General features: G+C 42.2%; 49 protein-coding genes and 1 riboswitch (1 of these 50 running past the window's edge). Of the genes, 41 read left to right on the top strand and 8 right to left on the bottom strand.

Features of this window, described 5'->3' with window-relative positions; genetic code table 11:
• From DW650_RS15400 to DW650_RS19575, 9 genes are all read left to right on the top strand, one after another.
• Nucleotides 1–291, top strand: the 3' portion of a protein-coding gene (locus tag DW650_RS15400; protein WP_118210434.1) for a hypothetical protein. Its footprint begins 165 nt before the window's first position; only the last 291 of its 456 coding nucleotides appear in the window; its start codon lies beyond the left edge, outside the window; the stop codon is at nt 289–291.
• Nucleotides 292–305: 14 nt separating this feature from the next.
• A complete protein-coding gene (locus DW650_RS15395; protein WP_006857527.1) occupies nt 306–833 on the top strand; it encodes a hypothetical protein in 528 nt (175 codons plus the stop codon).
• 80 nt (nt 834–913) lie between these two features.
• Nucleotides 914–1,381: an RNA polymerase subunit sigma gene (locus DW650_RS15390; protein ID WP_118210433.1), complete on the top strand. Its 468-nt coding sequence runs from the start codon at nt 914–916 to the stop codon at nt 1,379–1,381.
• Nucleotides 1,378–1,995: a Gp15 family bacteriophage protein gene (locus DW650_RS15385; RefSeq protein ID WP_118210432.1), complete on the top strand. Its 618-nt coding sequence runs from the start codon at nt 1,378–1,380 to the stop codon at nt 1,993–1,995. Before DW650_RS15390 ends, DW650_RS15385 begins: the two co-directional genes overlap by 4 nt.
• Before the next feature lie 16 nt (nt 1,996–2,011).
• The gene (locus DW650_RS15380; RefSeq protein ID WP_118210431.1) at nt 2,012–5,092 is read left to right on the top strand and encodes a hypothetical protein; all 3,081 of its coding nucleotides are present in this window, start codon (nt 2,012–2,014) and stop codon (nt 5,090–5,092) included.
• 15 nt (nt 5,093–5,107) lie between these two features.
• Complete coding sequence (locus DW650_RS15375) at nt 5,108–5,527, top strand: DUF6711 family protein (protein WP_118210430.1); 420 nt, start codon at nt 5,108–5,110, stop codon at nt 5,525–5,527.
• Nucleotides 5,524–8,031, top strand: coding sequence for a tail fiber domain-containing protein (locus tag DW650_RS15370; protein ID WP_118210429.1), 2,508 nt, complete (start codon nt 5,524–5,526; stop codon nt 8,029–8,031). Before DW650_RS15375 ends, DW650_RS15370 begins: the two co-directional genes overlap by 4 nt.
• Nucleotides 8,028–8,228 (top strand): hypothetical protein, encoded by a 201-nt coding sequence (locus DW650_RS15365; RefSeq protein WP_118210428.1) that lies wholly within the window; start codon nt 8,028–8,030, stop codon nt 8,226–8,228. Before DW650_RS15370 ends, DW650_RS15365 begins: the two co-directional genes overlap by 4 nt.
• Nucleotides 8,221–10,263 (top strand): hypothetical protein, encoded by a 2,043-nt coding sequence (locus DW650_RS19575; protein ID WP_158576231.1) that lies wholly within the window; start codon nt 8,221–8,223, stop codon nt 10,261–10,263. The genes DW650_RS15365 and DW650_RS19575 overlap by 8 nt, the downstream gene beginning before the upstream one ends.
• A gap of 3 nt (nt 10,264–10,266) precedes the next feature.
• Here DW650_RS19575 and DW650_RS15350 read toward each other — a convergent pair whose 3' ends face one another.
• Nucleotides 10,267–10,581, bottom strand: a complete 315-nt coding sequence (locus DW650_RS15350; RefSeq protein ID WP_118210426.1) for a hypothetical protein — start codon at nt 10,579–10,581, stop codon at nt 10,267–10,269.
• Nucleotides 10,582–10,795: 214 nt separating this feature from the next.
• On the opposite strand from DW650_RS15350, the gene DW650_RS15345 reads away from it, so the two are divergent.
• The 11 genes from DW650_RS15345 to DW650_RS15295 all read left to right on the top strand — a co-directional run bounded on the left by DW650_RS15345 (nt 10,796) and on the right by DW650_RS15295 (nt 25,971).
• Nucleotides 10,796–11,041 carry a hypothetical protein gene (locus DW650_RS15345; RefSeq protein WP_118210425.1) on the top strand — a complete coding sequence of 82 codons (246 nt, stop codon included), beginning with the start codon at nt 10,796–10,798 and terminating at the stop codon, nt 11,039–11,041.
• Nucleotides 11,042–11,045: 4 nt separating this feature from the next.
• Complete coding sequence (locus tag DW650_RS15340) at nt 11,046–11,321, top strand: phage holin family protein (protein ID WP_118210424.1); 276 nt, start codon at nt 11,046–11,048, stop codon at nt 11,319–11,321.
• Nucleotides 11,318–12,079, top strand: coding sequence for a M15 family metallopeptidase (locus DW650_RS15335; RefSeq protein WP_118210423.1), 762 nt, complete (start codon nt 11,318–11,320; stop codon nt 12,077–12,079). The genes DW650_RS15340 and DW650_RS15335 overlap by 4 nt, the downstream gene beginning before the upstream one ends.
• A 267-nt stretch (nt 12,080–12,346) precedes the next feature.
• A complete protein-coding gene (locus tag DW650_RS15330; RefSeq protein WP_118210422.1) occupies nt 12,347–16,447 on the top strand; it encodes a fibronectin type III domain-containing protein in 4,101 nt (1,366 codons plus the stop codon).
• Between the two features lie 44 nt (nt 16,448–16,491).
• Nucleotides 16,492–18,846, top strand: a complete 2,355-nt coding sequence (locus tag DW650_RS15325; protein WP_243102985.1) for a phage tail tip lysozyme — start codon at nt 16,492–16,494, stop codon at nt 18,844–18,846.
• 1 nt (nt 18,847) lies between these two features.
• Complete coding sequence (locus DW650_RS15320) at nt 18,848–19,828, top strand: tRNA dihydrouridine synthase (protein ID WP_118210420.1); 981 nt, start codon at nt 18,848–18,850, stop codon at nt 19,826–19,828.
• 146 nt (nt 19,829–19,974) lie between these two features.
• The gene (locus tag DW650_RS15315) at nt 19,975–21,528 is read left to right on the top strand and encodes a glycoside hydrolase family 43 protein (protein ID WP_118210419.1); all 1,554 of its coding nucleotides are present in this window, start codon (nt 19,975–19,977) and stop codon (nt 21,526–21,528) included.
• A 75-nt stretch (nt 21,529–21,603) separates the two neighbouring features.
• The gene (locus DW650_RS15310; protein ID WP_117920056.1) at nt 21,604–22,989 is read left to right on the top strand and encodes an alanine/glycine:cation symporter family protein; all 1,386 of its coding nucleotides are present in this window, start codon (nt 21,604–21,606) and stop codon (nt 22,987–22,989) included.
• 168 nt (nt 22,990–23,157) lie between these two features.
• The gene (locus tag DW650_RS15305; protein ID WP_117920058.1) at nt 23,158–24,117 is read left to right on the top strand and encodes a family 43 glycosylhydrolase; all 960 of its coding nucleotides are present in this window, start codon (nt 23,158–23,160) and stop codon (nt 24,115–24,117) included.
• 20 nt (nt 24,118–24,137) lie between these two features.
• Nucleotides 24,138–25,643, top strand: a complete 1,506-nt coding sequence (locus tag DW650_RS15300) for an alpha-N-arabinofuranosidase (protein WP_118210418.1) — start codon at nt 24,138–24,140, stop codon at nt 25,641–25,643.
• An 85-nt stretch (nt 25,644–25,728) separates the two neighbouring features.
• Nucleotides 25,729–25,971, top strand: coding sequence for a DUF6171 family protein (locus DW650_RS15295; protein WP_117920062.1), 243 nt, complete (start codon nt 25,729–25,731; stop codon nt 25,969–25,971).
• A gap of 48 nt (nt 25,972–26,019) precedes the next feature.
• Here the strand turns inward: DW650_RS15295 and DW650_RS15290 are convergent, their stop codons facing one another.
• Together DW650_RS15290 and DW650_RS15285 are read right to left on the bottom strand one after the other, a co-directional pair.
• Complete coding sequence (locus DW650_RS15290) at nt 26,020–26,946, bottom strand: ArsR/SmtB family transcription factor (protein WP_117920063.1); 927 nt, start codon at nt 26,944–26,946, stop codon at nt 26,020–26,022.
• Between the two features lie 31 nt (nt 26,947–26,977).
• Nucleotides 26,978–27,424, bottom strand: coding sequence for a YfcE family phosphodiesterase (locus tag DW650_RS15285; RefSeq protein ID WP_241070886.1), 447 nt, complete (start codon nt 27,422–27,424; stop codon nt 26,978–26,980).
• A gap of 205 nt (nt 27,425–27,629) precedes the next feature.
• On the opposite strand from DW650_RS15285, the gene DW650_RS15280 reads away from it, so the two are divergent.
• From DW650_RS15280 to hpf, 4 genes are all read left to right on the top strand, one after another.
• On the top strand, nt 27,630–28,547 hold the full coding sequence (locus DW650_RS15280; protein ID WP_118210416.1) for a sensor domain-containing diguanylate cyclase: 918 nt from the start codon (nt 27,630–27,632) through the stop codon (nt 28,545–28,547).
• A gap of 54 nt (nt 28,548–28,601) precedes the next feature.
• A riboswitch (ZMP/ZTP riboswitch) is annotated at nt 28,602–28,683 on the top strand.
• A gap of 254 nt (nt 28,684–28,937) precedes the next feature.
• A complete protein-coding gene (gene pflB, locus DW650_RS15275) occupies nt 28,938–31,166 on the top strand; it encodes a formate C-acetyltransferase (RefSeq protein WP_118210415.1) in 2,229 nt (742 codons plus the stop codon).
• A gap of 16 nt (nt 31,167–31,182) precedes the next feature.
• Nucleotides 31,183–31,932, top strand: coding sequence for a pyruvate formate-lyase-activating protein (pflA, locus tag DW650_RS15270; protein ID WP_055195964.1), 750 nt, complete (start codon nt 31,183–31,185; stop codon nt 31,930–31,932).
• Between the two features lie 215 nt (nt 31,933–32,147).
• The gene (gene hpf / locus DW650_RS15265; protein ID WP_006856398.1) at nt 32,148–32,678 is read left to right on the top strand and encodes a ribosome hibernation-promoting factor, HPF/YfiA family; all 531 of its coding nucleotides are present in this window, start codon (nt 32,148–32,150) and stop codon (nt 32,676–32,678) included.
• Nucleotides 32,679–32,819: 141 nt separating this feature from the next.
• Here the strand turns inward: hpf and DW650_RS15260 are convergent, their stop codons facing one another.
• Entirely contained in the window at nt 32,820–33,671 is an 852-nt protein-coding gene (locus tag DW650_RS15260) for a DegV family protein (RefSeq protein WP_117920073.1), read from the bottom strand.
• A 183-nt stretch (nt 33,672–33,854) separates the two neighbouring features.
• Between DW650_RS15260 and DW650_RS15255 the strand changes: the two genes are divergently transcribed.
• The 3 genes from DW650_RS15255 (at nt 33,855) to DW650_RS15245 (ending at nt 36,829) form a co-directional block, all read left to right on the top strand.
• Entirely contained in the window at nt 33,855–34,151 is a 297-nt protein-coding gene (locus tag DW650_RS15255) for a hypothetical protein (RefSeq protein ID WP_117920075.1), read from the top strand.
• 188 nt (nt 34,152–34,339) lie between these two features.
• Nucleotides 34,340–35,395 (top strand): D-alanine--D-alanine ligase family protein, encoded by a 1,056-nt coding sequence (locus DW650_RS15250; protein ID WP_118210414.1) that lies wholly within the window; start codon nt 34,340–34,342, stop codon nt 35,393–35,395.
• A gap of 21 nt (nt 35,396–35,416) precedes the next feature.
• Entirely contained in the window at nt 35,417–36,829 is a 1,413-nt protein-coding gene (locus DW650_RS15245; RefSeq protein WP_118210413.1) for a UDP-N-acetylmuramoyl-tripeptide--D-alanyl-D-alanine ligase, read from the top strand.
• A 129-nt stretch (nt 36,830–36,958) separates the two neighbouring features.
• On the opposite strand, the gene DW650_RS15240 is transcribed toward DW650_RS15245, so the two are convergent.
• The gene (locus DW650_RS15240) at nt 36,959–37,693 is read right to left on the bottom strand and encodes a lysophospholipid acyltransferase family protein (protein ID WP_118210412.1); all 735 of its coding nucleotides are present in this window, start codon (nt 37,691–37,693) and stop codon (nt 36,959–36,961) included.
• 148 nt (nt 37,694–37,841) lie between these two features.
• Here DW650_RS15240 and DW650_RS15235 point away from each other — a divergent pair, with 148 nt between their 5' ends.
• The 6 genes from DW650_RS15235 to DW650_RS15210 all read left to right on the top strand — a co-directional run bounded on the left by DW650_RS15235 (nt 37,842) and on the right by DW650_RS15210 (nt 43,139).
• Nucleotides 37,842–38,258, top strand: coding sequence for a protease complex subunit PrcB family protein (locus tag DW650_RS15235; protein ID WP_117920083.1), 417 nt, complete (start codon nt 37,842–37,844; stop codon nt 38,256–38,258).
• Between the two features lie 144 nt (nt 38,259–38,402).
• Nucleotides 38,403–38,645, top strand: coding sequence for a Veg family protein (locus DW650_RS15230; protein ID WP_117920124.1), 243 nt, complete (start codon nt 38,403–38,405; stop codon nt 38,643–38,645).
• A gap of 64 nt (nt 38,646–38,709) precedes the next feature.
• Nucleotides 38,710–40,269 carry a DUF3794 and LysM peptidoglycan-binding domain-containing protein gene (locus DW650_RS15225; RefSeq protein ID WP_243006763.1) on the top strand — a complete coding sequence of 520 codons (1,560 nt, stop codon included), beginning with the start codon at nt 38,710–38,712 and terminating at the stop codon, nt 40,267–40,269.
• A 134-nt stretch (nt 40,270–40,403) separates the two neighbouring features.
• Nucleotides 40,404–41,729, top strand: coding sequence for a C40 family peptidase (locus tag DW650_RS15220; protein ID WP_117920087.1), 1,326 nt, complete (start codon nt 40,404–40,406; stop codon nt 41,727–41,729).
• A 106-nt stretch (nt 41,730–41,835) separates the two neighbouring features.
• Nucleotides 41,836–42,273 (top strand): GatB/YqeY domain-containing protein, encoded by a 438-nt coding sequence (locus DW650_RS15215; RefSeq protein ID WP_006856410.1) that lies wholly within the window; start codon nt 41,836–41,838, stop codon nt 42,271–42,273.
• On the top strand, nt 42,264–43,139 hold the full coding sequence (locus DW650_RS15210; protein WP_117920089.1) for a methionyl aminopeptidase: 876 nt from the start codon (nt 42,264–42,266) through the stop codon (nt 43,137–43,139). The genes DW650_RS15215 and DW650_RS15210 overlap by 10 nt, the downstream gene beginning before the upstream one ends.
• 66 nt (nt 43,140–43,205) lie before the next feature.
• Here DW650_RS15210 and DW650_RS15205 read toward each other — a convergent pair whose 3' ends face one another.
• Nucleotides 43,206–43,826: a glycerol-3-phosphate acyltransferase gene (locus DW650_RS15205; protein ID WP_118210411.1), complete on the bottom strand. Its 621-nt coding sequence runs from the start codon at nt 43,824–43,826 to the stop codon at nt 43,206–43,208.
• 6 nt (nt 43,827–43,832) lie between these two features.
• Nucleotides 43,833–44,999: an MGDG synthase family glycosyltransferase gene (locus tag DW650_RS15200; protein WP_118210410.1), complete on the bottom strand. Its 1,167-nt coding sequence runs from the start codon at nt 44,997–44,999 to the stop codon at nt 43,833–43,835.
• Nucleotides 45,000–45,112: 113 nt separating this feature from the next.
• Between DW650_RS15200 and DW650_RS15195 the strand changes: the two genes are divergently transcribed.
• The 8 genes from DW650_RS15195 to DW650_RS15160 all read left to right on the top strand — a co-directional run bounded on the left by DW650_RS15195 (nt 45,113) and on the right by DW650_RS15160 (nt 56,455).
• Nucleotides 45,113–46,150 (top strand): LacI family DNA-binding transcriptional regulator, encoded by a 1,038-nt coding sequence (locus DW650_RS15195; RefSeq protein ID WP_118210409.1) that lies wholly within the window; start codon nt 45,113–45,115, stop codon nt 46,148–46,150.
• 460 nt (nt 46,151–46,610) lie between these two features.
• The gene (locus tag DW650_RS15190) at nt 46,611–48,563 is read left to right on the top strand and encodes a glycoside hydrolase family 127 protein (RefSeq protein ID WP_118210408.1); all 1,953 of its coding nucleotides are present in this window, start codon (nt 46,611–46,613) and stop codon (nt 48,561–48,563) included.
• Nucleotides 48,564–48,650: 87 nt separating this feature from the next.
• Entirely contained in the window at nt 48,651–50,048 is a 1,398-nt protein-coding gene (locus tag DW650_RS15185) for an ABC transporter substrate-binding protein (RefSeq protein WP_118210442.1), read from the top strand.
• A gap of 83 nt (nt 50,049–50,131) precedes the next feature.
• Nucleotides 50,132–51,025, top strand: coding sequence for a carbohydrate ABC transporter permease (locus DW650_RS15180; RefSeq protein WP_006856419.1), 894 nt, complete (start codon nt 50,132–50,134; stop codon nt 51,023–51,025).
• A gap of 1 nt (nt 51,026) precedes the next feature.
• Nucleotides 51,027–51,890, top strand: coding sequence for a carbohydrate ABC transporter permease (locus tag DW650_RS15175; RefSeq protein WP_015522226.1), 864 nt, complete (start codon nt 51,027–51,029; stop codon nt 51,888–51,890).
• A gap of 35 nt (nt 51,891–51,925) precedes the next feature.
• Nucleotides 51,926–53,440 carry an arabinosylfuranosidase ArfA gene (arfA, locus tag DW650_RS15170; protein ID WP_118210407.1) on the top strand — a complete coding sequence of 505 codons (1,515 nt, stop codon included), beginning with the start codon at nt 51,926–51,928 and terminating at the stop codon, nt 53,438–53,440.
• 339 nt (nt 53,441–53,779) lie between these two features.
• Nucleotides 53,780–54,340, top strand: coding sequence for a TetR-like C-terminal domain-containing protein (locus DW650_RS15165; protein WP_118210406.1), 561 nt, complete (start codon nt 53,780–53,782; stop codon nt 54,338–54,340).
• 132 nt (nt 54,341–54,472) lie between these two features.
• On the top strand, nt 54,473–56,455 hold the full coding sequence (locus tag DW650_RS15160; protein ID WP_118210405.1) for an oleate hydratase: 1,983 nt from the start codon (nt 54,473–54,475) through the stop codon (nt 56,453–56,455).
• Nucleotides 56,456–56,636: 181 nt separating this feature from the next.
• Here the strand turns inward: DW650_RS15160 and DW650_RS15155 are convergent, their stop codons facing one another.
• Nucleotides 56,637–57,074, bottom strand: coding sequence for a GNAT family N-acetyltransferase (locus tag DW650_RS15155; RefSeq protein ID WP_117920104.1), 438 nt, complete (start codon nt 57,072–57,074; stop codon nt 56,637–56,639).
• Nucleotides 57,075–57,671 lie beyond the last annotated feature (597 nt).

The following is a 57,671-nucleotide window of genomic DNA, read 5'->3' as shown; positions in this document are numbered from 1 at the left end:
ATACAGGGTGCGGTATATCTGAAAAAGTATGTCAGTGGCAGCTATGTGGCGCAGATGCCTTTTCAGATACTTTATAAGTGCTCACCGACTACCAACAGGGCGAGCATTGAAGCACAGGAGATGTTGAATAACCTTGCGGCATGGATGGAAGAGAGCGGAATTGAGTTTAAAGATCCACATCTGACATTACAGTCAATTACGAGGACATCCCCGGTATATGGTGGCGAGCAGGATGAAAAAACGGTTGTGTATGCCATTAATATACAGCTGAAGTATTTTTATAAAAAATAACAGGAGGAAGATACATGAAAACGAATTTACAGTTTTTCGCAGAAGATCGTACCAACATGGTGTCATTACTTGATATTGGTACTCTCATCGGCAGCACAGCCAAGATCGTAGAGATGGGCGATGGCTACAAAGAGATCACAGAGGACTGGGGACCGAATACAGAGTCAACCCAGTACGTCAACATGAAAAACGCAAATAACACGGTAAAGGGATATGAGTTTTCGACAACACCGGAGCGTGATTATATGTCTGATGATATGCAGACTGCAATCGACACGATGTTCAAAATGTTCCCGACTGGAAAGCAGTGTGAGACATATTATTACAGATATTACAAAACAGACATTACAAAAAATACAGGCGATTGCATCCGAGTCCCGGTTACGGTATGCCCGTCAAGCACAGGCGGCTCCGGCGGCGATACGCTGACATCTTCGATTCAGATCAACGGAAATGGTGCGGTAGAACTTGGAACGATCACGATCGCCGGTGATGGCACATTTACATGGGCGGCGAAAGCGTCCGGTACATCAGGAAAATAATAAACGGTGTTAATCAAAAATTAGCATAATCGGGTGGGTTCCTTTAAGTCCTGCCCGATTTCTGAAAGGATGGTAATTCCATGGAAGAATTAGTATTAGACAGTGGTGTCAGAAAAATCGCAATTAAAAATGAGGACGGGGATGTCATTACCGTGTTGAGTATCAATGTCGCAGATGCCGACACAGCCGAGCGATTCGGACAGGTCATCAACAAACTGGAAAGAATCTCCGAGAACTGTGAGAAAGAGGCGGCAGCATGGAAGAAAGAACATGCACAGGATGAGGTAGATTCTGACAACGTTGATGTTGAGTCGGTTTTACAGGCAAACAGAATCCGGGTGAAGTACCTGAAACAGATTGCAGCAGAGATCGACGGTCTGTTCGGGGAAGACACAGTAAAAAACGTGTATGGAGATTTCACGCCGGATGAGACGGCACTGGTGGAATTTGTTGAGAAGATTATTCCGGTCATGAATAAACTCTTCGGCAAGCGTTACGAGATGACCAGAAAACGCTATAACTCCGGCAGAAAAGGAGCACGGGCATGATTAACGTCATGCTCGATCCGCTGCCTGAGGAATGGAACGGGTACAAGGTCAATGCGTCATTTCGTATCGGCATACAGGTATTCCTTGTGCAGTATGACAAAGAACTGAATGAGTATGAGAAGAGTGATGCGCTGATCTATCTGCTGTTCGATGAACGGGAGCACCCGGACGGGGATGATCTTCGCCAGTGTGTGGAGTGGTTTCTAAATGGCTGGTTCCATGACAAACCAGGATCATCAAAAGATAACCGCAGACTGGTAGATTACGACATTGACCAGTGGCGTATTTATGCAGATTTCCGGCAGATATATGGGATCGATCTCTCCTTGGATGATATGCACTGGTGGATGTTCAATGGTCTGCTCTGGAATATGCCTTATAAACAGTCATCATTCCAACAGGTTATAGAAATCCGCAGGAAGAAAATCACATCCAAGATGGGAAAAGAAGAGAGACAGGCGATCAAGGAAGCACAGGAAATGTATGCATTAGAGCAGCCGGAAGAAAAGAAAGAGTATACCGAGGATGAGAAAACAAAGATTGACAAATACGATCAGATGATGGCAGAGATCAGAGCAAAGAAGAAAGCAGAAAAGGAACTTGGATTAGTTTAGGGAGTGAGGATTGCATATGGCTGATGGATATGATGGAGAAATCAGAATAAGGACATTAATTGAAAATGGAGATGCATCCAGCAGCCTGTTGCAGTTGGAGTCACGGTTTCAGAAACTGACGCGGGAATCACAGCGTCTTACCGATCAGATGCGGCAGATGGAGCGGCAGAAGATTCCAACAGACCAGTATAAGGATTTGCAGAATACTTTTGATTCGCTTGTCGCAAATGGACGTCAGTTATCGGAGAAATTAAAAAACACAGAAAAATATGTTCCAACGAGAGCGTATAAAGAAGCAGAGGCGGCACTTGACCGCGTCAGTGGCAGACAAGCGCAATTAAATCATCGGATGCAGGAATGGGTGGCACTTGGGCGTAATACAGATTCTGTTTCGTATAGAAAAATGCAAATGGAAATGGCTGATTGCGAAAGGGAGTCAGACAGACTTATAGATGCTTTAAACCGGATGGAAGAAGCTGGGCAGGATCGCCAAATAAATGATAAATGGAAAGATTTGAAAAATCAGATGCGACAGGTAGGACAGGAAGCCGCACAGATACACGCTGAAATGATGCGTATGGAAAATGAAAATGCAGCTTATATTGATCCACGAAATACAGAAGAGTATCAGCGTCTGGCGACAAGATTGCGTGAGGTAAATGAACAATTAGATATCATGAACCAGAGAATGCGCGAGGTTGTGGATCGTGAGGGTGAAATGGACACAAGTGCCGGAGGGCGTTTTGGGAATATCCAGGGTGCCGTGCAGCAGGTAAATAGGGCAATCGAGAAATTTATAAAACGTGTAAAGAAAATTGCATTGACTATATTAGTGTTTCAATTTGTATCAAAGGCATTTCGAACAATGATCGAAGGGATTAAAACAGGTATTCAGAATTATGCAAGATATTCTGAACAGTTTAACCAGAAGATGTCAGAAATGAAATCAGCTACGCTGAATTTAAAAAATTCTATTGGAGCTGCGGCGATACCGATTGTTAATGCGTTAGCTCCAGCATTAACAGTTTTATGTAGTTGGCTGACGAAGGCGATAAATCTTTTTAATAAGTTTATATCTGCATTATCAGGGAAGAAAACGTGGACTCGAGCGAAAGAACAACAGGTAGATTATGCAGCGTCTCTTGATAATACCGCCAATGCTGCAAAAAAAGCAAAGGGAGCATTGCAGGGATTTGATGAATTAAATGTGATTAACTCTAATGATTCCGGCAGCAGTGGAGGTGGTTCTGGCGGCTCCGGTGTGGGAATTGATTATGAGGAGGTTCCACTGACTGAAAAGGATTTTGCGTGGATTGAAAAAATAAAGAAAATTTTTGAATCCATACTACCTGTCGTGGTAGCGATCGGAGCGGCATTATTAGCATGGAAGATTGCAACTTTCCTTTCAGATTTGATAAAAGTACATCCTATCCTTGGAAAAATATTATCTGTATTGGCAATTATTGTTGGGGTGGCATTGGCAATTTACAGCTATTTGCATATGTGGAATGAAGGCGTCGATTGGCAGGGATTAATAGGCTACATTGTTGGAGTATCGCTTGCTTTTGGCGGTTTGTATGCGCTGTTCAGCCCTCTTGTTGCTGGTATATTTTTGATTATAGCATCTGCGGCGGGACTTATATTAGCGCTTAAGGATATCAGTGAAAATGGATTGAATGCAAAAAACGCATCGTTATTATTGGTATCTGCAATAGGATTGATAGCTGGAACGTTTTTGGCACTCGGAACAACTGCAGGTGCAATTATGATGATTTTAACAGGTGGTATTCTTACGGCAATTAGTTTTGTTGATATGTTAAATAATGGATTTAGCTGGATGAAAGAAATTCTTATGCTGATTGGCATTGCATTGATGGCGGTAGGAGCGATTATACTGGGTGCGCCTGTACTGGTTACGGCAATTATAGCAGCAATTGTAGCAGTAGTACTTACTTTGGTGGTTGTTATAAAAGAACACTGGGAAGAAATAAAAGAATGGTTTTCAAAAGTTGGTGATTGGGTCAAAGAACATATTGTAGATCCGGTCAAAGAAAAATTTTCAGAATTATGGACGGCAATTTGTGACATATGGGGCAACGTATCAGATTGGGTTAAAGAACATATCGTTGATCCGGTTAAAGAAAAAGTCACAGAATTATGGACGGCAATCAGTAATATATGGGGCACAGTATCGGAATGGTTTAGTGAACATGTTATTGAGCCGATTGTTACATTTTTTGAAGGCTTAAAGAAGAGAGTGGGACAGATTTTCGAGGGTTTGTGGATTATTATACAGGCTATTTGGATTATCGTATCAGGTTGGTTTAATGAACATGTTATTGAACCGGTAGTGGCATTTTTCAAAGATTTATGGGAAAAAGTTTCTACATTTTTCAAACAACTTTGGGAAGATATAAAAGCGGTATGGAACACGGTATCGGAATGGTTTAGCGAACATGTTACTCAACCAGTAGTTACATTCTTTAAGGGAGTATGGGATCAGGTATCTGGATTTTTTAAACGACTTTGGGAAGATATAAAAACAGTGTGGAGTGCAGTATCGGCATGGTTCAATGTAACAGTAATAGATCCTGTGAAAAACGCGTGGAAAACAGCAACAGAAGCAATCGGCGGATTTTTCAAATCTCTTTGGGAGGGAATACAAACTGGAGTTGTAAATGCTATGAATGCAGTTATTGGTGGAATAGAGTCTGCTATAAATTTTATTGTTGGCGGTATTAATAACATCCTTGGCGGTTTTAATAAAGTCGTTTCATGGGCTGCTAAAGTAGCCGAGGTAGACTGGGGCGGAGTTGATCTGGTTCCGACAGTAACACTTCCGAGAGTACATCTTGCCAACGGCGGCATCACAACTGGAAGAACATTCGCAGAAATCGGAGAAGCCGGACGCGAAGCAGTACTTCCGCTCGAAAATAATCTTTCTTACATGAAGCCGCTTGCAGAAATGATCGCAAGTGAGATGAAAGGCGTGCAGACGGTGCGGATCGTAGCGGACGAAGGAAAGATTTTCAAAATTGTAAAGGAAGAGGCAAACGACTATTACCGGAGAACCGGAAGTCCGGCATTTGACTTTTAGGAGAGGAGCGTATAAATGGCATACAGCGGATTTTTAATAAAAGTAGGCAATTACACAGTTCCTTTCCGGTATATAGAGACAAAGAAGTATAAATGTGGGATCAAGGGGCAGGATCTTAATTCTTATCGGGATGCGAACGGAGTATTACACCGGGAGGCATTGAGCAATGTCTCAATTAAAACAGAATGGGAAACACCGGGAGATATAGACGAAGCTGTATTGCGTCCACTGATGGATAATATCAGATCCCAATATTCCAATACAACCGAAAAGAAAGCACTTGTTACCGCATGGATGCCAGAAATCGGTAATTATGTAACGATGTACTGTTATATGCCTGACGTGGAGTATCAGATAGATTATGCAGATGAATGGACGGTCCAGTATGGATCATTCCGGCTGGCATTTATCGGATATGGAGGTGTAGTTGGATGATTGATTTTAAATATGCTGATTTATTTAAACAGAATAGCGTTGATGTCCAGCTTGAAATTATTTCCGATGATGAGAAAATCCATATCACAAATACGGAATTTCATGAGGAAGAGTTTGAATTAACAGAAAGCCTGTGTTCACAGTCTGAATTGACTTTTGGTGCTGTCGAAGCCGGATCTGTAAAATTTAAGGTATCAAATATTTTTCTTCCAATGAAAGGGAGATGGATGACCGTCAAGATGATAATTGGCGGGCACACAGATCAACCCTTTTTGATAGGAAGATTCAAAGGTTATTCCGATACACCGACTGCTGACAGAAAATACCGAGATGTAGTGGCATATGATGCCCTTTATGACATTTTAAATGCAGATGTGGCAGCATGGTATAACACTGTCTTTCCATCCCATAAAGAGCAGCAGAAAGATAAAGATGGAAAAACTACGACTGTTACAGTTTATGATCCGGTCACAATGAAGCAATTCCGGGACAGCTTTTTTAAGCACTTCGGGATTGAGCAGGCTGACATTGATCTTATCAATGACAACATGTCTATTGAAAAAACAGTTGCGGTCACGCCATCCAGTGAGACAAGTTCTGATACAGAGGAATCGAGCACCATAGGCGAATCCGTGAGCGGCAAGGAAGTGTTGTCCTGCATTTGTGAGATCAATGGCTGCATGGGGCACATGGGGCGTGACGGGAAGTTTCATTATATATATCTGGAGCAGAATATACAGGGACTTTATCCGAGAAACGATCTTTATCCGGCAGATGATTTGTTCCCAAGAGATCCGAAAAGCAACCGTATCGGGAAGGATTTATATATAACGGCTGAGTATGAAGATTTTCTTGTTAAAACAATCAATAAGTTACAGATCCGGGAGCAGAAGAATGATATCGGCGTGATTGTGGGTACGGGAGACAATGCTTATGTGATCGAGGATAATTTTTTTGTCTATGGCAAAGGCACAAAAGAACTGAATGGCATTGCAAAAAATATCCTTTCCAAGATCAGAGGGATTGTTTACCGCCCGTTTACAGCGGACTGCAAAGGAAATCCGTGTCTTGAGGTCGGGGATGCAGTGCGGCTGCCGACCAGATATGAACTGATTGAGTCCTATATTCTGAAAAGAACCCTGAAAGGTATACAGGCTTTGCGTGATGATTTGGAAGCGGGTGGGGAAGAGTACCGGACAAACGGGGCGAACGGAATACAGAAAAGTATTTTAAAGCTCAAAGGCAAGAGCAATGTGTTGGAGCGAACCATTGAAAAGACACAGAGTACGATAACTGATGTTGAGAAGGGATTGCAGTCACAGATCACGCAGACCGCAACCGAAATTCGCACAGAAGTTAAAAATACAACGGATGGTTTATCATCGAGAATCACGCAAAATGCGAGCAGTATTACAGCAGAAGTCAAAAGGGCACAGGGGCAGGAAGTTGAACTTGCGGCAGCCATTAAAATTAATGCAGACAATATCACAGCAGAAGTTACCAGGGCGAGTAAAACAGAAGGCGAGTTATCCAGTAAAATAGAAGTAACTGCAACGCAGATTCGTTCGGAAGTCACGGCTTCCCTAAAAGCATGGGATATTGAAGAATATGATGTTACATATTATGGTTTCGGAAATCCCCAAAAAACTTATCCGGCATCGTCACACTACAATGGATGCAGTTTTTTGAATCAGGAAAATGGATACTTTTATGGCTGCGAACCGGACGGTGGAATAAGCAGTGGTAAGTATAAGTGGACATTACTAAAGAAATTTAAACAGCTTGCATCAAATATGTCCAGTGCGATTACACAGACCGCAACGGAGATCAGTTCTAAAGTTACAAGGGAGAGCGTTGTTTCAGAAATCAACCAGTCAGCCGAGGGCATCAAAATCAAAGCAAAACTGCTTGAATTAAAAGGTTCTATGGAAATGACCGGGGGATATATGCATATTCAAACGGAAGAGTCTGTAGAAAACCTTATTGAATTTAAACGCAGTGGAACACTTGTACAGATGGGAACGGATGGATTTCGAACAGTGGAAGGAACGCTTGAAAGTCCAAACCATCAATGTGTCGTTCAATATAATCATATCTCACTAAATAAAGGCGGAACAGACACGGACCACTGCATGATTAATCTGGATGGGGATACCGGTGTTGCTGGATTTAGAGGGGGCGTGATTGACGGCTCAGATAAAAGAATGAAAAATACAATTTCAGACTTGGACAAAAAACGATCATCGGAGTTTATTTATTCTTTAAGTGCAAAATCGTATCGTTATAATTTCGAAAAAGATGGGTTCCATCATGGATTTATTGCACAGGATGTTTTGAAAAAAGCGGAAAAAGGGTGGAATATTTGTCCAAAAACGTTTTCAGACAGCAATGGGAAAAAGTATTACGGACTGAAATATACGGAACTGATTGCTGATCTGGTTGCAACAGTGCAATTACAGCATGAAGAAATAAAAGAATTGAAGGAAACGGTAGGTATTCTATGATAAATGCAAAAATTCGTGAATTTGAAAACGATATTATAAATTATGTAAATTTGTGCGGGGATGTCCCAATCGAAGCTAAGTACCTGGTGTTTAAGGATATTCTGAATCAGATCAAGGAAGAAGCAAACCGACAGGTTACAGTAGAGCGGGAACAAATGAAGCTTGCAAAGGAAAGGGAGAGTGAGGATCATGAATAAAGCGCATATTGATATTAATTGGGAGAATTACCCGAGTGATGAAACACCGCTTAATGAAAGAAACCTCAATAAAATGGATGGCTCGATTGATATCATTGATGATCGTGTAATCACTCTTGATACCACGAAAGCCACAAAAGCAGAGGTAGCAACTCTTGTTGCGGATGTGACCTTTAAGGAATCGACGGGAATTATCACAATCACGAAAAAGAACGGTTCCAAAGTTATGATCGATACGCAGATGGAGAAGATCGCGATCAACTTCGATTATAACCCGACTACACAGCAGATTATTTTGACTCTGATCGATGGTACGAAGCAGTACATAGACCTGTCGGCACTGATTACACAGTATGAGTTCTTTGATTCTGATACGGTAGCTTTTTATATTGACAAAGACGGAAAGGTATCAGCTATTGTCAAAGAGGGAAGCATTGAGGAAAAGCATTTAGAGCCTAACTATCTTGCGAAAATCAAAGTGGAAGTGGCAAAGGCAGAGTCAAGCCAGCAGGCAGCGGCAATGTCTGAAATAAACGCCAAAGCAAGTGAGAATGCCGCAAAAGCCAGTGAAACAGCGGCAAAAACATCCGAAACCAATGCCAAAGCGTCAGAGACAGCAGCGGCGAAGTCAGCCACGGCGGCAGCAATATCCGAGACTAACGCAAAAGCCAGTGAGACATCCGCCAGTCAGTCTGCAGCCACAGCCACAAGTGAAGCGGTATCTGCCAGCCAGTCCGCCAGAACCGCCATAGATAAAGCCACAATCGCAACGCAGAAAGCAACAGAGATCATCGGTAAAGCCGAATCTGCAGCAGATAGTGCAACCAAAGCACAGAGTTATGCTGTTGGTGGTACAGGAAGCAGAGAGGGCGAGGATTCTGACAATGCCAAGTATTACTATCAGCAGGCAAAAGATGTATCAGAAGGACTTAAAGGTGGATTGCAGCCACACGGAACAGTTGCATTTGCAGATCTTCCGGCACTTGCGGATGTTAGCACAGGGTGGATGTTCAATATTTCAGACGAATTTACAACCACGGATGATTTTAAAGAGGGAGCCGGGAATGTAATTCCGGCAGGTGCCAATATTTATAAAACATCAGATGAAAAGTGGGACGTGCTTGCCGGAACTCCAGTTACCGGAATCAAAGGTGTAAATGAAGATTCTTTCCGCAGGGGCAATGTAGAACTCACAGCAGAAAACGTCGGTGCAGTGGCAACTGGTGGAGATACAGCAGAGAATACAGCAACTTTTACGAGTAGTGATGTGGCAGACGGATCATCGTCAGCATGGACGAATGTATCGAAATTATCAAGTGGCGAAAAACACTCTTCAATTTTTGCGAAGGTGTCACAGATGTTCAAGAATGTGCGGTATCTCTATAAAATGCTTGGAACAACGGATATTTCTAAGATTGGGAATGGGACATGCACGGGAGCGATATCATCGTTAAACAGCAGTTTAACAAATAAGCATTACATTAGAATTGAAAAAAGTGATTGGTCCGGAACCTTAGGGGACTTCATACCGCTACAGGATTCCACTGAAAAAGTAATTAATCTGATCGCACATAATGAACTTGACGACACCTATCCTGCTGTACGTGTTGGTCGGGCTGATGCAGATCACGATGGTAATGATATTCCGACCACATATTTAAAGAAATCCGACGCCAAAACCATGTTCAATACCGGATACCGTCAGGTAAGCAGTAACGAATTTAATAAATACTTCTCCGATACATGGAGTTATGCAGGCGCAGACGGATTATCTATTGATTCCGGAACGTGGCTGGTAAATTATTACTGTTGGGTTTCTGAAAGTTCTGCCGTGGATGTTATATCATTAAAAAGTACCGTCGATCAGGCGATTGGAATCACCGCCCCAAATAACGGAAACGGTGGCACGTGGCTGACCATGCATGAAATAATATCCGGCAAGGCAGTTAACAACTTAAAGTTTTTGATAAAAGTGCCAAAAGCGGTGACGTTCGGGCAGATCAGTACAAAGATAACTGCTATAAAACTGTGTTAAATATTAAATATATAAAACGCAGACCTTAATTCTTATTGTCTGATAAGCTTGTGAAAAAACGTAAAATGAATATGGGACGTTATAATAAGTTGCTGAACCGACTATAACACCTATGTTATCTGAACCATTGCCAGCCATGGAGGCATCGTTGTGTGGACCGCCGCAGATAAAACCGCCAAGAATTGTGTGCCCCTGTGCTATTAAATTATCAATTTCAGTGGTTTTTTCGCCGACATATCCCCAATAGGTATATTTTGGGAAAAATGCTTTGCTTTCATTGGTAGTAACGCCTTCGAACTCTATAACAATGGATTTCACCTTGTTTTTTTTAATAATATTATCAACCTCTGTCTGTGTATAATATTTCTTTAAACTGCTGTTTTACGAACAAAGCGGACAACTTGGCACAAAAGAAAAACTATGTAGAAATATAATAAAATCAAGAGCCTAAGAGCCGATTACATGACCATGTGTTGTGTAGCCGGCTCTTTTAAATAACAAGCCTTCGGGCAGAAAGAGAGGAAAAAAGAAAATGGAATCAATTATAACCGCATTAATCACAGGGGGGCTTGCACTGATTGGCACTGCACTGACAGTCAGTAGCAGTCAAAAAAAGACTGAACACAAACTGGAAACCGCACAGGCGGTCACAGATTGCAAGATTGAAGAGCTGACACGCGAGGTAAGATTACATAACAACTTCGCACAGCGCGTTCCAGTAATGGAAGAACAGATCAGGGTAATTAACCACAGAATAGCAGATTTAGAGGAGGAGTGATATTATGGCAGATTTAGGATTTTTAACAGAATTTATGGTGCCGGTAATAGTAGGGATTTGCCTTTGCGTCGGCTATGTAATTAAGAAATGGATTAAGGACGTTGATAACAAGTGGATTCCTACTGTATGCGCCGTTTTGGGCGTTATATTAGCAATTTGGATGAATGGATGGAGCGTTTCTCCATCAATCATTTTAAGCGGCTTATTCAGTGGATTAGCAAGCACCGGTTTACATCAGTTATTCAAACAGTATTTAGAGAAAGGCGGTAAAACAGAATGAGAGATATTAAAGCATTACACCCGGATTTACAGGAGAAAATCACACTTTTACAGAAGAAATGTGCGGCTGCCGGAATTACGATCGGCATTGGAGAATGTTTGAGGACGAAAGCAGAGCAGGATGCTTTATATGCAAAGGGCAGGACAAAGCCGGGAAAGATCGTCACAAATGCCAAAGGATTCAGTTACAGTTCCATGCACCAGTGGGGCGTAGCCTTTGATTTCTACTTGAAAATGGATGTGGACGGGGACGGTAAAACTTCGGATGATGCATTTAATAATTCTACCGGATTATATAATAAGGTAGGAAAAATCGGGCAGAGCATCGGCTTAGAGTGGGGCGGATCATGGAAATCCATTAAGGACAGACCACATTTCCAGTTACCAAACTGGGGAAGCACTCCGACAAAGTTGAAAAAAATGTACGGCACACCGGAGAAATTCATGGCTGTCTGGAAAAAGAGTGGACAGGCTGCCACAGCCACCAAGACGGAATATAAAGCCGGGAACTGGTACCGTGTGAAAGAAGCTGTCCCGGTCTGCAACGGTTATTACGGCGAGCACGGCAAGTATATTTACTTATCCAACCAGATCAAGACATCCTGTGACAATAAGAATGGTATCGGGTACTTGCACAATGGTGCCGACATTAAGCCGGTAGAGGTCAGAAAGTTCGATGACGGATCCGTGTGGTTCAAGCTGGACGCCACGATCGCATGTCTAGCTGTGGGCGTGGATGGAAAAGTTTATATTGGATGATGAGAGTGAGCCGATGCATATAAAATTGTACCGGCTCATAGTGCTTTTTAATCAGGCTTAATTCTTAACGGTTAGCAACAAATTAGTAACAGTTCGCTCAAAAGTACCAAAAAATCAAGGAAATTCTTACTTATTTATTAATATTTGCTTAAAATCCCTTATAAACTATATTCAAAAGGAAAATTGTGCTACAATACCAATGATGGCAGTTTATGTGAAGAACTGCCCCCAAAAGAGGAAAAATAAGAGGATGGGAGGCAAAATGTTATGATAAAAAAGAAACTGGAATGGTTAAAGCGCGGTCTGTGCATCACATTGGCGGGTGCTATGATCATCTGTTCCGATACCATGACATTTGCGGCAGAAGCTACAAACGGACAGGTAGTAGGGCAGGCAGAGGATACAGAAAATGAGACCGGAGTTTTAGCAGATGAGCAGTCAGAGCAGACAAAAGAAAATGGTGAACAGGAGAATCCATCTGAGGTAACAGGACAGACCGAGGTTACGGAAGCAACTGAAACTGAGGAGACAACCGAAGTTACGGAGACAACCGAAGCGACAGAGGTAACCGAGGCTACGGAGACAACTGAAGCGACAGAGACGACCGAAGTTACGGAAGCAACTGAGACGGCTGAAGAGACAGAAGCTACCGAGGAAACAGAGATTAAAGAAGCAGCGGCAAACGGAGTTATTATCAGTAAAAAAGACAGATATGAAGTTGTCAGTGCCGGAGAGACGGTTGCACTTCCGGGATATTCGTTTGAGACAACAGGAGATAACGAGCCGGAGGTCGAGTGGCTGATCGATGACAACAGTGTAGCGGCACTTACCACATCGATGGTAAATGGAAAGCTTACAGGACAGGTAAAGACGCTTACAGCAGGTGTCGCAGTCCTCACACTGCAGGTAAAGGACAATCCAAGTGACAAGGATACATATTATGTTGTTGTAAAACCGGAAAAGGCACCTGCAAACTGCACCGCTGAGACTACATATAATACGGTAAGTCTGAACTGGGCAAAGGCAGCAGATGCAGATGGTTATACCATCACACGAAAAGTGGAAGGCGCAGATACAGAGCAGACGATCGCACATGTGGATGGCGTGGATGCAGTATCATATAAAGATACGGGAGTACAGACGGGGAACATTTATATTTATCATGTATACGCATATACGAAATACACAAACAACGGACAACAGGATTATGCCAATACGGATACATATGCAACCATAAAAGCAGCACCACAGCTTGGAAAAGCTGCATTGACATCGGTTACAGCGGAAGGCTACAGCAGCCTGACACTGAAATGGGAAGAAGTGGATGGTGCAACCGGATATATCGTATATCGTTCCACAGATAAGTCAAAAGTGGATACGCAGATCATGGATATCACGAATGGAGCAGTAAGTTATGTGGATACAGCACTGACAGCCGGAAACACTTATTATTATAAAGTACAGCCATATTGTGTGGTCAATGGTAAAAAGGTTTATGGCGATGCATCCGGTATCCTTTCCGGAAAACCGCTTCCGTCAGCAACAAAACTGACTGCAGAATCAGCAGGTTATAAAGAAGTAAATCTGACATGGAGTGCAGTGGATGGGGTGACAGGTTATGAAGTTTACAGAAAAACGTCATCATCTTCCTACAAAAAGATCGCAACTGTAGCAGGCGAAAAGACAGGTTACAGTGATACAAAGGTTACAGCAGGTACAGCTTATACATACAAAGTAAGAGCATATAAAACGGTTAATGGAAGTCAGGTATATGGAGATTATTCCAATGAATCGACAGCAACCCCTGCTTTAGAGGCACCACAGATCGCACTTAAAAATGCGTCTTACAACAGTGTGACGATCACATGGAACCAGATCAGTGGTGCACATGGTTATAAAATATATCGTTCTACCAAAAAGGACAGCGGATACAGAAAAGTTAAGACTGTCAATGATAAGACAACACTTACTTATACCGATAAAAAATTATCCGTAGGAAAAAAATATTACTACAAAGTCTGTGCATTCCGTACGGTTGGAGATAAGGATGTAGCAGGAAAATATTCTGATGTACAGACGATCAAAGCAGCACCGGAAGCAGTAACATTAAAATCAGAAGCAGCAGGTGCAACAGCGGTCAAACTGACCTGGAATAAAGTTAACATGCCATCGACCGGTGGCGGATATGCTGTATATCAGATCGTAAACGGTGCTGACCAGCTGCTGAAACGGTGCAGTACAAAGAGCACTTCCTATACGGTGACAGGACTTACACCTGGTCAGAAGTACACGTTTAAAGTAGTTTCTTTTGCAAAAGATAAAAATGGAAAAAGAGCATATGGTGGAACTTCAAATGAGCTTACCGCAACACCAAAACTTCTTCCGGTAACGATCGATACGATCAAAGCCGGCAAATATAACAGCGTTGTATTGACATGGAATGTGACTTCTGCCGGGGATGAGGACGGATACCTTGTTTATCGTTCAACTTCCAAAAAAGGAAAATATAAGCAGATCGGAAACGTAAAAAGAAAGAGAGGAGCCATGACCGGATCTTATACAGACAAGACTGTCAAGATCGGTAAAAAATATTATTATAAGGTAGTGACCTATAAAAATATTGCAGGTGGCAAAGTGCTTCGCTCCTCTTATTCGCCTGCAAAAGGAATTACAGCTTCACCGAGTGTCACAACTGTAAAAATTAAATCAGCAGGAAATGAAAGCCTGAAAGTTACATGGAAAAAGGTAAAAGCATCCAAAAACAGCTATGTAAAGGGATATGCAATTTACCGCAGTACTTCCGAAAATGGAAAATACAGAAAGATCAAAACCATCAATAAGGGAACGACGACCTCGTATGTAGATAAAGGACTTGTAACCGGTAATACTTATTACTATAAAGTCCGCACATTCTGTACATCCGGCAGAAAGACAATCTACAGTGATTATTCAGAGCCGGCGTCCATGCAGGTGCTTCCGGGAAAACCATCCATTCAGGTAGTTGCGGCAAATTATAACACCATTACGGTCTCTTGGAAGAAAGTAGAAGGGTGTGATGGATATCGTGTATATCGTGCAACAGAGAAAGATGGAAAATATAAATCAGTCAAAACCTGTTCTTCCGTTAATACGCTTTCTTATAAGAACAGTAAGTTAAAGACAGGAAAGACCTATTATTATAAAGTAAGAGCTTATGTGAATAAAAATGGAAAGAAACTATATGGCGATTACTCTGCCGTAAAACAGGCAACACCGGTACTTACAAAACCGACTGGACTGTATGCAGCCTCAATTGCAGAAAACCAGATCAAACTGACATGGAATGCGGTAGATGGTGCAGAAACCTATACGGTACTTAGAAGTACTTCTGAGAATGGAACATACAAGATTGCTACTGAACTTTGTACGACAAACTCTTTTGTTGATTATACCGCTGTAACAGGAAAAACTTATTACTATAAGATATATGCGGTTCGTGGAGCATATGTCAGTGCGACAACGGATTGTGTAAGTGTTATTTCATCAGCACTTGAGGTGAGCACAACGAGTGTGCTGATCAAGACAGGAACGAGTGTGAAAGTAACGGCAACAGCAAAACCATACGGTGTGGTATACTGGACTTCATCTAACTCCACGATTGCAGTTGTTTCTTCTGACGGAACAATTTATGGTTTAAAGGCAGGAACAACGACTGTAAAGGCGTCCGCAAACGGAATCACAAAAGAGATCACAGTAACAGTCAAAGATAAACTTGATACGGAAAACAAGATCATCGATATCTCCAGTGATAACGGTACGGTAGATTTTAATGCCATTAAGGCATCTGGATATGAATGTGTAATGCTCCGTATTTCCAAAGGAACAACAGCAGATGCAAAGTTCCAGACGAATTATAATAATGCAAAAGCAGCAGGTCTTAAAGTTGGTGTATACTGCTATTCCGTGGCGCAGAATGCAGCTCAGGCAAAGAGTGAGGGCGATAAAGTATTAAATATCCTGAATGCACAGAAGCTTGATTATCCGGTTGTGTATGTACTGGATGATATGTCACTGTTATACAACAATGTAACAGCAACGCAGAGAATTGATTTTATCAATGCATTTAAGACGGAGATCATTGATGGCGGTAAACAGTATAAGTTTGCACTTGGAATCAACCAGAAACTTTTACAGCAGTATCCTGGCAAGTATGTGGATACCAGCAAACTTACAGGAACAGATCTGTGGATCATCAATTACCGTGCAGAAAGCCTTGGAAGCGGCTATCAGGGCAAAGGAAATGTTGCAATGTGGAGATATACAAATCAGGGTACGGTAAATGGTGTAAACGGCAAGGTAAATATCAGTATCCGGTATAAGACCTATTAATAAAAATCTTAGGATACTGTTAATCCGCAGGAATGAGGACAGCTATGAAAAGTTATGCAAAGAAAATCATGACAAGACTGGCAGCAGGGGCGATGGCGCTCCTGCTTGCTGTCGGTACGGCTGCAACAGATATGTCTGTGTATGCAGCAGAAACAAAGACACAGGAAAGCATGGCAGAGAAAAGAAAAATCACAGGTTTTGCAGACCTGGCGGACAATCCGAAAGAAATCCGCATGACGGGCAAGATCAGCCTGGAACGTCTGCTGGCTAAAATGCCACAGAGCATTGATGTGTATCTGGATGGCGGAAAGGATGCCACAAGCATTCCGGTAACCTGGCACTGTGTCGGAGATTATGATAATACAAATTATTTTGTCTATGAATTTGATCCGGGATGGGATACAGAGCAATATTCCCTTGGAGCAGGACTGAAAAGGAAAATACCGTATATCAATGTGATCATTTCTGGTACAGGCTTATACAAAGGTGCTGGTATTTCGCAGAGTGAGAAAAAATCCAACGAGAAAAAAGTATATAATTTTGCAAAAAAGAAGCTGAAATTAAATACGGCAGCAGCCTGTGGCGTGCTTTCGAATATTGAGAGTGAATCATCTTTTAATCCGACCGCAAGTGTCATCGATACCAATGGCAAGATCAGTTATGGTATCTGCCAGTGGAATGCATCAAGATTTGATGATCTTAAGAATTACTGCAGCAGTAATGGCTATGATTATACTTCTATCGAGGGTCAGCTTAAGTTTTTAAAATATGAGCTGGAGCATTCGGAAAGCAGTGCATTTTCCAAAATTAAAAATGTGGAAAACACTGCAGACGGAGCCTATACGGCAGGATATAACTGGGCACGTTATTTTGAGCGCTGTGCCAGTGTATATTTTGAAGGACGTGCAAAACGTGCGAGAGATGTCTATTGGGCGAAATATAGCAGCGACAGTCCGGATGACCCGGATGATCCGGATAACCCGGACAATCCGGTAAATAAAAAATATACAATTAAATATGTACTGTATGATGGAGAAAATAACAGTGCAAATCCATCGTCGTATAAGGTTACAACTGAGACGATTACATTGAAGAAACCGACCAAAAAAGGTTATACTTTTGAGGGATGGTATAAGGAGAGCAGCTTTAAGAACCAGATCACAACGATCCCGAAAGGTTCAAAAGGCAATCTTACATTGTATGCAAAATGGAAAGCAAATAAATATACGATCCGTTTTCATGGAAACAAGGCAACCAGTGGCAGTGTAAAAGAAATGAAAAATCTTGAGTATGATATGGACTATACGCTTAACAGCAATAAATTCAAGCGTAAGGGATATAAATTTGTCCGCTGGAGCACAAAAGCAGATGGAAGCGGCAGAAAATACGGCAACAGGGAAGAAATAGAGAATCTTTCCTCAAAGAATGGTGCGGTCGTTGATCTGTATGCACAGTGGTCAAGAGATACTTACAAGATTACTTACAAGGCAAACGGTGGAGAACTTGCTGACGGAACAGTAAAGAAATACAATGTAGATACTAAGACATTCAAATTAAAAACACCGGTCAGATACGGTTATACATTCAAAGGCTGGTATAAAGACAAAAAATGCACCAGACGTGTGACACAGGTGAAAAAAGGTACCATTGGAAATCTTACATTCTATGCAAAATGGCAGATTAACAAATATAAGATCAAATACAATGGCAATGGTGCAACCGGTGGATCCATGAAAAATGTGACTGTCTGTAAATATGGCAGTACATACACACTGGCAAAAAATAAATATAAGCGTACAGGCTATGTGTTTGAAGGCTGGAATACAAAGAAAAACGGTAAAGGTGATTTTTATGAGGACGGAGAGGATATCCGCAATATCACAGCTAAAAACGGCAAAACGATCACTTTGTATGCACAGTGGAGTAAGAAAGCATACTCCATAAAATATGTATCAGGTGGTGGTACTGTTCCTTCCGGCAATCCGACCAGCTATTATTATGATACACCTACTTTTAAGCTGGCAGCAGCCACAAAAGAGGGGTATACGTTTCAAGGATGGTATACGGATTCTGCTTATAAAAACAGGATCACAAAGATTACGAAAGGAACCCGCAAAAATTACAAGCTGTATGCAAAATGGAAGATCAATACTTATGACATTGTATTTGATGGAAATGGTGCAACCGCCGGAACGATGAGATCGATCAGTTCCTGCAAATACAATACGACTTATAAACTGCCTGCAAATACATTCCAGAAAAATGGATATCAGTTTATCGGATGGAGTACCAGACCGGATGGCAGTGAGACTTTTTATGGAGATGAGGCATCTGTATCGAATCTTTCACTCACGGACGGCGCAAAGGTAAAACTGTATGCACAGTGGGAAGCATTGTAGGATGGCAGAAATGAAATTTTATTTAGCACCGATGGAAGGACTCACAGGTTTTGTGTTCCGTAATGCATATCAGAAGCACTTTGGAGATATTGATACTTATTTTACACCGTTTATCAACAATAAAAAGATGAACTACAAAGAGATCAAGGACATTCTGCCGGAGCATAACAAAGGGATGCATGTGGTTCCGCAGATCCTGACAAACCGTGCAGAAGATTTTCTTGCGATTGCAAAAGAACTGGGGAACTATGGATATGAGAGTGTTAATTTAAATCTCGGATGTCCATCCGGTACGGTTGTCACAAAGCACCGTGGAGCAGGTTTTCTTGCAGTGCCGGAAGAATTGGATCATTTTCTGGAAGAAATTTTTGCAGACTGTCCGCTTAGGATATCGGTAAAAACCCGCATTGGCATAAATGATGCCGGGGAGTGGGAACGTATTCTTTCCATTTATGAAAAATATCCGATGGAGGAGCTTATTATTCATCCGAGGGTACAGAAAGACTTTTATAATAATACGCCGGACATGGATGCATTTTTATATGCAGTGGAAAACAGCAGACACACCTTGTGTTACAACGGTGATATCTGCTCGGTGGATGATTATAAAGCCTGGATACAGAAGATGGAAGGAAAAGACAGGGAACATGGCAGTGGAAGTACTGCGCAGCACACAGAGCATATGATGCTTGGGCGTGGAATTTTAAAGAATCCGGGACTGGTTGGAGAGCTGATGGGACATGCGCCGATTACAAAAGATCAGTTTCATGCGTTTCATGATGATGTACTGAAAGGTTATCTGGATGTAATGTCAGGGGAGCGCAATACACTGTTCCGGATGAAAGAACTATGGTTTTATTTTGCGAAATACTTCACGGAACCGGAAAAATATGTAAAGCAGATCAAAAAGACACAGCGGGTGGCAGAGTACCGTGTGATCGTGGATAATCTGTTCCGGGAGCAGGAGTGGAAGCCAGAATAAATATAAAAATAAAATATTTTAGAAAAATATAAACTAAATAATTGTAAAACAAGAATGATTTTGTTATTGTAGAAGTATCATACGAAATAAAATGATAATCAGAAATTGGGGTATAGCAGAGATTATCAGTATAGAAGGAGGACAGTATGAGAAAACATAACAAAATCATTTTTTCTACGTGTATTGTATTGGGATTTACTGCAGTGCTTGCGGGGGCAGCATTGACAGGAGGAGAGAAGGTTCCAAAAGATTTTACAGTCAGTTATGATGGAATAACGACGGCTGATATTAAGGCAGGAGTCAGTGTACATGATCCGTCTGTGATAGAGGCAGATGGTATCTATTACATTTTTGGATCGCACATGTCTGCAGCGTCATCGAAAGATCTGCGGAACTGGACATCGATCGGAGACGGATATACGCAGTCGAATCCGATTTTTGACAATCTGCTTGGAACAGAACATGTATTTGATTATACAGGAAGTAAAGATTCTGTGATACCGACCGATGATAAGAAATATCATGTATGGGCACCGGATGTAATTTATAACAGGGAGCAGGGATTATACTATATGTATTTTTGCACGTCTTCGACATGGAATGCATCAAACCTGTGCTATGCGGTTTCAAATCAGCCGCAGGGACCGTATACCTGGAAGGGGGCACTGGTCTATTCCGGCTTTACAAAGGATACGATTGAAGCAACCGATGTACTTGACTATGTGGATATCGATTATGCCAAAAAGAATTATATTATGGCAGGAAATAAATATAATTATGAGAAATATCCAAATGCGATCGATCCGACTGTTTTTTATGATGCCGACGGAAAAATGTGGATGGTCTATGGTTCGTGGTCGGGTGGAATTTTTCTTTTAGAGATCGATGAGAAAACAGGACTTGTCATTCATCTGCAGGAAGACGATGAAAATGATGTGGATACTTATTTTGGAAAACGGCTTCTTGGCGGTGGACATAAATCAATCGAAGGACCTTATATCCTCTATGATGATGAGAGCGGATATTATTACCTGTTTGTTTCCTATGGTTCTTTAACCAGAGAGGGTGGTTATCAGATGCGCGTGTTCCGTTCTAAAACAGTGGATGGAGAATATATCGATATGAATGGGGCATATCCTGGCATGTGGGATGATAATGCAGCTTATGGTCTGAAACTTTCCGGTAATTATTATCTGCCGGGGCTTGATAAGGCATATATGGCGACCGGTCACAACTCCGCTTTTGTGGATGAAGATGGAAAAAAATATATTGTATATCATACCCGTTTTGACAATGGACAGGAATATCATGAACCGCGTGTGCATCAGTATTTTCTGAACCGGGATGGATGGCCATGTATGCTGCCTTATGCAACCGATGGCGAGACGATCGCAGAAGACGGTTATGATATTTCAGAGGTGGCGGGAACGTATTATGTGATCGACCAGGGAACTGCGATCAATGCAGAGATCGCCGAGCCGGTAAAACTGGTACTTATGGAGAATGGGAAAGTATACGGTGAAAATATGGAAGGAACCTGGGGCATGGAGGAAGGAACCTGTTATATGACAGTTACATACGGGGATAAAGAATACAACGGTGTATTTTGTCAGATGAAAGATGAAGCGGGAACGGATGTAATGACATTTTCTGCAGTCGGGGCAAATGAGAGTGTCTGGGGTGTAAAATATTTTAAGTAAAATAAGTGCTTGCAAAGAGTTTTTTCCCATGGTAAAGTGGTACATATGTAAAGCCAAGGAAAGGAACGAATACAAATGTTAAAAGCGATTGATGATTTCGTCTGGGGTGTTCCACTGATCGTACTGATCCTTGCGGTTGGTATCTTTCTTACGATCCGTCTGCGCGGACTTCAGATCACAAAACTGTCACTTGCCATAAAACATATGTTGGCAAATGAAAAAAACGGGGAACATGGGGAAGTTTCCAGTTTTGGTGCACTTTGTACAGCACTCTCTGCAACGATCGGAACAGGTAATATTGTCGGAGTAGCAACAGCGCTTGTTGCCGGAGGTCCCGGAGCATTGTTCTGGATGTGGATCGCGGCACTGCTTGGAACAGCAACAAAATATTCCGAGTGTTTACTTGCCATTAAGTACCGTGTTGTAGCAAAAGATGGTCATATCGTCGGAGGACCGTTTTATTACATCGAAAACGGAATGGGCGAGAAATGGAAATGGCTTGCAAAGATTTTTGCATTTTTTGGTGTTGGTGTGGGGTTACTTGGAATCGGAACTTTCACACAGATTAACGGAATCACGAGTGCTGTGAATAATTTCTTTGATCCACAGAATACGTGGACAGTGGAATTGTTTGGAAGAACATATTCCTGGACGGTTGTGATCGCAGGAATTATCCTTACCCTGTGTGTGGCACTGGTCATCATTGGAGGTATTAAGCGTATCTCTACGGTGGCACAGGTTGTGGTACCTTTTATGGCACTGCTTTATGTGGTTGTGGTACTGATCGTTCTTTTTACACACCTTAGTGCGATTCCGGGGGCACTTGTTGAGATCGTGCAGAGTGCATTTGGACTGCGTGCGGCTGCAGGCGGAACACTTGGCTCCATACTGATCGCCATGCAGATGGGAATTGCCCGCGGAATCTTTTCAAATGAGGCAGGACTTGGAAGTGCGCCGATCGCAGCAGCAGCGGCACAGACAAACGAGCCGGTGGCACAGGGACTTGTTTCCATGCTTGGAACGATCATTGACACCGTGATCATCTGTACGATGACAGGACTTTCTATCGTGATCACAGGAGCCTGGGATATGGGATTAGAAGGTGTATCTGTAACCACAAAGGCATTCCAGATGGGACTGCCATTTCCGGAGCAGGTGGCATCATTTATGCTGATGGTCTGTCTGGTATTCTTCGCATTTACAACGATCCTTGGCTGGAACTATTACAGTGAAAAGTGCCTGGAATATTTAGTCGGAGACAAAAAGGCTGTCTTAAAAGGATATCGCTGGCTGTATATCCTTGCAGTGTTTATCGGACCGTTCATGACAGTATCTGCTGTATGGACGATCGCAGATATCTTCAATGGACTCATGGCTCTGCCAAACTTGATCGCACTGGTTGCATTGAGCGGTGTGGTAGTTGCAGAGACAAAGAAATACTTTGAAAAACAAAAATATTAATAGAAATAAAATGACGGTGGAGTGCAGACTGGCTCCATCGTTTTTTATTTGCTATTTATTTAGAAAAATATATAATATTTTAGAATATTATATACAATAAGAGAAAGAAGTAGTATACTATAGCTAAGAAAAATACAGTGCGAATGTCATCAGAGGGGAGGATAAAGCATGACAACTGAAAAGAAATTAAAGTACAACGAACCATGGATCTTACAGCGTGCCGATCCGTATGTTTATCGTCATGTGGACGGTTCCTATTATTTTACGGCATCCGTTCCAGCATATGATGGGATCGTGTTAAGACGTGCAGGGTCACTGGAGGAATTGCCGGAAGCAGAAGAAGTCATGATCTGGAAGAAACATGAGTCCGGTCCGATGAGTTATCATATCTGGGCACCAGAGATACATTACCTGTTTGGAAAGTGGTATATTTATTTTGCAGGGGGCGAGAAGGAAGATATCTGGAAGATCCGTCCGTATGTTTTAGAGTGTCAGGGAGAGAATCCGCTGACGGATGAATGGGTAGAACTTGGCAAGATGAAACGCGCTAAGGAAGATGAGTTTTCCTTTGAGGCATTTTCGCTGGATGCAACGGTGTTTGAAAATAAAGGTGAATATTACTATGTATGGGCAGAAAAAGTCGGGGTTGGCAGGATGGTTTCCAATCTGTATATCGCAAAGATGGAATCCGGTAATCAGTTAAAAACGGTACAGGTGCTTTTAACCACGCCGGATTATGACTGGGAGCGAAAAGGATTCTGGGTCAATGAGGGACCTGCAGTGATACATCATAATGGGAAACTGTTTTTAACTTACTCGGCAAGCGAGACGGGTGTGGATTACTGTGTCGGAATGTTGTCTATCGATGAGGATGCCGATCTGCTGGATCCGCGGTTATGGAAAAAAGAGCGCTATCCGGTGCTTAAGACCTGTGAGAAACTGGGCATTTACGGGCCGGGACACAACTCGTTTACTGTGGATGAAAATGGAAATGACATCATGGTTTACCATGCGCGGACGGAGACGGAAATCATTGGTGATCCACTGTACAATCCGAACCGTCATGCCATGCTTATGAAAGTAAAGTGGGATGATGCCGGAAGACCGGTATTTTCCTATGAAAATTAAAAGATAAAAGGAGAGGGAAAATGGCAAAACTGATTATTAATGAGGAAAACAAAAAGAGCCGGATCGAACCGGAGATCTATGGACATTTTTCAGAACATCTGGGGAGATGTATTTACGAGGGAATTTATGTCGGGGAAAATTCTAAGATTCCGAATGTAAATGGAATGCGAACCGATGTTGTGGAGGCATTAAAAGAATTAAAAGTTCCGGTGCTGCGCTGGCCGGGTGGCTGCTTTGCAGATGAATATCACTGGATGGACGGAATCGGACCGAAAGAGAAACGTAAAAAAATGATCAACACGCACTGGGGTGGTGTCGTGGAAGATAACAGTTTCGGAACCCATGAATACATGGAGCTGTGCAGACAGATCGGATGTAAGACGTATGTCAATGGAAACCTCGGAAGCGGAACTGTCCGTGAAATGTCTGAGTGGGTGGAATACATGACTTTTGAAGGCGTTTCTCCGATGGCAGATTTAAGAAAAGAAAACGGACATGAGGCTCCGTGGAAAGTGGATTACTTTGGTGTCGGCAATGAGAACTGGGGATGCGGCGGTAACATGACGCCGGAATATTATGCGAACGAATACCGCAGATACCAGACTTATGTGCGCAATTATCATCCGGACCGCCCGATCAAAAAAATCTGCTGTGGTGCAAATGTGGCAGATTATTATTGGACAAAAGGCGTGTTAAAAACAGCATTTGACCATGCAGAGCAGTGGCATGGATTTATGGATGGACTCTCCCTCCATTACTATGTACATCCGGAAGGATGGGAGATCAAGGGAAGTTCCACAGATTTTGATGCAGATGTATGGTACAAGACTCTGTCAAAGGCACTGTACATGGAGACATTGATCGAGCGCCATGGTGCGATCATGGATGAGTATGATCCGGATAAAAAAGTCGGCATGATCGTGGATGAGTGGGGAACCTGGTATACCTGTGAACCGGGAACAAATCCGGGATTTTTATATCAGCAGAATACGGTGCGTGATGCACTCGTTGCAGGCATTACCTTAAATATCTTTAATAAGCACAGCGACCGTGTAAAAATGGCGGCATTAGCACAGATGGTCAATGTTTTACAGTCTGTGATTTTAACAGAGGGCGATCAGATGATCAAAACACCGACTTATCATGTTATGCATATGTATCGTCATCATCAGGGGGCAGACCTGTTAGAGAGCAGCTTAACCGGTGCAGGAGAGATCGGACCGGATGAATGGAGAGTGCCAAAGATCACAGAGTCAGTATCTATGGATGAGAATGGCGTGATCACCGTTACTATGAACAATCTGTCTGTGGAAGCACCGGAAAATGTTGAGATACAGTTTGCGAACCGTGGCTATCATGTGACCGAGGCAAGGATCGTGACCGATTCCGATATGCATGCACATAACACATTTGAGGCACCGGATACCGTGACAGAGAAAGATTTTACTGCCTATGAGGAGACGGAAAACGGCGTGAATGTCACAATGCCGGCAAACAGTGTGATCGAGCTGCGTCTTGCAAAATAAAAAATTGTCAGCAATGGCGGGAAATTAGTTGCTGGTTACACTGGAAGTGTGAACAGTAACTAAAGTTACAGACGGAGATGGACATATGGCACAGATCTGTAAAAAGTGTCTGCTGCGCGAGATGGCGGAGGCAGATGCAAAAATGATAGAGAAATATAAAGAGGCGATCAAAAAAGAAGATCAGGTATCAGAGAGCGAGTATGAGAGACGTCTTAATGTCTGTAAAACCTGTGATCTTTTAAATGCGGGAACCTGCGGTGCGTGCGGCTGCTATGTGGAGCTGCGCGCTGCGGCAGCCGTTTCAAAATGCCCACATAAAAAATGGTAACAGTTCAGACGGACTGTTACCATTTTTTATTAATTTATGATAATGATATTATTGTATTTCTTCCACCGGGGTATAGCCAAGGCTTACCTTGATATCCTGACTGTAATTTCCAAAGGATTTTCCAAAGATTGTAAGTCCGCCGACATGTTTTGCACTGTCTTCCACAGCGAGGCGGAAGCGGATATTACTGCGGCAGTTGAGGTGAAAATCATCGATTTTGACATCAGATATTTTCAGTCCATCGATATATGTTCCATTTTTATTTATGACAAGCTGTTTTAACAGACCGTACTGGTTCCAGTTCGGATACCACCAGTCCGGTGTCAGCAGTCCTTTTACATCACCGAAATCGCCGGGCGAAGTCCAGTCGCCGATATGAATGTCGTTTAAATAAAAACTGATATCGGAAGGCCAGTCATTATTGATGCCGGGTGCTTCGGAACTCAGTTCTGCAGAAATCGTGATCTGTGTGATCTTTTTGGAAGCCGGGATGAAATTTGGAATGGCATACTCAACATATCCTCTGGTAAACCATAAAATATCAGCGTTATAGCGGTCCGGATGGTCAAAATACCGGGGATCATCTACTTCACCGATCAGGGCGTCTGCGGAGGCGAGCCCACAGGTCGGACAGATCTGATAATTCGTATAATGACCGACTTTTAATTCTGTATGATAAACATTCTCAATATCCACAGGCTTTTCTAAATCGATCAGGATCTTATCTAAATGAATGGAACAGATCTTCTGGTTGCCGTGACCGGCAGATTCACTTGAAATTGTGATCAGTCCGCTGCTTTCAAGTTTTTTAATATGGCTGGTTAAAGCACCATTTGTAATATTCAGACGTGAGGCGAGCTCATTCATGCTCATATTGTCGTTTTCAAGCAAAATATTTAAAATTTCAATTCTTACATCGGAACCAAGTGCCTTAAAAAGTTCAAGCCCATCATTTAACGAGGTGATGTGTAACAAGGAAATCCTCTCCTTTCAAAATCTGTGAAAATCACAGAATGACACGTTCTAAACTGTAATTGCTGCCGGACAGAGTCAGGATCACAAGACTCTTTGAATCTCCGCGTCCGTCACTGGCACTGCCCGGATTGATATATACTTTATTGAAACGCTCATAAAACGTATAGTGATGGGTATGTCCGAAGATAAGAAAATCAGCATCCGTCAGGTCAAATGGAAGGACAAACTGATTATGAACCAGGAAAAAAGTTTTGCCGCCAATGCGGAACTGTAAAAATTCAGGAAGATTTTTTGCCCAGTCGCCGCGGTCATTGTTGCCGCGGACCATATAAAGCGGAATACCAAAATTCCGGAAACTGTCATAATTTTTCTGTGTACAGAAATCGCCTGCATGGATCAGGTAATCACAGCCATCTAAATGACGGTGCCATTCTTCGCGAAATATACCGTGTGTATCGGAAATAATGCCAATTTTCATAAAATTCTCCATTCCTGCGTGAAAAATGTTATTTTCATACTAATTTTCTCCATTAAGTAAAAAAATAATTAGATAAATTATATAGGAAAAAAGTATGGAAGTCTAGAAGAAAGAAAAATATTCATAAAAACACTTTTTTATTTTAAAGTAATGTAGTATACTGTCCTGGGGATCAGTTGGTTAAATTTTTAACAGGAGAGGGAGAATGGAAAGCTCAGTATTGGAGGAAAAGGTTTTTCACAAAGTCATGAAAAATGTTCCGTTTGGTCTTGTCGTAAGCGGTGAGGGAAGAGAACGCAAGGTATATTATGTGAATCAGATGGCATATCACATGCTCGGTTACACAAGAGAGGAATATATAAAAAAAGTGCAGGGCGGATGGAGCCGGTTTTTGGATATTGATCTAAGAGAGGTCATGCGGGATCATCATGAAGAAATCCTGACAGGCGAGCCATTTGAGCTGACTGCTCTGACAGAGACGAAGGACGGAAATAAAAAGTGGCTGTCTTTTCGTGTTATGGTATCTATGGAGTTAAAGCCTGTCAGTTATATTACGATCACTGATGTAACAGAGAAGGTAGAAAAAAACAGACGCTACGCGCGGGAAAGAGAATATTTAAAAGACTGTGCGGCGAGAGATTCCATGACGAGACTTTTAAACCGCGGTACAATGGAAGAACGTATCAAAGAAGAATTAGAGGCAGTAGAAGAAGGACAGAATTATGCATACATCGCCCTGGATCTGGATAATTTTAAGCAGATCAATGATATGTATGGACATTGGGCTGGTGACAGTATCATTATGGGGATATCAAATATTTTAAGGGAAGTCTATGGTAATAATGCCCGCATCGGACGCATGGGCGGGGATGAATTTGCAGTATTTATTCCGGATGTAAAAGACCGTGCGCAGATACAAAGTCAGGCAGATGAAGTCTTACGCCGTCTGCGCCTCCAAAAAGAAATGATCGGAATGGCGGAGGAACCGACAGCAAGCATTGGCATTGCATTTGGTCCTGAGGATGGAAGGAGTTTCCGTGAATTGTATCACAGAGCGGATGAAGCACTCTATCAGGTCAAAAATGAAGAAAAAGACAGTATAGCAATTTATACAATGATCTAAAAAATTTTTGGTACATTTTACCTATTGAAAATTTAAAAAAAAAATTATAACATCTAATTGTTATATGACTGACGGAAAAAGTGGAAGAACCACATGAAGTATAACGTTTACAATGCCGACCGTCTGGGCGAGATAACCCGGACTGTCGGTTTCTTTTATTCTTAAAGATATTCTTCTTACAGGAATCCTTTTGTATGAAAAAAAGAACAGTTCCGGAAACGAAGCGGATATTGACAAGCAGTGATGAAACATGATATATTCACTGCGTTAGAACTAACTAACAAAAGTTAGAAATAACTACCAATATTTTCCAGCAATACCAAAATATTGGGGGATCAGATCCGTTTTATACAGGTAAACCATAGTTTTCAGCAAACAGGAGGAAAAATAATGCAAAACGAATGGAGAGATTTTAATGGTGGAGCATGGGAGAATGAAGTAAATGTCAGAGACTTCATTCAGAGAAATTATAAGCCATACGATGGTGACAGCTCTTTCTTGGAGGGACCGACAGAGGATACCACAGCACTCTGGCAGGACGTATTAGAGCTTTCAAAACAGGAGAGAGAGGCCGGCGGCGTGCTCGATATGGATACAAAGATCATTTCCACGATCACTTCCCATGGACCTGCATACTTAGATAAAGACAAGGAAAAAATCGTAGGTTTCCAGACAGATAAACCATTTAAGCGTTCCCTGCAGCCTTACGGCGGTATCCGTATGGCGATCAAGGCATGTGAAGATAATGGGTATAAAGTAGACCCGGAAGTGGTAGAATATTTTACAACACACAGAAAGACACACAATGCAGGCGTATTTGATGCGTATACACCGGAGATGAGAGCCTGCCGTTCTGCACATATCATTACCGGTCTTCCGGATGCATACGGACGCGGACGTATCATTGGCGATTACAGAAGACCGGCTCTTTATGGTGTGGATCGTCTGATCGCAGACAAGGAAGAACAGTTAGAATCCACACGTACGATTATGTATTCTGACGTTATCCGTGAGCGCGAGGAATTATCCGAGCAGATCAGAGCTCTTAAAATGTTAAAAGAATTAGCAAAGATTTACGGATGTGACATTTCAAAGCCGGCAACAAACGTTCTTGAGGCAACACAGGCTGTTTATTTTGCATACCTTGCAGCAGTCAAAGAGCAGAATGGTGCGGCAATGAGCCTTGGACGTACTTCTACATTCTTAGATATCTATGCAGAGCGCGACCTTCGTGAGGGTACATTCACTGAGAAAGAGATCCAGGAGATCATCGATCAGTTCGTAATGAAACTGCGCTGTGTAAAATTTGCCCGTACGCCGGAGTACAACAGTATTTTTGCCGGAGATCCGACATGGGTAACAGAGTCTATTGCCGGAATCGGTGTAGATGGAAGACATATGGTAACAAAAATGTCTTACCGTTATTTAAATACTTTAAACAACATCGGAGCAGCACCGGAGCCTAATATGACAGTTTTATGGTCTGCAAAACTTCCGGAGAACTTTAAAAAGTTCTGTGCAGAGATCTCAATCAAACATTCTGCGATCCAGTATGAAAATGATGATATCATGCGTGTGGTTCATGGTGATGACTACGGCATTGCATGCTGTGTATCTTCCATGAGGATCGGAAAAGAGATGCAGTTCTTCGGAGCCCGTGCAAACCTTGCAAAATGTTTACTTTACGCGATCAACGGTGGTGTGGATGAGATCAGCGGAAAACAGGTAGGACCGAAATATCGTCCGATTACTTCCGAGTACCTTGACTATGACGAGGTGTGGGAGAAATATAAAGACATGATGAAATGGCTTGCAGGTGTCTATGTCAATGCATTAAACATCATTCACTATATGCATGACAAATACTGCTATGAAAAACTGCAGATGGCGCTGCATGACAAACAGGTAAGACGCTGGTTTGCAACCGGTATTGCGGGATTCTCCGTAGTAGCAGATTCCCTGTCTGCAATCAAATATGCAAAAGTAAAACCGATCCGTGATGAGAACGGCATTACTGTAGATTTTGAGGTCGAGGGAGATTTTCCGAAATATGGTAATGATGATGACCGTGTGGATGAAATCGCAAAAGAGGTTCTCCATACCTTTATCAAATATGTAAAAGGAAATCACACCTATCGCGGTGGTATCGCAACAACTTCCATTCTTACCATCACATCCAATGTATCCTATGGTAAAAATACAGGAGCAACCCCGGATGGAAGAAAGAAAGGTGTTGCATTTGCTCCGGGTGCAAATCCAATGCACGGACGTGATAAAAACGGTGCGGTCGCTTCCTTAGCTTCCGTTGCAAAAATGCCATTTATGGATGCGCAGGATGGTATTTCCAACACCTTTACCATCGTGCCGGATGCACTTGGAAAGACGGAGGAAAGCTCTGAAACAAACCTTGTGGCACTGCTTGACGGCTATGCAGAAAAAGGCGGTCACCACTTAAATGTAAACGTATTAAATAAGGAAACACTGCTTGATGCACAGAAGCATCCGGAGGAATATCCGCAGCTTACGATCCGTGTATCAGGTTATGCAGTAAACTTCATCAAACTGACCAAAGAGCAGCAGGATGAGGTAATTGCAAGAACATTCCATGAACTGATGTAAAAATAAGGAGATCACAATGGGCTATATTCATTCTCTGGAATCATTTGGTACCGTGGACGGTCCGGGGGTGCGTTTTGTCGTATTCTTCGAGGGCTGCCCGATGCGCTGCCAGTATTGCCATAACCCGGATACATGGGTGCTGACTGATGGAAAACAGATGGAGGCGGACGAGATCATCGACCGTTTCCTGCGCAATGCCTCGTTTTACCGGACTGGCGGAATTACCGCCACCGGTGGCGAGCCGATGCTTCAGATTGATTTTCTGACGGAACTGTTTGCGAAGGCAAAGGCACACGGAATCCATACCTGTTTAGATACGTCTGGTATTATGTTCCCGGGATTTCCGGAGGATGGAGAAGCCACATCAGATATCACACTGGAAAAAATAGACAGGCTTCTTGATGTCACAGATCTTGTAATGCTTGACATTAAGCATATCCGTGACGAGGATCACCGGAAACTGACCGGACATTCAAATAAGAATATTCTGGCATTTGCAAGATATTTAGATCAGAGGAAAAAGCCGGTGTGGATCCGTCATGTCGTTGTTCCCGGCATCACATTTGAGGAGGCAGAATTGACGGAACTCGGACACTTCCTAAAGACACTTTCCAATATGGAAAAATTGGAAGTACTGCCATATCATGCACTTGGCAAGGTCAAGTATGATAATCTTGGCATGGATTATGTGTTAAAAGATACACCGCAGCTTACCAAAGAGGAAGCAAAAAAAGCGGAACAGATGATAAGGGATGCAATGTCATAATGGCGAGTCATTATGACATTGCATCCCTTGTTAAATGTGTAATATTGATCGTGCCAGCGAATGATGCACATTTTTACAAGAATATTACAGGAAAATATAAATATTCTGAAAAATATATAAAAAATGATATATTGTATTGAAATATTTGTGGAAAGTGCTATAATAAAACCATGATATAAATCTGTATCAAATAAACGGCAAAGGGGTTGGACATCATGAGAATCAAGATTACAGGAAGAAACATTGAATTAACCGATGGTATCAAAGATGCAGTGGAGGACAAGTTAAACAAATTAGAGAAATACTTCACTCCGGACACAGATGTCTATGTAACACTGAGCGTAGAGAAGGAACGCCAGAAAGTGGAAGTTACGATTCCAATGAAAGGAAACTATATTCGTTCTGAACAGGTCAGCAATGATATGTATGTATCAATTGATCTGGTAGAAGAGGTTATTGAGCGTCAGTTAAAGAAATATAGAACGAAACTGGTTACGAAACAGCAGAGCGCAGCATCCGTTTTCAAACAGGATTTCCTGGATGCAGCATCAGACGATGATGAAGAGATCAAGATCATCCGTTCTAAGAAGTTCGATATGAAGCCGATGTATCCGGAAGATGCATGTGTACAGATGGAGTTATTAGGACATGATTTCTTCGTATTTATCAATGCGGAGACAGAAGATGTCAACGTTGTATACAAGAGAAAAGGCAACACATACGGATTGATCGAACCGGAATATTAAAATGGATCATTGCAGAATTGTGCTGTGAATAAAACCACCCTGTGGCAGGAGAATGCCGCAGGGTGGTTTTTGTTGTACTGTGATTTTGTGCAATTTGACGGTCAATAAATTGAAATATACCTTTCGTTCCTACATTCTGTATTAAGCATTATGAAAGAACGATACACAGATCGCTCCCGGACCGGCGTGTGTCCCGATTGTACTACCGATTGTGCTGACCGGAAGCTCCTTTGTCTGACTGGCCCAGAGATCTGCGCTGTCTGCAATATATTTCTGAAGCAGTGAATCGTCGAGTCCACTGTATCCCAGCATATACGGCATGGAAAAATCAATGCCGTTTTTATTTTTCACTTCCTGGATGAGGATATTATTACCGTTTTTAGACCCCCTTGCTTTTCCTAAGATCACAACTTCACCTTTTTCGATAGCAATAACAGGCTTGATGGACAGGATATTTCCAGCCCATGCAGCAGTCTTTGAGATACGTCCACCCTGTTTTAAATATTCGAGGGTATCAAATACGGCTAAGACGCAGACATCCTTCTTCTTTTCTTCAAGTTTTTCGGCAATTTCTTTTGCGGAAAGTCCCTGGTCGCGCAGTCTTACGGCATAAAGTACGAGAATCTGTTCGCCGAGGCATACATTTAAGCTGTCCACTAATGTGATGCAGTCCTCGTAACCATCGAGTGCAATGTGGGCACTCTGGTATGTACCGGATAAAAGGGAGGACAGGCAGATCACAACAGCGGTGTCGCCGGCATCTTTTACTTCTTTGAATTTAGCTTCAAAGTCATGAGGCGATATCTGGCTGGTCGTCGGGATCGTTCCACATTCGATCAGTTTTTCATAAAATTCTTTATGGGAAATGGTAACACCGTCTAAATATTCCGTTTCACCAAAGATGGTTTTTAAAGGCATATAATCAAGATTTAATGCATCTGCCCGTTCTTTTGTGAGATCAGATGCGGAATCAACAATAATTCGTACACTCATTTTTAATCCTCCAACAAAATAGTTTGACTATCAAACAAAAACAAATATATAGGATACGCAGAAGATTGTCAAGATATTTTGGTAATCAAAATATCTGAAATGAAAAATCAAATGTAGTTGACAAAATTCGACAGACATAAGATACTTATGTAGTATAAGTGCCTGCATGACAGTAGAGTAAGAGTGGAAAATTATATAATAAAGCAGAAAAAAGCGGAAGAAATGTACAACGGGGTGGAGATGCTGGTGGATCTGGCAAGAAGGTATCCGGAACTATGGAAAGAAATCGACAGGCAGTGCACTGGGAACAGAGAGCGATATGGATTGCTCTGTGAAATATTGCTGACGGGGGAAAAAGAACGTTGCGAAGATGTAGTTGCAAAAATATACCGGTATGGAAGTATGATCGGTAGACAGGATCTGCTTGGCAGACAGATATTTTTGTGGCTGCTGCAGGTAATGCGGGAAAACGGGGAGTAAAATAAAGAAAATGGTGTTCGCCTGTCGGGAGGCACTGCCAGGAGACATTGCCTAACGGCAGAAAATAAATTAAGAAAGGATGTCATGCAGGCATAAAAAGTACAAAGGAATGTGCAAATTCCTTGCCACATAAAGAAAAAAGGTATACTATAAAGCAGAAATGTTTTTATGAGTAAGGAGAGTATACCATGAAGATTGTTGTTTTAGCAGGTGGTTTAAGTACAGAAAGAGATGTTTCCTTTAAAACCGGAGATATGGTGGCAAAGGCATTGAGAGAGAATGGACATCAGGTGATCTTACTTGATGTATTTATGGGATACAGTGATAAAAAAGAAGATCTGACAGGTATTTTTGACCGGAGTGAAGAAGTGAGCGTAAAAGTGTCCGGAATACCGGAAATCGCACCGGATCTTGCAAAGGTAAAAGCATCCAGAAAAGATCAGTCAGATAATTTCTTTGGACCGAATGTGATCGAATTGTGTCAGATGTCAGATATTGTATTTATGGCACTGCATGGAGAAAATGGGGAAAATGGTAAGATCCAGGCTGCATTTGATCTGTTTGGGATTCGTTATACAGGCAGCGGTTATTTGAGCAGTGCGCTTGCCATGGATAAAGAAATGTCGAAAAAACTGTTTTTATCTGCTGGTATACCGGCTCCAAAGGGTGCGTCCATGAAAAAGGCTGACCGCAGCGATGATATCGCAAAACTTGGCATCAGTTTCCCATGTGTGGTAAAACCGTGCTGTGGTGGTTCGAGTATCGGTGTTTCTATCGCACATAATGCGGATGAATATAAAGCCGCTTTAGATGAAGCTTTCCGCTGGGAAGAAAATCTGATCGTGGAAGAATATGTAAAGGGACGTGAGTTTTCTGTCGGTGTGATCGAGAGAAAGGCACTTCCGATCATTGAGATCGCTCCGGTGCAGGGATTCTATGATTACAAGAATAAATACAAAGCAGGCAGTGCAGTTGAAACCTGTCCGGCGGAACTTTCTGAAGCTGTCACAGAGAAAATGCAGCATTATGCAGAACAGGTAGCACAGGTGCTTGGACTTGACACCTATTCACGTACAGATTTCCTGTTAGATGAGAACGAAAACATTTATTGTTTAGAGGCAAATACTTTACCGGGAATGACACCTACAAGTCTTCTGCCACAGGAAGCACAGGTTGTCGGTGTGAACTTTAACGAATTGTGTGAGAAGCTGATTCAGATTTCCATGAGTAAATACGAAAAATAAAAATCAGGAATGGAGATTATCATGAAAAATATGACGCTGGAACGCATTACAGAAGTGTGCGACGGAGTATATTATGGCAGTGAGACAGACAAAACAAAAGAAATTACCGGAGCTGTGATAGACAGCAGACAGGTAGAGCCGGGATATCTTTTTATTGCGGTAAAAGGAGAAAAGGTGGACGGTCACCGGTTTATACCGCAGGTATTTGAAAAAGGAGCACTTGCCGTATTATCCGAGCAGGAGCTTTCTGATCCGGCAGGCCCGTATATCAGAGTAGAATCAACGCTTGGTGCGATGAAAAAACTTGCGGCATATTACAGGAGAACTCTCGATATCAAAGTTGTCGGCATTACCGGAAGTGTTGGAAAAACAAGCACAAAAGAGATGATCGCATCGGTTCTTTCCCAGAAATATAATGTGTTAAAGACAGAGGGAAACTTCAATAATGAGATCGGTCTTCCGCTTACGATCTTTAAGATCAGGGAACAGCATGAAGTTGCAGTGCTTGAGATGGGAATCTCAGAATTTGGAGAGATGCACCGCCTTGCGGAAATGGCGTATCCGGATATCTGTGTGATCACTAATATCGGATTGTGCCATCTGGAGAATCTTCTGACCAGAGATGGAATATTAAAGGCAAAAACAGAGAGTTTTGAACATCTGACACCGGAAGGAATTGCTGTGTTAAATGGGGACGATGATAAACTCTGTGAGAAAAAGACAGTAAACGGAAATAAGACAGTATTTTACGGTATCGGAAAAGAAGCAAAACTTGCAAAGACAGAGCAGGGCGAAAAATATCTTGCAGAGAAAGAAGTATATGCAACGGATGTAGAGCCGGTGGGGTTAGACGGAACAAAAGCGGTAATACATATTGGGGAAGAGAATTTTGCAGTGATGATTCCAATCGCAGGAGAGCATAATGTATACAATGCGTTAGCGGCAGTCTGTGTTGCAAGAAAGCTCGGTCTTAGTGTGGATGAAATGAAACGTGGGATCGAGTCGGTCAAAACAATCGGAGGAAGAAGCAATCTGATCCATAAGGAGGGAATGACGATCATCGACGATTGTTACAATGCCAATCCTGTTTCTATGAAAGCGTCCATTGACGTGCTTGCAGCGGCACCAGACAGAAAGATTGCAGTGCTTGGTGATATGGGAGAACTTGGTGAGAATGAGAAAGAATTGCATGCAATGGTCGGAGAGCATTTTAAAGGAAAAGGAATCGATGTCCTGTTTGCAGCGGGCGTATTGTCAGAGAATCTGGCACAGGCGGTAAAAAAATGCAGTCCACAGACGGAGGTTCATTATTTTAAATCAAAAGATGAACTCACAGCAGAATTGCTGCCTTATGTGAAGAGTGGTGACACTGTATTAGTAAAGGCATCTCATTTTATGGGATTCCCGGAGGTCGTAGGACAGCTTACAAAGTAAGTAACTGTGGGAAAATGCGAATTTATAATCGTTTATGAAAAATAAAAATCCCCGGATCACGATGGTGGTTCGGGGATTTTTCTGCATATCCAGAACGATCGAATATATACGAAACATGTGGCAGATAATTCAAATCTGTGGATCATTTTTCTCAAGCATTCCGGCGATCACACCCTGACAGTGTGCACCGATCTTTTTACGTGTGTCTTTGTCTAAAGACTTCGGATCGATCGGTTTGCCATATTCTACAATGACATGTACCGGTTTTACCTTTGGAAAATGTGCTTCTAAAATATCGGCGGAACCGGAGATCGCCATAGGTACAATCAGACATCCGGTTTTTTCTGCCATTTTAAAACTTCCTTCTTTGAATGGGAGCATCAGATCATCCGTTTTGTTGCGTGTTCCTTCAGGAAAAATACACATGGAAATCCCATTTTTGATATTATCGATTCCTGCAAGGATCGTCTTTAATGCTTCCTTGACATCAGAACGGTTGATGAACAGACAGTGCAGCCGTGTCATCCAGGTAGATAAAAGAGGAACTTTTTTCATGGAATCCTTTGCGACATAACCGGTCAGACGCGGACAGCGTGAGTAAGTGATGATGATATCGAAATAACTTCTGTGATTGCCGATGTAAAGAACCGGCTGGTCTTTTGGAACATTTTCCTCCCCGATGATGGTTAGTTTTGTGCCACAGATAAAGAGAATGACACGAAATGCCCACTGTACCATGCGAAGCTGGCTGATATCGGCAGCCTGACGGTTAAATTTCCCGATGATCCACTCGACAAAAAGCACCGGAATACCAATGATCAGATAGAGTATGGCAAAAAGCAATGCAAGTATTGCGCGTAACATAGTGCGTCCTTTCCGGGGAAATCCCCAAGTTTTATATATCCACATTATATAAGGTATCCAGGGGAAAAACAACTAAAAAAGACATATTTAAAGGTAAGAAGCCATATATTAAGATAGAAGCGTAAACTAGGGGCGGGTGTAAGAAAGCATGTTTCAAAAGTATCTGGTAAGAATATGTGGGGTGGGTCTGCTGATGGCGGGAGTGATCAGCGGATGCAGTATCGAGCAGACAAATGAAACGAAGGTAAGTGATCTTACATATACGATCGTTGAGGAATCTGAGACACCGGAAGAGTTAAGATCAATGATCGAAGAAAAGAAAGCAGCGGATTTTAAACTCACTTATGAGATGGAGGATGATCTGTATATTGTACGTGGATATGGAGAACAGGCGACAGGAGGATACAGTATCTGTGTGAAAGACTGTTATCTGACCACAAATGCAGTGGTATTTGATACAGAACTCATCGGGCCAAGAAAGGGCGAAGTTACAAACGCAAGCCCAAGTTTTCCTTATATTGTAATTCAGGTAAAAAACCAGGACAAAAGTATCATTTTTGAGTAAATATTCTTAAAATTTTTTTAAATAATTTAATTATGTTTGACAAAAATTTAGCACAGTGCTATTCTAAAGCAGAAAAGGAGTCCGGTAGAGATATTATTACAAATGTGTATGATTGCAGAATACCGGATTAAGGAGGTAGAACACATGCAACAGGCAGACATCAGAAAAGTTCGGGCATCCGTGCATCAGCAGTGCGGGAAAAAAGTAATGATTCAGCTTGACCGAGGACGCAATAAAGTTGACATCCAGGAAGGCGTCATCCAGAATGCTTACCCAAGCGTATTCACGATCCTGGTAAATGATGAGCGTGAAGAAAATCCACCTCAGTTATTATCATTCAGTTATTCTGATATTGTTACAAGAGATATACGCATGAAATTGTGCTAAACAGGTATAAAATCCCCCATGTCCGAATAAGATGGTTACAAAGATTCGGAATGGGGGACTTTTTTTGGAATTTCAGAAAATAAAACTACATAGAAGTGAAAAAAGAGGATCTGCAGTTACACAGATCACATTGGATGATGACTATAATGTGCCGGACTACAGACAGGATATTGTAAAAGTAATAAAAGAACATGGAGAACTGCGCTTTGATGAGGTAAAGGCGATGGAGGGGGCTGCATGGATCAAGGGAAGCCTTATTTTTAAAGTACTTTACCGGAGTGATAAACAGGAAGGTAAAATAAGCTGCCTGCGTGGTGAAATCCCATTTCAGGAACGGCTCAATATGGATGGACTGAGTGAATATGATGCAGTTCATGCTGTTGGGGATATAGAAGATCTTACAGTTGGTGTGATCAACTCCAGAAAACTAAATATCCGTGCGGTAATTGTCCTGACGGCATCTGCAGATACAGAAGTGGATGAGGAGCTGACATGTGAACTTTCAGATGGCAGTGACTATGAACAGAATATTGTAGAAAAGGAAGCGTTAAAACTGCTCGTGGTGCGGCGTGATATCTGCAGACAGAAAAGTGAGGCGGTTCTGCCATCAAGTAAACCGAATATCCGTGAAATACTCTGGCAGAGTATGCAGCTACGCAATGTTGAAAGCAGGCTTACGGAAGGCAATATCAGATTTTCCGGGGAAATACTGGTTTCCATATTATACAATGATGAGGAGGAAGGAGAACATTTATCCTGGTATGAGACAACAGTTCCGCTGGATGCACAGGCAGAGTGCGGTGTCATGGAGAATGACTGTATCTGGCAGGTAAAGATGATACCTGTGACGATGGAGCTGGAAGTCAAACCGGATTATGATGGGGAGGAGAGAATCCTTGTCATGGAACTGGCATTAGATATGCATATCCGTATCTGGAAGGAAGAAAAGATAAGGCTTTTAACAGATCTGTACTCATTGCAGAAAGATGTAAAGCCTGTCTGGAAGGAGTGTCCGCTGGAGAGACTTCTTGTTAAAAATGCCGCAAAGTGCAGGATGACTGAGCAGATGGAATTAAAAGAGGACAAAGAAAAAGTCCTTCAGATCTGTTCCTGTGAGGGAAAAGTACTTTTAGAACGACAGGAAATAACGCCGGAAGGTGTTCTTGCGGAAGGAACGATCGAGGTTCATATTTTATATATTACTCCGGATGATCATATGCCGGTTGGAGCGATGCAGGAAATTTATCCATTTTCACAGCTTGTGGAAATCCCGGAAATGTCAACGCAGGCAAAGGTGGAGCTGGATGCTTCATTAGAACAGCTTTCTGCAGTTATGCTGGATCAGGAGCATGTTGAGATCCGTGCAGCAGTACGGCTTGATCTGCTCGCCTTTGTTTCGGAGATCATACCAAATATCGAAGATGCCACAGAGTCACAACCGGATCTTGAGATGCTCAGAAACCGGCCGGGACTGGTGGGGTATATCGCCAGGGAGGGAGATGACCTGTGGACGATCGCGAAAGAAAATCATACGACCATACAAAATATCATGGAGACGAACCATAGAAAAAGTGAGACACTTTCCGCAGGTGAAAAGATTTTGATCGTGAAACAGGTCGGGTAAAATATTAAGTATTTGTGAATTTGTGGAAATCCTAACAATCATATAATAAAGTGTGATAGAATAAATAAGTACGGTTTCTGCCAGTCGCAGTCTGCCGTGCTTATTTTTGCAGGTAACAGAAGGAGAAATGCTTGATGAAGTGGGAAAAGGCATTAAAATATACAAAAAAAAGAAAAAGAATGATCGCTGTGGTTATGGCAGGGGTGATCGGATTTGCGTGTTTTTACTCTGCAGATGCATCTGTGATCAAAGATGCGCAGAAGAAAAAAAATGAGGCACAGCAGAATTTAGATAACATTAACCAGCAGATTAACAATATACAGAGTGAGCAGAGTAAAGTGAAAAGTCAGATGGCAGCATATGATGAGCAGTTGATGTCACTTCTGACAGATATGGAACTTTTAAAGACAGATATTGACAACAAGGAAGGAGAGATCGATCAGGCAAAGACAGACCTTGCAGCGGCACAGGAAAAGGAACAGAAGCAGTATGCGGATATGAAGCAGAGAATCCAGTACATGTATGAAAATGGTGATGATACATTTTTAGATGCCATTGTGAAGTCAGAAGATATATCGGATCTTTTAAACCGTGTGGAATATGTCTCAGAGGTATACAGCTATGACAGGGAGCTTTTAGTGGCATATCAGGAGACGGTACAGCAGGTGGCAGATTTAGAGTCACAGTTAGAGCAGGAACTGGCAGATATGGAGGAGTTGAAACAAAGTTATGAGCAGCAGGAAGCATCTTTAAATCAGGTGATCAATGAAAAGAAAGCACAGATCGCAGATTTTGATTCACAGCTTTCAAATGCAAAGACTCTGGCGAGTCAGTATGCTTCCACAATCCGTAAACAGAATGAAGTGATCGTACAGGAACAGGCACGTCAGGAAAAAGCCAGAAAAGAAGCAGAAGCAAAGGCAAAGAAAAGCAAAAAGAATAATACATCCCAGACTGCATCTACGGATGGTGGAACATCAACAGACAGTACAGGAGGCAGTACATCCACAACAGATTCAGGAAACAGTTCTTCGGGGAGCAGTTCTGACAGTGGTTCCTCTAACAGCAGTTCAACAGGATTGACGAATAATGCTTTAAATCCGTCCTATTCTACCGGTGTGAGTGGCAGCAGTGTGGTATCTTATGCGACTAATTTTGTGGGAAATCCATATGTGTTTGGTGGAAACAGTCTGACGGATGGAACGGACTGTTCCGGTTTTGTGTCTCTTGTATACAGCCATTTTGGTGTTTCACTTCCAAGAAGTTCCTATGCACTCCAGTCGAGCGGACAGGCAGTCAGCTATGAGAATGCACAGCCGGGGGATATTATCTGTTATCCCGGACATGTGGCAATCTATATGGGTGGCGGCAGGATCGTCCATGCATCGACACCGTCGAGTGGTATCTGTTATGGAAATGCAACCTACCGTACGATCACAACGGTGCGGCGTGTGTTGTAACTTTGATGATAAAAAAGCAGCAATAGATATTGAAAAAAATTATGAATTATATGGAAATTATGCTATAATCAATAAAGATTATTAGAATCAGGAAGGTAGGAGTATTATGCAGTTTGAAACATTACAAAAAGATATGATAGCTGCCATGAAGGCGAGAGATAAAGTACGTAAGGATGCAATTTCCACACTTGTTTCCGCAGCGAAGAAAGCTGCGATCGACGAGGGATGCAGAGATGATATTAAAGAGGAACTGGTAAACAGAGTGATCTTAAAGGAGATGAAATCTGTAAAAGAGCAGATTGACACCTGTCCTGCAAGCAGGGAAGATCTTCTGGCAGAATACCAGACAAGATATGATATTTTTGCAGAATATGCACCACAGATGATGTCAGCAGAAGAGGTAGAGGCATATATTACAGAGAAGTTTGCTGATGTGGCAGCAAGTAAAAATAAAGGACAGATCATGAAAGCTGTTATGCCGGAGTTAAAAGGAAAGGCTGACGGAAGTGTGATCAATCAGGTGGTGCAGAAATTATGTCAGTAAAAATTGGGAGAAATGATCCGTGCTGGTGCGGAAGCGGGAAAAAATACAAAGCATGCCATCAGGCATTTGATGAGCGTATTGCCCTGATCGCTTCACAGGGACATATTGTCCCGACACATGACCTTATTAAGAATGCTGATCAGATCGCAGGAATTAAGGAGAGCTGCAAGATCAATATTGCAGTGCTTGATTATATTGAGAAGCATATCCATGAGGGTATGAATACAGCAGAGATTGACAAGATCGTTTATGATATGACAACAGAAATGGGTGGTATTCCGGCACCGCTTAATTATGAGGGATATCCGTACAGTGTATGTACTTCTGTAAATGATCAGGTATGTCATGGTTTTCCGTCTAAAGATGTGATTTTAAAGTCCGGGGATATCATCAATGTAGATGTATCTACGATTTTAAACGGATATTTTTCAGATTCTTCAAGAATGTTCTGCATCGGGGATGTAAGCCCGGAGAAGAAGCGTCTTGTGGAAGTCACAAAAGAGTGCGTGGAACTTGGATTAAAAGAAGTAAAACCATGGGGATTTTTAGGCGATATGGGGCAGGCTGTGCATGACCATGCATTTGCAAACGGCTATACAGTTGTGCGTGAGATCGGTGGACATGGAGTCGGACTTGAGTTTCATGAAGAACCATGGGTTGGCTACAACACAAAACGTGGACAGGAAATGCTCTTAGTTCCAGGTATGATCTTTACGATCGAACCGATGGTCAATATGGGCAAAGTAGACATCTATGTAGATGATAAGAACGACTGGGAAGTTTATACCGAGGACGGACTTCCGTCTGCACAGTGGGAGATCATGGTACTGGTGACGGAAGACGGTCATGAGGTGCTCTGCTGGTAAAATAATCACAGGATGAGGCTATATGGAAGTTCTGCACACAAAAACTGTGCACAGTCAAAAGTAGGATCAATGTTTCTGAAATAACAGATGTTTTCCGAACAGTAAGATCTGCAGCGGCTCATCGTGGTAGCGGATGATATGACGGTAGATCACGACCGCTGAAATGATAAAACAGCCGAGTCGTATGGAATTTTGAGGTACGATCACAAACACAGTCAGCGTAAACAGTCCGTATGTAATGACGGACCGGAAAGAATGCGGGCGCAGTGTGAGCACCAGTGAAAATAAAATATAATAAAAGATCAGGCTGATGAGAGGATAAATTTCCGGAAACAGTCCGATCATAACTCCGAAAGAGACGGCAATTGCTTTGCCGCCTTTTTCTTTTTGGAAAAAAGGGAAAGCGTGACCGAATACAGGAGCTGCCATGACAAGCGCAAACAGCAGGGAACCGCAGTCTAAGAATTTTCCGGCAAAAAACACCGGAATGGTACCTTTTAAAAGTTCACAGAGCAGGGATAATGTACCTGCGAAAAAACCTGCCTGCATGTAAGCATTTGCGACACCAGGATTGTGATCAGTGGATGTTTTTGTAATGTCGGTTTTGAAAAATAATCTGGAAATCCAGTAGGCAAATAATGTACTGCCTAAAACAAATCCCAGAAGGATAAAAATAAAATATGTCATAATAATTTAAAATGCATACATTGTGTGACCAGTAACTATTTTTTCTAATGTTTTTATGATGTGCACGGCAGCGTCCGGTTTCCCATTTTCCATCTGTGCGAAAAGCATTTCTTCCCGCAGGGAAATATTTCCATGCCCATCAGGGGAGCTGGTGAGCAGTCTTTTTCCGAGTGTGATCTGTTTTGCAATATATTTTGAGGAGACGGAAAGATGTCTCTTTACAAAGAAATTGCGGTTTGCGGTCTCACATCCGGGAATCGGTGCTGTATGGACGATCGGAATACGCTTTACTAACGCTTCTGTGGAGGTGAGACCACCCGGTTTGGTAAAGATCACATCACAGGCATCCATATAGTCGGCAACACGGTTGGTGTAGCCAAGAATATGAACACGCGGATGATTCTTAAATTGTTTTTGCAGCACATCATAAATGTGCTTGTTATTGCCACAGATAATGATCATATGCTCGCCGGATCTTAAACGCAGTGAAAGTTCAGCCGCAAAGACAGCGAGTTTCCCGAATCCCATACTGCCACTCATAACAAGGCAGATCGGGACATTTGGTGGCAGATTTAAGGAATTGCGCGCACGGATCTTCGCTAAAATGCGGTCGTCAGAAGGGGAAAATGCGTGACTGACAGGAATACCGTAAGGGTATAGTCTGTCAGCAGGAATCCCACGGTGTACATATTCTGCAACGCAGTCCTCATGGGGCAGAAAATAGGCATCCAGCTCTGTCTCTTCCCAGAATGGAATACAGGTATAATCGGTGCCGATCGCAGCAGCAGGAATTTTTAGCATCCCCTTTTTCTTCATGTACGTCATTGTTTCTGCCGGGTAAAGGTGTGGCGTTACGATGATATCATAATCATGCTGTTTTAAATAGGCGGCAAGTTTTTTTGCCATCAGTGCATTGGTATAGTAGACAGGTGATTTATGTTTGCTACTCGAAATCGCCATGCCGATTTTATAGAGCATACCAAAAGCATGTGGCATATGTTTTACAAGTTCCACGTAGGCACCGCCTACTGCATGTGAAGTTTTTTTGCCGGAGAGCAGAAATATATCCAGCATGTCGGCAGTGTGGCCGCACCGGATGGCAGCTTCCCGGATCGCTTTTCCGGCGGCATTGTGCCCTTCGCCGGTATTACAGGATAAAATTAAGATTCTCATAGATACCAGTGTAGCATAACCGGGGCAAAAATTCGATACCTGATCGAAAGATATTGATTTTTGATTGGAAATATTGTTAAATAAAGGGGATTTGTGGTACGGGAGGTAAGGTTATGGCGACGATCAAAGAAATTGCAAAAGCCTGCGGTGTGTCGGTAGCTACCGTTTCGAATATCCTGAATGAAAAGCCGGGGGCAAGCGAAACGACAAGAAATCTTGTGTTAAAAACTGCAAAAGAAATGGATTATATGCCAAACTATGTGGCAAAAAATTTAAAAGCGCGCAATACCAGAAGCATCGGAGTCATTGCAGAGGATATGACGATCTTTAGCATACCGGACATCATTGACGGTATTACGGAATATTGTGAAAAGGTAAAATATCAGATCCTTCTGACCAATTTAAGATTGTATAAAAAATATAATGATTATTATTATCACAGAACGGATTATTACGGACTGGTGGATGAGGAGATCAAGAAACTGATCGCAACACAGGTGGATGGAATTATCTATGTGACGGCACATGAGCGCATCATGCATTGTATTCCCGACAATTTAAGCATTCCGGCTGTGATGGCATACGGCTATACGGAGAGTAAAAGCATTCCTTCCGTAGTTGTGGATGATGAGCGGGGAGCATATGAGATGATCCGCTATCTGATCACAAAGGGACATAAAAAGATTGGAGTGATAACAGGAAAAACCGACAGTCTCCATGCACAGGCGCGTCTGATCGGGTACCAGAAAGCGTTGCGTGATGCGGGGCTTTTGTACGATCCTGAGCTGATCTATTACGGAGACTGGGGGAGAGAATCCGGACATATTGGTGCAAAGCAGCTTTTTAAGAAACAGGTAACTGCCATATTCTGTATGAATGACCTTATGGCAGGCGGATGCTATGACTGGGCAGATGAATCGGGAATTAAAATACCTCAGGAGATTTCAATCGCAGGGTATGATAACAGAGAACTGTCAAGTTATTATAAACCGCCGCTTTCCACAACCGAACTTCCGCTTCATGATATCGGTTACAGAGCTGCTGAGGTTATGATAGGTCTTGTGGAAAATCAGCCGGGTGAGACAGAAGAACCGCTGGTATATAAAGTCCCATGTAAACAGTTAATCCGTCAGTCGATCAAAACATTATAGAAATAAAATACTTTGTCATCCGTAAATAAGTCCTTTTTGCTGATTATCCGGCAGAAAGGGCTTATTTTATGTAGGTGAAGATATTTGTGAATAAATGTAATGTTTTATAGGAAATATGCACTATTTGTGCAAGTTGCACATGGTTAAACGATTTAAAAAATAAATAAATTGTGCGAAAAAGCAAAAACTTAGAAAAAGTTAGAAAAGAGAAGAAAATATAATAAAAAATAGTAATATATTGATATAAATATAAAATAACATACTTTAATTATTGCAAACAGTATGTTATATATAAACAAGAACGAAATAGAAATCAATCAAAATAACGAAAAAAAGCAAAAGCACTTCAAAAAACATGCAAAAAGTATGAATGAAGTGTGAATAAACTGAGAACAGACATTTTGACCTGGTTAAACGTTTAATATTACACATGACAGGCGCATGAAGGAGGGAGGAAGTTATGGAGAAGAAAAAACTGACAGATGTGCCGCTGCATCAGATTCAGATCAAAGATGCATTTTGGGATAAATACATCCGATTAGTAAAAGATGTCATACTTCCTTACCAGTGGAACACGTTAAATGACAATGTGAAAGATGCGGCGCCAAGCCACTGTATCAAGAACTTTAAGATTGCTGCAGGTGAGGCAGAGGGAGATTTTGAAGGAGCTGTCTTTCAGGATACCGATGTTGCAAAGTGGTTAGAGGCAGTTGCATTTACCTTAGATTCATCCGGAAGAGATGACAAGTTGGAAAAACTTGCCGATGAGACGATCGACCTGATAGGGAAGGCACAATGTGAAGACGGATATTTAAATACCTACTTCACGATCAAAGAACCTGACAGAAGATGGACGAATCTGAAAGAAGGACATGAGCTTTACACGGCAGGACACATGATCGAAGCAGCGGTTGCATATTACAATGCAACAGGAAAAAGAAAGTTCCTCGACATCGTTTCAAGATTTGCAGATCTGATCTGTGAGACATTTGGACCGGAGAAAGGAAAGTGTCATGGCTATCCGGGGCATCCGGAAGTAGAACTTGCTTTAGTAAAATTGTACCGGGCAACCGGACAGAAAAGATATCTTGATCTTGCAAAGTTTTTTATTGATGCAAGAGGTGTGGGAGAAAATTATTTCTTTCAGGAAGAGAAGAAAGAAAAATATCAGCAGATATTTCCTGAATTTGCCGGATATGTACCGGAATATTCCCAGTCGCATCTGCCGGTAAGGGAGCAGAAAACGGCAGAGGGGCATGCAGTAAGAGCTGTTTATCTCTACAGTGCGATGGCAGATCTGGCATATGAATATCAGGATGAGACATTATTAGATGCCTGTAAAACACTCTGGAATAACATGACAGAGAAAAGAATGTACATCACAGGCGGTATCGGTTCATCAGGATTGTTAGAGCGGTTTACAACCGACTATGACCTTCCGAATGACAGAAATTATTCCGAATCCTGTGCATCCATCGGACTGGCGATGTTTGCAAAGCGGATGGAACAGATCACAAAGGATGCTAAATATGCGGACATTGTGGAAAAAGCACTGTATAATACGGTACTTGCCGGAATTGCGATGGATGGAAAGAGTTTCTTCTATGTAAATCCATTGGAAGTATGGCCGGATAACTGTATTGAACGGACATCCATGGAACATGTAAAACCGGTCAGACAGAAATGGTTTGGCGTGGCGTGCTGTCCACCGAATATAGCAAGAACACTTGCCTCCTTAGGACAGTACATCTACGGGGCAGATGAAAACAGTTTATACATCAATTTATATATATCGAATCAGACAAAACTTCTGATCGGAGAAACAGAGACAGAAGTGGATGTGGAAAGTAATTTCTTAAAGGATGGAACGGTAACGATCCGTCTGGATTCAAAGGAAGCGTCCAAAGGAACACTGGCACTCAGGATTCCTGGTTACACGAAAGAATTTAACGTGTGGCGCGGAAAACAGAAAATTGAAACACCGCTCATTAAAAACGGCTATCTTATGATAACAGATCTTATGGCATCTGAGGAGATCAGGATATCCTGTGATATGAAAGCAAGATTTGTATATGCAAATCCAAAAGTCAGAGCGGATGAAGGAAAAGTATGTATCATGCGTGGACCGCTGGTATATTGCATTGAGGAAACAGATAATGGAGCAAATTTAAGTTCCCTATATGTAGATACAAAAGAGCCGCTGACCGAAAAGTGGGAAGAACAGCTTTTAGGCGGTGTGATGACAGTAGAGGCAAAGGGAAAACGTATCTTAGAAGATAACTGGACGGCAGAAGAGTTATACAAAGAACAGCCGCCGGAGTTAAAGGATGTAACATTGAAAGCAGTCCCATATTGTTACTGGGGAAACCGGAAAACCGGGGAGATGGCAGTCTGGATCAGGAATCTGATCTGACAGAAAAATATGTATCACACGGAAGATCATCTGAAAAAAGGAGATACTTCCGATCTGATAAAGAAAAACCATTTGGGAGGTAAAAGTATGAAGAAAAAGGTTTTAGCAGCATTAATGTGTGCAGCAATGACAGTTGGAATGCTCGCTGGATGTGGCGGTAATTCCACAGCAGAAAACACCAGCGCCGATGCGGGGGAAGCAGCATCCGGTACTGAGAGCGCAGACAGCGGCGCAGGAAGAAGAGAGATGGATGTAGAAGGTGATGATGTCACAACACTTGAGGTCTGGACATTCATCGAGAACCATCAGGATTTCTACACCAGCATGGCTGAGAAGTGGAACGAAGAAAACCCGGATAAGAAAGTTAAACTTGTTTTATCCAACATGGCATATGATGATATGCATAACAAATTATCATTAGCATTGGAGTCAGGAGAAGGTGCTCCGGATGTCGTTGATATCGAGCTTGGTAAATTCCCTGCATTCATGACAGGTGATATCGGATTAAAACCATTGAACGATGCAGTAGAACCGTATCTTGACAATGTAGTAGAGTCCAGATTACAGCTTTACTCCAAAGATGGCAACTATTATGGATTCCCTACACACGTTGGTACGACCGTTGCTTTCTATAACACAGAAGCATTAGAGGCAGCAGGTATTGATTATACAACCATTAAGACCTGGGATGACTTCAAAGAAGCCGGTGCAAAATATAAAGAAGCAACCGGAAAAACATTTGCAGCATGTGAGACAACTGCTCAGTGGACATTAAACTTAATGCTCGCTCAGAAAGGCGGAGATTACTTAAATGATGATGGAAGCCTTGCAGTAAACAATGACACAATGGTTGAATGTTTACAGACCATGAAAGATATGCAGGATGCAGGTGCTATGGACGTAATTGCCGGTGGACAGCCTGACAACGAGGAAGCATATCCGTTATACAACAGCGGTGATGTTGCAGCAGCAATCATGCCATTCTGGCAGACCAGCCGTTACTTAAGCTACATGACAGACCTTTCTGGAAAAGTTGCAATCGCAGCACCTCCTGTATTTGGTGACAACGATGCAGTAAAGACAATCGGTGGTGGTGGTACCGGTACAGCAGTTGTAGCTTCCAGCCCGAATGCTGATCTTGCAGCAGAAGTATTTGCTTACATCAAACTTTCTGACACAGCAAACGTAGAGGTTTGGAATGTATTAGGATTTGACCCGGTTAACACAGCAGTATGGACAGACAAATCCGTAACAGAGAACCCGGATAACAAGTATGTACAGTACTTCAATACAAAGCCATTTGATGCATTATTAGATGTTCAGGACGGCATCGGATTACTGACCTGCTATACAGATGAGAAGATGCCATCAATCAACAACATCTTCTGTACAGAGACTTTGAATAATATCTTCGAGTCCGGTATGGATGTAAAAGAAGCGTTAGACGAGGCACAGTCTGCACTTCAGAATGAATTTGGAGAATAAGAGACAGGTTTAAACAGGCAGGGATGTGGGGCAGATGTCCTGCATCCCGTTTCCTGTTATGAGGGAAAAGGGGGCATTACAGCATGAATAAAGTGAAGAAGTTTTTGTATTCGCAAAAAGCAGCACCTTATGTGTTTATTCTTCCATTTGTTCTGACAGTCATTTTGTTTTGGGTATTCCCGATCGCAAATGGTGTACTGTTAAGTTTTCAGGACGTCCTGAAAGATAAATGGGTTGGAATGAACAACTATAAGAGATTACTCTCTGATACATATTTCAGAAAAGCAGTCTGGAACAGCTTTAAATACATGGTGGGAACACTGGTACTTTTAATTCCGTTTCCAATGTTATTTGCAAGCATGTTAAACAGTAAGCTGATGAAAGCAAAGGGATTTTTCAAATCTGTTTATTTTATCCCGGCACTGACATCTGTTGTCGTTGTAGGTACGATCTTCCGTCTGATGTTCGGTGAGATGGATACGGCACTTGCAAACCAGATTTTAAATTTCTTTGGACATTCTTCCATCAAATGGCTGAAAGGTGAATGGACCGGATACTTTGCACTTCTCCTGGTAGCGTGCTGGCGCTGGACCGGTGTCAATATCCTCTATTTCCTTGCAGGGTTACAGAATATCTCCACGGATCTCTACGAGGCGGCTTCCATCGACGGAGCGACAAAGTGGCAGCAGTTTAAGAGCATTTCAGTACCGCTTGTCAAACCGACCACGATCTATGTATTAACGATCAGTATTTATGCAGGACTTTCCATGTTCCTTGAGTCTTATATGTTATGGAAAGGAAACAACTCTCCACAGAATATCGGACTTACGATCGTTGGTTATCTGTATCGTCAGGGTATTGAAAAACGTGCAATGGGATATGCATGTGCAGTTGGTTTAGTGCTCCTTATCATCGTTATGATCATTAATATCATCCAGCTTGCACTGACCGGAACATTTAAGAAGGAGGAGAGATAATATGGCAGCAGAATCTGTTGGAATGAGCCAGAAAAAGAAAGACAGGGCAGCAACCATCGGTATGATCATATTTTTTTCCATCCTTGCGATCCTTACCGTTCTGCCGATCTATCTGTTGGTATTAGCCAGTTTTAAACCGGGAAACTTCCTGCTTCAGTATGGATTAAATCTGAATCTGGATATCCCGCATCTGACACTGGACAATTACAAATTACTTTTTACAGGCAAACATGATTACTGGACATGGTTTGGCAACAGCCTTATCTTAACCGTGATCACTGTGATCCTGACGTTGGCGATCAGTGCATTTGTTGCATATGGATTTGCAGCATATGATTTTAAGGGAAAGAACTTTTTCTTTATTATAGTTCTTCTGATCCTCTCTGTACCGTTTGAGGTTATTATGCTCCCTCTTTACAAACAGATTTCAAGCTGGGGCATGATGGACAGTTATGTATCGGTTGTGCTTCCGTTTTTGGCACATGCATCCACGATCTTTTTCTTCCGGCAGTATCTTTTAGGACTGCCAAAATCGTTGATCGAAGCAGGACGTATCGATGGTGCGACAGAGTACGGTATTTTCTTTAAGCTGATCGTACCGATCATGAAACCGGCATTTTCCGCGATGGCGATCTTAAATGGTATGAATGCATGGAACAATTATCTGTGGCCGTTGCTGGTTATCCGTTCTGCCGACAAGTACACACTGACCATTGGTCTTAACACACTGATCAACCCGTATGGTGATAACTACAGTCTGTTAGTTGTTGGTTCTGTATTTTCCATCATACCGATATTTATCTTATTTATCTGCTTCCAGAAATACTTTATCGAAGGTATGACAGCAGGTGCAGTAAAAGAGTGATCGTGTAAAAATTGACAATTAAGGAGGAAACATGCATGAGCAGAAAAGCCAAAATGGTACTGGATAAAGAATTTCAGATCGCCCCGATCGATAAAAGAATATACGGTTCTTTTATCGAGCATCTTGGAAGAGCGGTTTATGAGGGAATCTATCAGCCGGGACATCCGTCTGCAGATGAGGATGGATTCCGTAAAGATGTGATGGAGCTGGTAAAGGAGCTTGATGTGCCGATCATCCGTTATCCGGGCGGCAACTTTGTATCAAACTTTTTCTGGGAGGATTCCGTTGGACCGGTGGAGGAACGTCCACACCGTCTGGAGCTTGCCTGGAGAAGTTTAGAGAAAAATGAGATCGGATTAAATGAATTTTCCAAATGGGCAAAAAAAGTCAACTCCGATGTCATGATGGCAGTGAACCTTGGAACCCGCGGCATTGCAGATGCCTGCAATCTTTTAGAGTACTGCAATCATCCTTCGGGAACGAAATACAGTGACCTGCGTATCAGACATGGTGTGAAAGATCCGCATAAGATCAAAGTCTGGTGCCTTGGAAATGAGATGGACGGACCATGGCAGATCGGACACAAGACAATGGAAGAGTACGGAAGACTGGCAGAGGAGACAGCAAAGGCAATGCGCCTGATCGATCCGGACATTGAGCTGGTATCCTGCGGAAGCTCCAACCTGGATATGCCTACGTTCCCGGACTGGGAGGCTGTTACACTCAGTCATACTTATGATTATGTGGACTATATCTCCATGCATCAGTATTATGGCAACCGTGACAATGACAGCAATGATTTTCTTGCGCAGTCCGATGATATGGATACATTTATCCGTACAGTCATTGCAACCTGTGATTATGTTAAAGCGAAAAAACGCAGCAAAAAAGTTATGAATTTAAGTTTTGATGAATGGAATGTATGGTTCCACTCGAATGCCGCAGATGATGATATTACAGAAAATCATCCATGGCAGGTAGCACCTCCGATGTTAGAGGATATCTATAACTTTGAGGATTCCCTGTTAGTCGGACTGATGCTGATCACACTGATGAAACATGCAGACCGTGTCAAGATGGCATGTCTGGCACAGTTAGTCAATGTTATCGCACCGATCATGACAGATGCGGCAGGCGGTGCATGGAAACAGACGATCTTTTATCCATTCATGCATGCATCAAAATACGGCAGAGGCATCGCATTGCAGCCGGTAATCTCAAGCTCCAGACATGCAACAGCAAAACATGATGAGATCACGGATGTGGAGTCTGTGGCTGTCTATAACGAAGAAAAAGACGAAGTCACGATCTTTGCAGTAAACCGTAACCTGGAAGAGGATGTAGAGCTTACCACCGATGTGCGCAGCTTTGCGGGATACCGGATCAAAGAGCATATCGTGATGGAAAACGATGACTTAAAAGCAGCCAACACGCTGACCGAACAGAATGTATATCCGGTTAACGCAGATGACAGAAGTAAACTTGATGACGGTGTTGTCACAAGCGTGTTAAAGAAAGCATCCTGGAATGTGATCCGTCTTGGAAAATAGAATGTGAGAGCAGTTGTGTGAACAAATTGTTACAGATTCTTCAAATAGAATTCAAAAAATGTACAACGGGATTTCACAAATTGCGGATATATTATTAGTATCACGAAAGAGTGATAAAACTTTTTTTCATAAATTCTCCCCCTTTTTAAATCCACCATTTCCCCAAATGGTGGATTTTTTGTGCAATAATTAAAAATATTATTAAAATAGACGCTTTTTGATGACAGAATATCAGCAGTATGCTAAAATTCAGACAAGTATTTTCAGATGTATGAAACGAGGGAAAATAGTTAAACAACTTGTGATTTATTTTAAATACGAGGAAAAAGGAGTGTCCGTATGAGTAATACAACCAAAAGGGCATTAGAAGCATCCTTAAAAAAATTACTTTTACAGAAACCATTAGATAAAATTACGATCCAGGATCTGACCACGGACTGTGGAATCAGCCGCATGGCATTTTATTATCACTTTAAAGATATTTACGATCTGGTTGAATGGGCGTGCGTGGAGGACGGAAAGAGAGCTCTGCAGGGCAAGCGTACCTATGATTCCTGGCAGGAGGGACTGGAACAGATTTTTGAGGCAGTATTGGAAAATAAACCGTTTATTATGAATGTATACCGTTCTGTCAGCAAGGATCAGATCGAAAGTTACCTTTATAAGCTGACATACGATCTGATCGAGGGTGTGGTGGAGGAACAGGCACAGGCAAGCAGCATTTCTAAGGAGGATAAACGTTTTATCGCAGATTTTTACAAGTATGGTTTTGTTGGTATAATGTTAGACTGGATCAAAGATGGCATGCAGGAAGATTACAGTAAAATTGTAAATAAAATGAGCCTGACATTACATGGCAGTATAGGCAATTCAATCCAGAATTTTTTAGAGAAAGAGTAATTTTATCAAAACAGGTGAAGTGATAAAAATATTATCATTTCGCCTGTTTTGTATATTGGATTTTTATTTGGAAAGTAATAAGATGACCACAGAACGAAGATAATAAAAGCAGTTAGAAAGGAGATTCTTATTATGTCAAATAAAAATAAAACGATCGCGTTAGCATCTTTGATTGCAGCAGGAGCCGGCGTGGCAGCAGTTGCGGCAAACAACAGCCATAAACAGGCAAAAGCAAAGAAAATTGCCGAAAAACAGCAGAGTGAAAACAGTACGCCATACCGTAATACAGAGCGTGGAAAATACCAGAAAAACAGTAAAGGCATTTACTATACCAATGGTAACTACGAGGCATTTGCACATCCGAAAAAACCGGAAGGTGTCGATGAGAAAAACGCTTACATCGTAGGAAGCGGTCTTGCATCTTTAGCAGCAGCATGTTTTCTGGTCCGTGACGGACAGATGCCGGGCGATCATATCCATATTTTAGAGGCAATGGATATTGCCGGCGGTGCATGTGATGGTATTTTTGATCCGTCCAGAGGATATGTAATGCGCGGCGGTCGTGAGATGGAGAACCATTTTGAGTGTCTGTGGGATCTCTTCCGCAGTATTCCTTCGATTGAGACGCCTGGTGTATCTGTCCTGGATGAATATTACTGGCTGAACAAAGAAGATCCGAACTATTCTCTGTGCCGTGCAACTGAAAACCGTGGCGAGGATGCACATACAGATGGAAGATTCAATTTAAGCCAGAAAGGCTGTATGGAGATCATGAAACTTTTCATGACCAAAGACGAGGATCTCTACGACAAGACGATCGAGGATGTCTTTGATGATGAAGTGTTTGATTCTACTTTCTGGCTGTACTGGAGAACCATGTTTGCATTTGAAAACTGGCACAGCGCATTGGAGATGAAACTTTATTTCCAGAGATTCATCCATCATATCGCAGGTCTCCCAGATTTCAGTGCATTGAAATTTACCAAATACAATCAGTATGAATCATTGATCCTGCCAATGCAGAAATATCTGGAAGCAGCAGGGGTTGATTTCCAGTTTAATACGGAAGTGACCAACGTGATCTTTGATATCAAAGGTGGCAAAAAAGTAGCTACAGCGATCGAGTGTAAGGTAAAAGGTGTTGAGAGCGGTATTGTCCTGACAGAAAATGATCTTGTATTTGTGACAAACGGAAGCTGCACCGAAGGCACGATTTATGGTGATCAGAATCATGCGCCGAACGGAGATGCAGAAGTCCGCAACAGTGGCTGCTGGAATTTATGGAAAAACATTGCAAAACAGGATCCGTCGTTTGGACGCCCGGAGAAATTCTGTTCCGATGTTGCCAAGACAAACTGGGAGTCTGCAACGGTAACTACGCTGGATGATAAGATCCTGCCATATATCACGAATATCTGTAAGAGAGATCCAAAGAGTGGCAAAGTTGTAACCGGTGGTATCGTAAGCTGCAAGGATTCGAGCTGGCTGTTAAGCTGGACGATCAACAGACAGGGACAGTTCAAGGATCAGGATAAAGATAAAGTCTGCGTATGGGTATACGGATTGTTTACCGATGTACCGGGTGATTATGTAAAGAAACCTATGAAAGAGTGTACCGGTAAAGAGATCACGGAAGAGTGGCTGTATCATATGGGTGTACCGACGGATCAGATCGAAGAACTTGCAGAGCACAGCGCTGTCTGCGTACCGACTATGATGCCATACATCACAGCATTCTTTATGCCAAGAACCAAAGGTGACCGCCCGGATGTTATCCCGGATGGATGTGTAAACTTTGCATTCTTAGGACAGTTTGCAGAGACACCGAGAGATACTGTATTTACCACAGAGTACTCTGTCAGAACTGCAATGGAGGCTGTATACGGACTGCTTGGCGTAGATCGTGGTGTACCTGAGGTATGGGGAAGCGTATATGATATCCGTGAACTCTTAGACAGCAGTGTCAAACTCATGGATGGCAAATCCCCATTAGAGATCCAGCTTCCTGGACCGCTTAATGCATTAAAGAAACCGCTGATCCGTCTTGTAAAGGGTACTGTGGTTGAGAAAGTGCTGCGGGATCATAATGTATTAAAAGATGAAATGTTAGCATAAAATATTGCAGAGAGCGCTAATTTCAGGTAAATGTTTAGTTTAAATGAATATTTGTTTTAGATGAATTTTTAGTTCAGATGAATGGAATGGACATATGAAAAAGACAGGATTATGGGTTAGCCCGTGATCCTGTCTTTTTCTCAAAGTTTCGTGTTTTTCATGATTGGTCTGTCAGAAACGATTATTTTTTCATTTCCATATAAGGTAAAAAGGAAAAGCCATTTTTTTCATAGACTTTGATAGCTCTGTTATTTTCTTCCTCTACTTCCAGTCTGAGGATGGCATCCGGGTATTTTTTCCCGATATAATCAATAAATTTGCTTCCGATACCGGTTCCACGGCAGGATTCTTTGATATAAATATCCTCAATCCACATACATGGTCTGCCAAATTCTGTGGAAAAACTTTTGGCGATCATGCCGTAGCCCTGGATTTCGCCGGATACTTCAAAAATATATCCTTCCAGGTAAGGACAGTCATTGATACAGTTTTCGATATCATTCCGGAAAATGTCGTCGGAACCGTTTGTAAAAACTGCCGGTGATGTGTAAAATACACGCATCATTTCAAGAACACTGTTTTTGTCTTTAGGTGTCATAGGTCTTATGATACTGTTCATTTTTATCCTCCATTTAAGAAAAATTGATGTGTTTTTTGACAAGTATATATGAATGAGCTGCCCGGCAAATATTGGTTTGTGGGTGACATGAGTTTCCTTGTGTAGGGTGGTTCTGGGGGGGTACGATTGGCAAATTGCATCAAGCCGGGACTGTTTTGTTCCGTTGTACGAAAATAAGGCAAGTCTAAGTCAGCCTGATTTAATGTTTCTCGGAGTGACGTGTGCGTCTTAAACGCCCCGTCCGGGGGCATTAAGACTTGTGCTACCGTCCGTGGCAGCACAACACTGTGTTACGAACAGGCAGACTAAGATTGCCTAATTTTCTCCCAAAGTCACAAAACGAATCCCGGCTTGATGCGATTTGCCAGCCGCAAGGTTGTGAACCACCCTTCGCCGGGAAACTCATTTTACAACCTTGAGGGACGTAAATTTTTAGTGTTTTGTGTCTGAATCTGATTAAAAAAATATTTCCAAATAACTATATTCAATAGTTTATTATTTGTTTGATAACGTTGGAAAAAATTTCAATGTATTCCACTATGCCCATGTTTATTGCCATACAAATTTGAAAAAATATTCTGTGTTATTTGGTCTGGC

The organism is Roseburia sp. AM23-20 (assembly GCF_003470905.1).
Classification (GTDB): domain Bacteria; phylum Bacillota; class Clostridia; order Lachnospirales; family Lachnospiraceae; genus Roseburia; species Roseburia rectibacter.
Note: the sequence above shows the minus strand (reverse complement) of the source record. Positions and strands in the feature narration are given on the sequence as shown.

Coding starts and splice junctions, on each gene's coding strand:
- DW650_RS15395 (WP_006857527.1), top strand. CDS start 306: ATGAAAACGAATTTACAGTTTTTCGCAGAAGATCGTACCAACATGGTG.
- DW650_RS15390 (WP_118210433.1), top strand. CDS start 914: ATGGAAGAATTAGTATTAGACAGTGGTGTCAGAAAAATCGCAATTAAA.
- DW650_RS15385 (WP_118210432.1), top strand. CDS start 1,378: ATGATTAACGTCATGCTCGATCCGCTGCCTGAGGAATGGAACGGGTAC.
- DW650_RS15380 (WP_118210431.1), top strand. CDS start 2,012: ATGGCTGATGGATATGATGGAGAAATCAGAATAAGGACATTAATTGAA.
- DW650_RS15375 (WP_118210430.1), top strand. CDS start 5,108: ATGGCATACAGCGGATTTTTAATAAAAGTAGGCAATTACACAGTTCCT.
- DW650_RS15370 (WP_118210429.1), top strand. CDS start 5,524: ATGATTGATTTTAAATATGCTGATTTATTTAAACAGAATAGCGTTGAT.
- DW650_RS15365 (WP_118210428.1), top strand. CDS start 8,028: ATGATAAATGCAAAAATTCGTGAATTTGAAAACGATATTATAAATTAT.
- DW650_RS19575 (WP_158576231.1), top strand. CDS start 8,221: ATGAATAAAGCGCATATTGATATTAATTGGGAGAATTACCCGAGTGAT.
- DW650_RS15345 (WP_118210425.1), top strand. CDS start 10,796: ATGGAATCAATTATAACCGCATTAATCACAGGGGGGCTTGCACTGATT.
- DW650_RS15340 (WP_118210424.1), top strand. CDS start 11,046: ATGGCAGATTTAGGATTTTTAACAGAATTTATGGTGCCGGTAATAGTA.
- DW650_RS15335 (WP_118210423.1), top strand. CDS start 11,318: ATGAGAGATATTAAAGCATTACACCCGGATTTACAGGAGAAAATCACA.
- DW650_RS15330 (WP_118210422.1), top strand. CDS start 12,347: ATGATAAAAAAGAAACTGGAATGGTTAAAGCGCGGTCTGTGCATCACA.
- DW650_RS15325 (WP_243102985.1), top strand. CDS start 16,492: ATGAAAAGTTATGCAAAGAAAATCATGACAAGACTGGCAGCAGGGGCG.
- DW650_RS15320 (WP_118210420.1), top strand. CDS start 18,848: ATGGCAGAAATGAAATTTTATTTAGCACCGATGGAAGGACTCACAGGT.
- DW650_RS15315 (WP_118210419.1), top strand. CDS start 19,975: ATGAGAAAACATAACAAAATCATTTTTTCTACGTGTATTGTATTGGGA.
- DW650_RS15310 (WP_117920056.1), top strand. CDS start 21,604: ATGTTAAAAGCGATTGATGATTTCGTCTGGGGTGTTCCACTGATCGTA.
- DW650_RS15305 (WP_117920058.1), top strand. CDS start 23,158: ATGACAACTGAAAAGAAATTAAAGTACAACGAACCATGGATCTTACAG.
- DW650_RS15300 (WP_118210418.1), top strand. CDS start 24,138: ATGGCAAAACTGATTATTAATGAGGAAAACAAAAAGAGCCGGATCGAA.
- DW650_RS15295 (WP_117920062.1), top strand. CDS start 25,729: ATGGCACAGATCTGTAAAAAGTGTCTGCTGCGCGAGATGGCGGAGGCA.
- DW650_RS15285 (WP_241070886.1), bottom strand. CDS start 27,424: ATGAAAATTGGCATTATTTCCGATACACACGGTATATTTCGCGAAGAA.
- DW650_RS15280 (WP_118210416.1), top strand. CDS start 27,630: ATGGAAAGCTCAGTATTGGAGGAAAAGGTTTTTCACAAAGTCATGAAA.
- pflB (WP_118210415.1), top strand. CDS start 28,938: ATGCAAAACGAATGGAGAGATTTTAATGGTGGAGCATGGGAGAATGAA.
- pflA (WP_055195964.1), top strand. CDS start 31,183: ATGGGCTATATTCATTCTCTGGAATCATTTGGTACCGTGGACGGTCCG.
- hpf (WP_006856398.1), top strand. CDS start 32,148: ATGAGAATCAAGATTACAGGAAGAAACATTGAATTAACCGATGGTATC.
- DW650_RS15260 (WP_117920073.1), bottom strand. CDS start 33,671: ATGAGTGTACGAATTATTGTTGATTCCGCATCTGATCTCACAAAAGAA.
- DW650_RS15250 (WP_118210414.1), top strand. CDS start 34,340: ATGAAGATTGTTGTTTTAGCAGGTGGTTTAAGTACAGAAAGAGATGTT.
- DW650_RS15245 (WP_118210413.1), top strand. CDS start 35,417: ATGAAAAATATGACGCTGGAACGCATTACAGAAGTGTGCGACGGAGTA.
- DW650_RS15240 (WP_118210412.1), bottom strand. CDS start 37,693: ATGTTACGCGCAATACTTGCATTGCTTTTTGCCATACTCTATCTGATC.
- DW650_RS15235 (WP_117920083.1), top strand. CDS start 37,842: ATGTTTCAAAAGTATCTGGTAAGAATATGTGGGGTGGGTCTGCTGATG.
- DW650_RS15230 (WP_117920124.1), top strand. CDS start 38,403: ATGCAACAGGCAGACATCAGAAAAGTTCGGGCATCCGTGCATCAGCAG.
- DW650_RS15220 (WP_117920087.1), top strand. CDS start 40,404: ATGAAGTGGGAAAAGGCATTAAAATATACAAAAAAAAGAAAAAGAATG.
- DW650_RS15215 (WP_006856410.1), top strand. CDS start 41,836: ATGCAGTTTGAAACATTACAAAAAGATATGATAGCTGCCATGAAGGCG.
- DW650_RS15210 (WP_117920089.1), top strand. CDS start 42,264: ATGTCAGTAAAAATTGGGAGAAATGATCCGTGCTGGTGCGGAAGCGGG.
- DW650_RS15205 (WP_118210411.1), bottom strand. CDS start 43,826: ATGACATATTTTATTTTTATCCTTCTGGGATTTGTTTTAGGCAGTACA.
- DW650_RS15200 (WP_118210410.1), bottom strand. CDS start 44,999: ATGAGAATCTTAATTTTATCCTGTAATACCGGCGAAGGGCACAATGCC.
- DW650_RS15195 (WP_118210409.1), top strand. CDS start 45,113: ATGGCGACGATCAAAGAAATTGCAAAAGCCTGCGGTGTGTCGGTAGCT.
- DW650_RS15190 (WP_118210408.1), top strand. CDS start 46,611: ATGGAGAAGAAAAAACTGACAGATGTGCCGCTGCATCAGATTCAGATC.
- DW650_RS15185 (WP_118210442.1), top strand. CDS start 48,651: ATGAAGAAAAAGGTTTTAGCAGCATTAATGTGTGCAGCAATGACAGTT.
- DW650_RS15180 (WP_006856419.1), top strand. CDS start 50,132: ATGAATAAAGTGAAGAAGTTTTTGTATTCGCAAAAAGCAGCACCTTAT.
- DW650_RS15175 (WP_015522226.1), top strand. CDS start 51,027: ATGGCAGCAGAATCTGTTGGAATGAGCCAGAAAAAGAAAGACAGGGCA.
- arfA (WP_118210407.1), top strand. CDS start 51,926: ATGAGCAGAAAAGCCAAAATGGTACTGGATAAAGAATTTCAGATCGCC.
- DW650_RS15165 (WP_118210406.1), top strand. CDS start 53,780: ATGAGTAATACAACCAAAAGGGCATTAGAAGCATCCTTAAAAAAATTA.
- DW650_RS15160 (WP_118210405.1), top strand. CDS start 54,473: ATGTCAAATAAAAATAAAACGATCGCGTTAGCATCTTTGATTGCAGCA.
- DW650_RS15155 (WP_117920104.1), bottom strand. CDS start 57,074: ATGAACAGTATCATAAGACCTATGACACCTAAAGACAAAAACAGTGTT.